Source organism: Aquincola agrisoli, from assembly GCF_036621135.1.
GTDB classification, from domain to species: Bacteria; Pseudomonadota; Gammaproteobacteria; order Burkholderiales; family Burkholderiaceae_C; genus Aquincola; species Aquincola agrisoli.
The window spans coordinates 111,428-166,743 of sequence record NZ_JAZIBG010000028.1 but is presented as its reverse complement, the minus strand read 5'-3'; the positions used below and the strand labels follow the sequence as shown (position 1 = coordinate 166,743).

Below are 55,316 nucleotides of genomic sequence, written 5' to 3'. Positions count from 1 at the left end.
CAGGCCGTACTTCTTGCACAGCGCCGTCACCACTTCCAGGTTGAACGGGTTGCCCAGGCTGTGAGCCAGCATGATGGCCTTGGTTTTCGGCGAGATGGCCGCCTCGATCTTGCTGGCGTCGATGTTGTGCGTGGCCAGGTCGACGTCGACGAACACCGGCACGGCGCCGAACTGCAGGATCGGGTTGACGGTGGTCGGGAAGCCCGCGGCCACGCCGATCACTTCGTCGCCCTGCTGGATGGCACGGTCGCCGAGGCGCGGCGAGGTGAGGGTGGAGAACGCCACCAGGTTGGCCGACGAGCCGGAGTTGACGGTGATCAGGTGCTTGACGCCCAGGAACTTGGCCAGGCGTTCCTCGAACATCGCGTTGAAGCGGCCCGTGGTCAGCCAGCCGTCGAGCGAGGCGTCGACCATCAGCTGCAGTTCCTTGGCGCCGATGACCTTGCCCGATACCGGCACGGCGCTCTCGCCGGGAACGAAGGGCTTGGGGGCGTACGCGATGTCGGCGTACTGCTGGACCAGCTCGCTGATCTGGCTGCGCAGCTTGTCGAGCTGAGGCTGGAAGGAGATGGGGGTGGTGCTCATGCGTCGGCTCGGGATGCGGCTTGGTATAGGGAGATTTGATTCAGGCAGAACGCCCGCATGTCTTGGCCGGCCATCCAGGCCTGGTGCCAGTCGGTGATGCGGGCCAGGGCCGTCTGCAGCGACCAGCGCGGCGCCCATTGCAGGCGCTGGCGGGCCTTGGAGATGTCGAGCTTCAGGAAGTGGGCCTCGTGGGGATGGTCGCCGGGCTGCAGCGCCCAGCGCGCGCCGTCGCCCCAGTCTTCGCAGAGCCGCTCGACGATCCATTGCACCGGCTGCGCGTCTTCGTCGCGCGGGCCGAAGTTCCAGCCCTCGGCGTCGGCCTGGCCCTGCTCGAACAGGCGCTGCGCCAGCAGCAGGTAGCCCGACAGCGGCTCCAGCACATGCTGCCACGGCCGGATGGCGTGCGGGTTGCGGATCAGCACCGGCTGGCGCTGCTGCAGCGCGCGCAGGATGTCGGGCACGAGCCGGTCGGCCGCCCAGTCGCCGCCGCCGATGACGTTGCCCGCACGGGCCGTCGCCATCGCGATGCCGGCGCCCCGCAGGAAGGAGCGGCGGTACGCGCTGCTGACCAGCTCCGCGCAGCCCTTGCTGTTGGAGTACGGGTCGTGCCCGCCCATCGGCTCGTCTTCACGGTAGCCCCATACCCACTCGCGGTTCTCGTAGCACTTGTCGGTGGTGATGTTGACGATGGCGCGCACGGAGCTGGCATGGCGCGCGGCTTCCAGCACGTGCACGGTGCCCATCACGTTGGTGGCGTAGGTTTCCACGGGCTGCTGGTACGACAGGCGCACCAGCGGCTGCGCCGCCATGTGGATGACGATCTCGGGCTGGAACTCCAAAAACTGCGCGCTCAGCGCGGCGAAGTCCCGGATGTCGGCGACGCAGTGCTGCATGCCCTCGGCGACACGGGCGACGTCGAACAGCGCCGGCTCGGTGGGCGGCGCGAGCGCCACGCCACGCACGGTGGCGCCCATCGATTGCAGCCACAGGCTCAGCCAGCTTCCCTTGAAGCCGGTGTGGCCGGTCAGCAGCACCCGCTTGCCTTGCCAGAAGGCGGGGTCGGTCTGCCGGGTGCGGGCGGCGGTCGTGCTCATTCCCAGTTCTTCCACGGGGCCTTGCCTGCAGCCCACAGCTCTTCCAGCAGGTGCTTGTCGCGCAGCGTGTCCATCGGCTGCCAGAAGCCTTCGTGCTGGTACGACATCAGTTCGCCGTCGGCGGCCAGTTGCATCAGCGGGTCTTGTTCCCAGACGGTGGTGTCGTCCTTCAGGTAGCCCAGCACGCTGGGGTTCAGCACGAAGAAGCCGCCGTTGATCATGGCGCCGTCGCCCTTGGGCTTCTCCTTGAAGCTGCGCACCTGGTGCTCGTGGATGTCCAGCGCGCCGAAGCGGCCCGGCGGCAGGGTGGCCGTCAACGTCGCGGCCTTGCCGTGCTGGCGGTGGAAGGCGATCGTCGCGGCGATGTCGATGTCGCCCACGCCGTCGCCGTAGGTGAAGCAGAAGTCGCGCTCGTTCTTGACGTAGTTGGCCACGCGCTTCAGCCGGCCGCCGGTCATCGAGTGGTCGCCGGTGTCCACCAGCGTCACCTGCCAGGGCTCGGCGCGCTGGTGGTGCACGTGCATGCGGTTCTCCCGCATGTCGAAGGTCACGTCGGACATGTGCAGGAAGTAGTTCGCGAAGTACTCCTTGATCACGTAGCCCTTGTAGCCGCAGCAGATGATGAAGTCGTTCACCCCGTGCGCTGAATACATCTTCATGATGTGCCACAGGATGGGCTTGCCGCCGATCTCCACCATGGGCTTTGGCCGCAGGGCGGTTTCTTCGCTCAAACGGGTACCCAGGCCACCGGCCAGGATGACAGCTTTCATCGCGTGCTTTCTAGAGGAACGGGCGTCAGCTCGAACAGACGAAGGCGTCCGAGTGGAATCGCTTGGCAGGCAAGCCTGCCGCAACAAGTTGCCGCTGCGCGGCTTCGATCATGGCGTTGGAGCCGCAGGCATAGACCCAGGTGCGTGACAGGTCGGGCTTCGTGGTGAGGAACACATCCTGTGCGTGGCCCCGTGCGCCCTGCCAGTCACCGGCTGCACGGGATGCGATGGGAACGAAGGTGACGTCCAGGCCCTCGCTGGCGGGTTGCCAGTAGTGGTCGGAAGGCACGCGGTTGCCCCAGTAGACGGTGACCCGCTGCCTCGGCGTCGACGCGGCCCGCGATTTGCCGAGTTGCTCCAGCATGGCCTTGACGGGCGCGATGCCGGTGCCCGTGGCAAGGAACACGATGTCGTCGTCCGCAGCCTCGCGGAGGAAGAAGGTGCCCAGCGGCCCGTGGATGCGCAGCAGGTCGTTCTGCTTCGCTCGGTTGAACCAGTAGTCGCTCATGCGGCCGCCTTCGACGGCGCGCACGTGCAGCTCGACGGGGCCCGCCGTGCCCGCCGGCGCATTGGCCACCGAGTAGGCGCGCCGCAGCCCGTCGGGGCCGATCACGTCGATGTACTGGCCGGCCAGGTAGCGGAAGTTGGCCGTGGGCGGCAGCCGTAGCGTGATGCGCATGACGTCGTCGGCCACCCGTTCCAGCTGTTGGATGCGGGCCGGCCAGGTGCGGGCCGGGTAGTCGGCCACTTCGCCCAGGTCCTCGATGTCCAGCGTGACGTCCGTGGTGGCGCTGCGCACGCAGGTCAGGATCCAGCCGTCGCGCTGGTCTGCGTCGCACAGGCCTTCTTCAGGGCGCAGGGCCTCGGTGCTGCCGGCGGTCACCCTGGCCTTGCACGAGCTGCACCGGCCGGTCTTGCAGCTGTGTTCCAGCACCAGGCCGGCGGCCAGCGCCGCGTCGAGCAGCGATTGGCCCGGCGTCGAGGCGAAGGAGTTGCCGTTGGCCAGCACTACGGTGGTCATGATGGAGAGAGGGTCGCTCGGCTCAGCGCCGTGTCATCGCTGGGCCAACTGGGCCCGCAGTGCGGCGAGCCGCTCGGCGCGGCGGGGGTCTTGCTGCGACACGCGCCAGAAATGACGCGCGAGCACCGCCATGGCCAGCAGCAGGCCGGTCACCAGCATCGTGGCGGCCGCGATCAAGGTGCGCGCCGGCTTGCTGCGCCGCTCGGGCGCGCTGGCAACGTCGACCACCTGGATCAGCGCGCCTTCGCGGCTTTCGTCGACACGGGCCAGTTCATACTGGCGCGAGAACAGCTCGAACAGCGTTTCCTGATACTTGAACTCGCGGTACTTGCCGACGTAGTCGTTGTCGTCGCCGCGCGGGTTGGCTTTTTCGAGCCGAGCCAGTTGGCCGCGGAGCGCGGCCAGCCGGTCTTGCGCCTGGCGGAACTCGGGCGCGGATTCGTTCAGGTAGCTGCGCATGGTCTGCAGCCGGACCTGGGCGGCCGTGACCTCCGCCTGCAGCTGCGCATAGCTCTCGGCAGCGGCCCTGGGTTCGGACCGCAGGGCGCCCTCGGTGAAGCCGCTGGCCTCGAGCGAGCGCTGGGCCGCGGTGAGCCGGTCCTTCGTTTCCCGGAGCTGCTTCTCGAAGAAGACGCGGCGCTGTTGCGCCTCCGTCACCGCCAGCGTGGAGGTCATCTGGCGCAGTTCGTCGATGTAGGCGTTCGCCATGTCGGCCGCACGCTGCGGGTTCTCGTCGTCGACGCTGACGGTGATGAGGCCGTCCTTCTTGCCGACGATGATGCTGGCCTTCTTGAGCAGGGTCTTGCGGGCGTCGCTGCGGTACTCGGCCTCGTAGACCTCCATCAGCTTGAACTGGTCGATCAGCCGGTCGGACACGGTCGTGCTCTGCATCAGCGCCACGTACTGCTCGGCCGGGCTCTTGACGGCGGAAGCGCCTGCCAGCCCCGCCAGGGCGCCCAGCGAAGCCAGTGCCGAAGCGGCCGAGCTCTGCTGCTGCTGGGGCGGCAGGAACGTGGTCTGCGCGGTGAAGGTGGGCGGCAGCATGCGTGCGATGCCATAGGCGATCACGCCAGCGGCGATGGGCACGGCGAGCAGCATCTTCCAGCGCGACTTGAGGATGATCGCCAGCTCGAGCAGGCCGATCCCGTCGTCGTCTTCTTCTGCCCAATCCTCGGAATGGTTCTTCGTATTCATGTCATTCCCGGATCGTCTTGAGCGCTGCCGCACCCAGGCCGAACTGATAGAGGATCTGCGTCCATTCCTTCGCGGCTTGCATGAACGTCGTCTTGTTCATCTCTTCCGGCACGAAGACGGTGTCGCCGGGCAGCGCAGGCACGTCGCTCAGGCTGCCGCCCGAGAAGAAGCCGCCGCTCTGCCGCGCACTCACCACGCTGCCGTTGGCGCGCAGTACGAAGGCGCTGCCGTCATCGGCGCCGCGCGTGGTGCCGCCGGCCAGGCGCACGTAGTCGGTGACCTTGCGCTCCCGGCTGAACAGGTAGCTGCCGCCGTTGAACACGCTGCCGAACACGCCCACCGTGGTGGGCAGCGCGGGCACGTAGATGCGGTCGCCGTTTTCCACTGCCAGCTCGGGCAGATGCGCGGTTTCCGGGTCGAGCTGCAGCACGATCCGGCCGGTGGGCCGGATGGCGCGCAGGCGTTCGATCAGCTTGGAGGCCGCGGTGCTGCGGCTCGCCTGGATCTGTGCGTCGTCGGCGGTCAGCGCACGCTGCGTGGTCGTGCTTCGTGCGAACTCGGTTTCCAGGTCACGCAAGGCACGTTCGTAGTTCTCCTGCTGCGACTGGCGCACGCTCTCGCGCGAGAACTCGGTGCCGAACACGTAGGCGTTCGGCGTCAGCCCGCCGGCGATGCGGATGGCATCGATGATCGAGCTGCTGGGCGGCAGGATGTAGTCGCCCGGCCGGGCCACCTCACCCTCGATGCGCACGCGCTTGTTCTGCTTGTCCATGGGCAGCGTCGCTTCCACGGCACTGAAGGCGCGCAGCACGTCGCCGTTGGCAGGGCGCTGTGTGAGGTCGTCGGGCAGCTTGAGCTGGCTCACGCGCGCGCCGATGCGCTCGTCGAGCCGCTCGACCGACAGCCGGCCCTGGTCGGCCACGGCGGTGAGGCCGCCGGCCATCTGCAGCACGTCGTCCACCGTCTCGCCCTTCTTCAGCTCGAAGATGGCAGGCTTGTTGACGCTGCCGATCACGGCCGTCTGCGTGCCGACCGGGCCGATGTGGACCACGTCTTCCGGCTGCAGCACGCGGTCGCCGCTGCGGTCGCCCTTGATCAGCAGATCGTAGAGGTCGAGCGTGCTGACGAGCTTGCCGCCGCGCCGCAGCTGGATATTGCGGAAGGTGCCGGCGGCCGAGGGGCCACCCGCCTTCATGACGCCATGGACCACCGTGGACAGGCTGCTCACGGTGTAGGAGCCCGGCTTGGCGGTGAAGCCCGTGACGTAGATGCGGATGCCGCGCAGCTGCCCGAGCGACACGCTGAGCTGGAAGTTGCGGAACACCTGTGCGACACGCTGGTTCAGCAGCGCCGGCAGGTCGGCATAACGCACGCCCGAGACGAGCACCGAGCCCACGCGCGGGATGTTCAGCCGCCCGGCGCGGTCGACCGTGAGCCGCAGGTCGGCGTCGACCGAGCCCCAGATGGTCAGCGCCACTTCGTCGCCCGGCGTCAGCAGGTAGTCGGGCGGCACCTGGGGCATGAAGTCGGCGCTGTCCGCACCGAGCTGGGGGGTGACGAGCTCCGCGCCGAAGCGGCGCACTGAGGTGTCGTCGAGCGTCAGCTTGCCGTCGGGGCCGATGACCGGCGGCATGTCGGCCAGCTTGTTGACGAACAGCTCGAACTCGCCGGGGCGGTAGGGCAGGGCCTGCCGCCGCTCGCGGAACTGGCCGTCCTGCGCCTGGCCCTGGGCGTTCGTTCCGTTCGCGGTGCCCTGCGGGCGCAGGCGCACCGGGCCGCCCGCGTCGTTGCCGTACGCGTCGCTGCCGACGTTGATCTGTTGCGAGCCGGGCGAGCCGCTGTTCTGGCCGGCCTGGTTGTTCTGGCTGTTTTGGCTGTTCTGGTAATACTGAATCGCCTGGTTCGTCTGCACCTGCGCATGGCTGGCGAGGCAGGGCAATGCCAGGGCGACGGCAGCAGCAATGCTGGCCATCGGCGCGCGCCGGGAGCGGCGGCGCGGAATCAATTCGGTCATGAAAGGCCTTCGTGTCTCGGTGCCCGCGGCGCGGGCGGCAGCGCGCGCGGACGGCTGCGGCGCGGAATTCTAACGGGGCGGTCCCGCAGCTCCGGGATTGCGGGTGAGGGTGAATTTTCGGGGGGTGACAACAAGATGCGTCGGCACCCGTGGCTACACTCCCGCGCCATGTTGATCCTGCTCCTGGGCTTCGCGGTATCGGGCCTCGTCACGCTGCTCGTCATCCGCTCTGCGCACAGGCATGCCCGCTTCTCGGCCGACCATGACCTGTCCGGCCCCCAGAAATTCCATGCCAAGTCGGTGCCGCGCATCGGCGGCCTCGGCATCTTCCTGTCGGTCGTGACGGGCATCGCCACCATCGCCGCCGCGGCGCCGGAGTACCTGCGGCCCAGCCTGCTGTTGGTGGCCTGCGGCCTGCCGGCGTTTGCGGCCGGCATGATCGAGGACCTGACCAAGCGTGTCTCCCCGCGCAATCGCCTGATCGCGACGGCCGTCTCCGCCGGCCTGGCCGTGTGGCTGCTGGATGCCTCCATCGTGCGTACCGACCTGCCCGGGCTCGACTGGGTGGTGTCGTTCCCGATCGGCGCCGCGCTCGTCACCGTCTTTGTCGTGGCCGGCGTCGCCAACTCGATCAATATCATCGACGGCTTCAACGGCCTGTCGTCGATGTGTGTCGTGATGATGCTGATGGCGGTGGGCTACGTCGCCTTCCAGGTCGGCGATCGCTTCGTGATGCTCTGGGCGCTGGCCGCGGTGGGGGCCGTGCTGGGCTTCTTCATCTGGAATTTCCCCGCCGGCCTGATCTTCCTGGGTGACGGCGGGGCCTATTTCCTGGGATTTTTGGTGTCGGAACTGGCGATTCTGTTGCTTCATCGCAACGCCGACGTGTCGCCGATGTTCCCCCTGCTGATCTGCATCTACCCGGTGTTCGAGACGCTGTTCTCCATCTACCGGCGGCGCTTCCTGAAGGAGGTGTCGCCCGGCCTGCCCGACGGCATCCACCTGCATTCGCTGATCTACCGGCGCGTGATCCGCTGGGCGGTGGGCAGCCGCAACGCCCGGGAAATCACGCGCCGCAACTCGATGACGTCGCCGTACCTGTGGATGCTGTGCATGCTGTCGCTGGTGCCTTCGGTGCTGTGGTGGGACAGCACGCCGGTGCTTGGCGTCTTCATCGTGCTGTTCGGCATCACGTACGTCAGCCTGTACTGGCGGATCGTCCGATTCCGCTCGCCACGGTGGATGGTTCTGAGGCGCTGACAGGCCTTGACATGTCAAGGGGGGATAATGCCGGGTGATGACTGACACCCCCGCCGTTCCCGAAGCCCCGGCGCGCTTCGACACCCTCCCGCTCGATCCGAAGCTGATTCGTGCCGTGGCCGACCAAGGCTACGCGACGATGACGCCCATCCAGGCCAAGGCGATTCCGATCGTGTTGAACGGCCGTGACGTGATGGGCGCCGCCCAGACGGGCACCGGCAAGACGGCGGCTTTCTCCATTCCGCTGCTGCAGAAGATGCTGCGGCACGAAAACGCCTCGATGTCGCCCGCGCGGCACCCGGTGCGGGCGCTGGTGCTGGCGCCCACGCGGGAGCTGGCCGACCAGGTCGCCGCCAACGTCAAGGCATATGCCAAGCACACGAGCCTGCGCTCGGCCGTGGTGTTCGGTGGCATCGACATGAAGCCGCAGACGCTGCAGCTCAAGGCGGGCGTCGAGATCCTGATCGCCACGCCGGGACGGCTGCTCGACCACATCGAAGCCAAGAACTGCGTGCTGAACCAGGTCGAGTACGTGGTGCTCGACGAGGCCGACCGCATGCTGGACATCGGCTTCCTGCCCGACCTGCAGCGTATCCTGAGCTACCTGCCCAAGCAGCGGCAGACGCTGCTGTTCTCGGCGACCTTCTCGCCGGAGATCAAGCGCCTGTCGCAGAGCTACCTGCAGGATCCGGTGCTGGTGGAGGTGGCGCGGCCCAACGCGACGGCCACCAACGTCGAGCAGCGCTTCTACAGCGTGTCGGACGACGACAAGCGGCGCGCCGTGAGGCAGCTGCTGCGCGAGCGGTCGTTGTCGCAGGCCATCGTGTTCGTCAATTCCAAGCTGGGTGCCGCGCGGCTGGCCCGGGCCTTCGAGCGCGACGGCTTGAAAACGGCGGCGCTGCACGGCGACAAGTCGCAGGACGAGCGCCTGAAGTCGCTCGAGGCCTTCAAGCAAGGCGAGGTCGACCTGCTCGTGGCGACGGACGTCGCGGCCCGGGGGCTCGACATCGCCGACCTGCCGGCGGTGTTCAACTTCGACGTGCCTTTCAATGCCGAGGATTACGTGCACCGCATCGGGCGCACCGGCCGTGCCGGCGCCTCGGGCGTGGCCATCACGATGGTCACCCGGGACGACGCCCGCCTCGTCGGCGACATCGAGAAGCTGATCAAGAAGAAGCTCGAGATCGAGCCCCTGGAGCTCGAGGACGACCGTCCCCGCCGCTACCGTCCGCGCGAGGGCGACGAAGCCATTCCGATGGCGCGCGAGCGCGATCGTCCGGTGAGCGTGCGCCGTCATGGCGCGGGCGGGCCGCCGGCCGATCCATTCTTCGACCGGCCCTACGAGCCGAGCGTGTCGCCGGAGGCGCCGCCGGCCTGGGAGAAGGCGCCGCAGCCGGCACCGCCGGTGCGCGGGCTGTCGCCCAACATCCGGCCCAAGCGCAAGGTGGCTGCGCTGCTGGGCGGCCTCAAGGCCTGAGGGGCCCGGGCGGAGCCGGTGGGCGCTGCCTTCAGGTGGCGAGCAGGCAGAACACGGCGGGCGTGCGGTCCGGCAGGGCGGGGGGCTGGCGTTTCCAGTCGGCCACGCTGGCGCTGCGCGTCCAGCCGCCGGGCAGCGTCAGCCCGACGCTGATCGACAACCGGGTCGTCGGGGCCAGCGTGGCCAGCAGGGCGCCCAGCAGCGCCGCGTTGCGGTAGGGCGTCTCGATCACGAGTTGCGTTTGCTGCTGGCGCCGCGAGAGGGCCTCGATCTCACGGACGCGGCTGCTGCGCGCGGCCGCTTCCACCGGCAGGTAGCCGACGAACGCGAAGCTCTGTCCATTCAACCCGCTGGCAGCCAGCGCCAGCATCAGCGAACTGGGGCCGGACAAAGGCTGCACGGGAATGCCGGCGGCGTGGGCAGCAGCGACCAGCGCGGCACCCGGGTCGGCGACGGCCGGCAAACCCGCTTCGGAGATCAGGCCCATGTCGTGCCCTGCCAGCGCGGGCGCCAGCAGGGCCGACAGGTTCGGCGCTGCGGCGGTCGCGGGCGCGCCTTTGGCCGGGCGCGGCAACTCCACGATGTCGAGCGACTGCAGCGCTTGCGCCAGCGGAACGAGGGCATGGACACGCTTCAGGAACGCGCGCGTGGTCTTGGCGTTTTCCGCGACCCAGTGGGCCAGCGACGCGGCGGTTCGCAGACTGCCGTGCGGCACGGTGTCGTCGACGGCGGGCGGCGCGGCGGGGTCGACTGCGCCCAGGTCCAGCGTGTTGGGCACCAGGTACAGCGTGCCGGTGGTGTTGTTCATGGCAGCGTCAGTCCGGCTTCGCGCAGCAGGGCGCAGGTCCGGATCAGCGGCAGGCCGACCAGCGCCGTGGGGTCGTCGGACTCGATGGCGTCCAGCAAGGCGATGCCCAGCGCTTCGGACTTGGCGCTGCCCGCGCAGTCGTACGGCGCTTCGGCGACCAGATAGCGCTCGATTTCGGCATCGGTCAGCGTGCGAAAGCGCACCGTCACCGCCGCGAGCAGCGTGCGCTCGAAGCCGGTGGACCGCCTGGCCACACAAACCGCCGTCTGGAAGACGACGCTGCGGCCGCTCATCGAGCGCAATTGGGCCGTGGCGCGCTCGTGCGTGCCGGGCTTGCCGATCGGCACGCCGTCGAGGTCGGCGACCTGGTCGGAGCCGATGACCACCGCGTCGGCACGCTGATCGGCCACGGCCGCGGCCTTGGCGCGCGCCAGCCGCAGGGCCAGGGCGGCAGGCGGCTCGTGTGCCAACGGCGTTTCATCGACATGCGGGGACTGCACCTCGAACGGCAGCCGCAGACGTTGCAGCAGTTCGCGCCGGTAGCGCGAGGTCGAGGCCAGGATCAGGGCGGGTGGGGTGGCATCCATCCGGACATTGTCCATGGGGTGCCGTCTTACACTGACAGCATGAAGCTTGCTGATCACGACCCGCGGCGTCTCGACGTCGCCGCATTCGCGGCGCGAGGGGACGCCATGCAAGGGATGTGGCCCCTGTCGGCGCTGGGTCGCCTGGCCGAGGGCGTGCCCGCCGAGGCGGACGACTTGCCGCGCCGTGACGTCGCGTGGCAGGCGCAGGGCGAACTGCGGCCGGTGAAGGGCGGTGAGCCTGAAGTCTGGCTGCGCCTCACGGCGTCGGCCGACGTGCCGCAGGAGTGCCAGCGCTGCCTCGCGCCGGTGGCCGTGCCGGTGGCGGTCGATCGCTGGCTGCGTTTCGTGCGGGACGAAGACCTGGCCGCCCAGCTCGACGCGGACAGCGAGGATGACGTGCTGTCCTTGCCACGGTGGCTCGATCTGCAGGAGCTTGTGGAAGACGAGCTGCTGCTGTCCTTGCCGCTGGTTCCCCGCCACGAGCGCTGCCCGCAACCCTTGCCGATGGCATCGGGGGCCGGCGAGGCGGCAGAGATCGAGCCCGAGGCCGAGGCGCGCGCTAATCCCTTCGCGGCCTTGGCGGCCCTGAAAGGGCGCTCCCGGTCGAGCTGAGCATGCAGGCCCCGACGTGCTATGATCGTCGGCTTTTCGCGAAGGCGCCGCTTGTATCCTTTACTGGCGCCACCAGGAGAACCCCATGGCCGTCCAGCAAAACAAGAAGTCGCCCTCTAAGCGGGGCATGCACCGTTCGCACAATGCCCTGCCCGTGCCGGGTGTGGCCATCGAGCCGACGACCGGTGAGACGCATCTGCGTCACCACATCAGCCCGACGGGCTTCTACCGCGGCCGCAAGGTCCTGCGCACCAAGTCGGATACCTGAGGGTTTGCGGTGCCGGGCTTGCGAGGCAGGTTCGGCGCTGTACTTCGGGCGCTTGCACAGTGATGCTCGCCGCGGCGGTTTCGCTGCCATTGGTGCGGGCTCCTGTTCGCTGACTTGCTCCTTGCCCAGCCGGCGATCTCCGTGTCCTCTTCTTCCTTGACGCCATTGCCGCGGGTCCGCGTGGCGGTCGACTGCATGGGCGGCGACCATGGCCCCGCGGTCACGCTGGCGGCTTGCCGTGCCTTCCTGGCCGCCACGCCGCAGGCGGACCTGCTGCTGGTCGGTACGCCAGAGGCGCTGGCGCCCGCCGCGCACTGGCCTCGCGTGTCGATCGTGCACGCCAGCGAGACCGTGCTGATGGACGATCCGGTCGAAGTCGCGTTGCGCCGCAAGCGTGACTCGTCCATGCGGGTCGCGATCAATCAGCTCAAGGTCCAGGACGGAGCCGAGCCCGCCGCGCATGTCTGCGTGTCGGCCGGCAACACCGGTGCGCTGATGGCGGTGGCGCGCTACGTGCTGAAGACGCTCGACGGCATCGACCGGCCGGCCATCGCCACCGTGATGCCGAACCGGCGCGACGGGTTTACCACCGTGCTCGACCTCGGCGCCAACGTCGATTGCAGCGCGGAGCACCTGCTGCAGTTCGCGGTGATGGGCAGCGCGCTGGTGGCGGCCGTCAGCGGCGAGGCCGATCCCAGCGTCGGGCTGCTCAACATCGGCGAAGAGGCCATCAAGGGCAGCGACACCATCAAGCGGGCGGCTGAGCTGCTGCGCGAGGCGGCGGCCAAGGGGCACCTCAATTTCCACGGCAACGTGGAAGGCGACGACATCTTCAAAGGCACCACGGACATCATCGTCTGCGATGGCTTCGTCGGCAACGTGGCCTTGAAGACCGCCGAGGGGCTGGCCTCGATGTTGGGCGACATGATCCGCCAGGAGTTCACCCGCACCCCCTTCAGCAAGCTGGCGGCCGTGCTGGCCATGCCGGTGCTGCGGCGGTTCAAGACGCGTGTCGATCCGCGGCGGCTGAACGGCGCGGCGCTGCTGGGTCTGCGCGGCCTGGTGTTCAAGAGCCACGGCTCTGCGGATGCTTTCGCTTTCGAGCAAGCCCTCACCCGGGCGTATGATGCCGCCCGCAACCGACTGCTGGACCGCGTCCACGACCGCATCCTCGACACGCTGCAGGCCCTGGCCGCGCAGCCTGCCACCGATGGCCCGGACGACACGGCCCAAGCCGCATGAATCTATCCACACCTCGTTTTTCCCGCATCTCCGGCACCGGCAGCTACCTGCCGCCGCGCCGGGTGACGAACGACGATCTGGCCCGAGAGCTGGCTCAGCGCGGCCTCGAAACCTCGGACACGTGGATCGTCGAACGAACAGGCATTCGCGCCCGCCATTTCGCGGCGCCTGAGGTCGCGGCGAGCGACTTGGCGCTGCAGGCGTCTCGCGCCGCCATCGAGGCAGCCGGCCTCGATGCCGCCGACATCGATCTGATCATCGTCGCCACCTCGACACCGGACATGGTGTTCCCTTCGACGGCCACAATCCTGCAGCACAAGCTCGGCGTGCACGGCTGCCCCGCCTTCGACGTGCAGGCGGTGTGCTCGGGTTTCGTCTACGGCTTGACCGTGGCCGATTCGATGATCCGTACCGGCGCCGCGACGAAGGCGCTGGTCGTGGGGGCCGAGGTGTTCTCGCGCATCCTCGATTTCAACGATCGCACGACCTGCGTGCTCTTCGGCGACGGCGCAGGCGCGGTCGTCCTGGAAGGCAGCGACGAGCCAGGCCTGCTCGCGACCGAGTTGCACGCCGACGGCCGGCATGTGGGCATCCTCTGCACGCCCGGCCATGTGGCGGGTGGCCAGGTGCTGGGCGATCCGCTGCTCAAGATGGACGGCCCGGCCGTGTTCAAGCTGGCGGTCGGGGTGCTCGAGGACGTCGCGCGTTCGGTGCTCGCCAAGGCGGGCCGTACCGATGCCGACATCGATTTCCTGATTCCGCACCAGGCCAACATCCGCATCATGCAGAGCACCGCACGCAAGCTGAAGCTGGGTGCGGACAAGCTGATCGTCACAGTGGACGAGCATGGCAACACGTCGGCGGCCTCGATTCCGCTGGCGCTGGACGGCGCCGTGCGTTCCGGCCGCATCCGCCGCGGCGATACGCTGATGCTCGAAGGCGTCGGTGGCGGTTTCACCTGGGGCGCGGTGCTGCTCGATTTCTGAGCCCGCCGCTCCATCCTCTACTTGTGAGTCGCACGATGACATCGTTTGCGTTCGTCTTTCCCGGCCAGGGTTCGCAGTCCGTCGGCATGCTCGATGCATGGGGCGACCATCCCGCGGTCCTTCAGACGCTGGAAGAAGCTTCCCAGGCCCTGGGCGAGGACCTGGCCCGGTTGATCCATGCCGGCCCGAAGGAGCAACTCGACCTGACGGCCAACACGCAGCCCGTGATGCTCACGGCCGGCGTGGCCTGCTATCGCGCCTGGCTGGCCGAATCCGGCCGCGCACCGGCATGGGTGGCCGGCCATTCGCTGGGCGAGTACAGCGCATTGGTGGCATCCGGCGTGCTCACGCTCGCCGATGCGTTGCCGCTGGTCCGTTTCCGCGCGCAGGCGATGCAGGAGGCCGTGCCCGTGGGCACCGGCGCCATGGCGGCCATCCTCGGGCTCGATGCCGCACTGGTGCGCGAGGGCTGCGCCGAGGCGGCTGCCGCCAGCGGCGAAGTGGTCGAGGCGGTGAATTTCAACGACCCCAAGCAGACGGTGATCGCCGGCAGCAAGGCCGGTGTCGAAAAGGGCTGCGAGGTCCTCAAGGCCAAGGGCGCAAAACGCGCGTTGCCGCTGCCGGTGTCGGCGCCGTTCCATTCCAGCCTGATGAAGCCGGCGGCCGAGCGCTTGAAGGAGCGGCTGGCGGCGACGCCCTTCGCGGCGCCCAGGATCCCAGTGGTCAACAACATCCGCGTTGCCGTGGAGACCGACGCCGATGCCATCCGCCAGGCGCTGTACGAGCAGGCGTTCGGTCCGGTGCGATGGGTCGAGGTGGTGCAGTCTCTGCGCGCCCGCGGAGCGGGCGTGATCATCGAATGCGGGCCGGGCAAGGTGCTGGCCGGCATGGTCAAGCGCATCGACCCGGAAGTGCCTGCGGCCACGGTGCTCGATCCGGCCTCGCTCGAAGAGGCCAGGAGGCTGGTGGCATGAAGGTGCTGAAGGAGCAGGTTGCGCTGGTGACCGGTGCTTCGCGTGGCATCGGCCGTGCCATTGCGCAGGCCTTGGCGGAGCAGGGCGTCAAGGTGGTCGGGACGGCCACTTCGGCCAGCGGTGCCGAGGCCATCACGGCGGCGTTGCAGGCCTTCGGCGGCCGCGGCATCGTGCTCGATGTCAACGATGCGGCTGCGGTGGAATCGTCGGTCGACGCGATCGTCAAGGAACACGGCGCGCTGCACATCCTCGTCAACAACGCCGGCATCACGCGCGACACCCTCGCCATGCGCATGAAGGACGAGGACTGGGATGCCGTGCTCGACACGAACCTCAAGGCCGTGTTCCGGACGAGCCGGGCGGTGATGCGCACGATGATGAAGCAGCGTTACGGGCGCATCGTCAACATCACGTCGGTGGTGGGTGCCTCGGGCAATCCCGGGCAGGCCAACTACGCGGCGGCCAAGGCGGGTGTGGCGGGCATGACGCGTGCCCTGGCGCGTGAACTCGGCAGCCGTGGCATCACGGTGAACTGTGTCGCGCCGGGCTTCATCTCGACCGACATGACCGGTTCCTTGCCCGAAGCACAGAAGGCCGCGCTGCTGGCCCAGATCCCGCTGGGCCGTCTCGGCGAAGCCCGGGAAGTTGCAGATGCCGTGGTGTTTCTCGCGTCGCCTGCAGCCGGCTACATCACCGGCAGCGAACTGCATGTCAACGGCGGCATGTTCATGAATTGATGGACCGGGTCGGCCCGACCGGGTCGCGCTCTCGGGGCTTTCCCGGCACGCGCGTAAACTCCGGGCCGTTTTTGTATTGTTCCAGGAGGAGCGAATGAGCGATATCGAAGCCCGTGTCAAGAAAATCATCGCCGAGCAGCTCGGCGTGCCCGAATCCGACGTGACGAACGAGAAGGCCTTCGTGGCCGATCTCGGCGCCGATTCGCTGGACACGGTGGAATTGGTGATGGCGCTGGAAGACGAGTTCGGCATCGAGATCCCGGACGAGGAAGCCGAGAAGATCACCACCGTGCAGTTGGCCATCGATTACGCGGTCAACCACCACAAGGCCTGAGCCGGTTTCCATGACTCGTCGTCGCGTCGTCGTCACGGGCCTGGGGCTGGTCAGCCCGGTGGGCAACAGCGTGGCTGAAGGGTGGGCCAACCTGGTGGCCGGCCGTTCGGGCATCGCCAACATCACCAAGTTCGATGCGTCGGCCATGGCCTGCCGCTTCGCGGGTGAGGTCAAGGGCTTCAATATCGAGGATTACATCCCCGGCAAGGAAGCCCGCCACATGGATACCTTCATCCACTACGGCATGGCGGCGGCCATGCAGGCCGTGCAGGACTCGGGCATCCCCACCGGGGAGGCGCTCGACGAGCAGAAGGCCGAGCGCATCGGTGTGCTGGTGGGTTCCGGCATCGGCGGCCTGCCGATGATCGAGCAGACCCACCAGGAATACTCCGATCGGGGTCCGCGCCGGATTTCTCCTTTCTTCGTGCCGGCCTCGATCATCAACATGATCTCGGGTCACGTGTCGATCAAGTACGGGTTCACCGGACCGAACCTGGCCATCGTCACGGCCTGCACGACCGGCTTGCACTGCATCGGCGAGGCAGGGCGGTTGATCGAGTACGGCGATGCCGATGTGATGGTGGCGGGTGGCGCGGAATCGACCGTTTCTCCCTTGGGCATCGGCGGTTTTGCGGCGGCGCGTGCGCTGTCGACCCGCAACGATGATCCCGCGGCGGCCTCCCGTCCTTGGGACAAGGGCCGCGATGGCTTCGTGCTCGGCGAGGGCGGTGGTGCAGTGGTGCTCGAGGAATACGAGCACGCGAAGGCCCGCGGCGCGAAGATCTATGCCGAATTGATCGGCTACGGCATGGGAGCCGATGCCTACCACATGACGGCGCCGAACGTCGACGGCCCCAAGCGGTCGATGCTGGCTGCGCTGCGCAATGCGCGGGTCGGGGCGCACGAGGTCCAGTACCTCAATGCACACGGTACGTCGACGCCGCTGGGCGACGTCAACGAGACCAACGCGATCAAGAAGGCCTTCGGCGATCACGCGAAGCAGATGGTGGTGAGTTCGACGAAGTCGATGACCGGCCACCTGCTGGGTGGCGCCGGGGGGATCGAGTCGGTCTTCACCGTGCTGGCGCTGCACCACCAAGTGGTGCCCCCGACCATCAACCTGGTTGATCCGGATCCGGAGTGCGACCTCGACTACTGTCCGAACGAGGCGCGGCAGATGAAGATCGAGGTGGCGGTCAAGAACAACTTCGGCTTCGGCGGCACGAACGGCACGCTGGTGTTCCGCCGCGCCTGAGGCCGGCGTCCACGATGCGTAGCGCCCCTGCGGTGCAGTTCCGTACGGGGCCCGACGCGGTCTGGCGCTGCGGGGCCGCGTCGTGCTGCGCTGCGGCGGCGGCCGGGGTGTCGGCTTGGTTGTCGTCCTGGTTCCGCATCGATCCGACCCTGGTCGGTGGGACGGCCGTGTTGTGCGGGGGCGCTGCGGCGGCTGCGGCGGAACGCTGGCTGGCCGCACCCAGCGGCGTGTTGGTCTGGGATGGCAGCCAATGGACTTGGGACGGCGAGGCCGGCTGGGTCGAAGCGGTCGTGGACCTCGGACCCTGGCTTCTCCTGTGTTTCTGCCCCTTGGCGGGCCGCCGCCGTGGCCGCATCTGGCTGCCGGTGTCCCGGCGGCGAGCCGGCCCGTGCTGGCACGGGTTGCGCACTGCGGTATATTCCCGCCGCCCTGAACCCCGGACCCCTTCCGCGCTGCGGATGTAGGCCATTTCCCCAGCCTGAATGACCAACGCAGCGGACGCAGACGCCCTCCTGATCGACCGTGTCAAGAACGGCGACGTCAAGGCGTTCGAGATGCTGGTGGTGAAGTATCAGCGCCGGATCGAGCGCCTCATCGGCCGCATGGTGCGCGACGTCGACCTCGTTCCTGACATTGCACAGGAGACGTTCATCCGTGCCTACAGGGCGATCCCGCAGTTCCGCGGGGAAAGCGCGTTCTACACGTGGCTCTACCGCATCGCGGTGAACACGGCCAAGAAGGCGCTGGTCGACCTGAAGCGGGATCCGCTCGTTTCGGAGACGGCGTTGGCCGGCCGTGACGAAGAGGACGAAACTTCGCGCGTCGAGAACGAACTAAGCGATGGTGAAACACCGGAGGCGGTGCTGGCGACGAAGGAAATCGCGGCTACCGTCAACGGAGCGATCGAAGCCTTGTCCGAAGATCTTCGCCAAGCCATCACGTTGCGCGAGATCGAAGGGCTCAGCTACGAAGAAATTGCAGAAGTGATGAATTGTCCGATCGGCACCGTGCGTTCGCGGATTTTCCGTGCCCGCGAGGCAATCGCTGAACGGCTGCGCCCCTTGTTGGGCACTCGCGAGGGCGAGCGCTGGTAGCGCCGCGCTTACAGAGATATCTGGAGTCGGAAATGGTGGATCGGCAAGATCGGCAAGGGCTCAGGCAGGCGCTGTCCGACCTGATGGATGGCGCGGCGGACGAGAGTGGCGTGGTGAGCGCGTGTGCGGCTTGGCGTGGGAACGCGGAAGCCCGTGCGGATTGGTACACCTACCACCTGATCGGCGACGTGCTGCGATCCGAGGATCTTGCCCATGCGCCGGCGCGCGACGAGGCATTCCTCGCTGCGCTCAGGGGAAAGCTCGCCGACGAGCCTGTGGTCCTCGCGCCCCGATCGCCCGTGGCCGTCTCCTCGGAACAGCCGGCCCATCGAGTCGCCAACGGCGGCGTGGCCGCGCGATCTGCTCTGTGGCGCCGGGCCTGGGTGGCGCCCACCGCCGTCGCCGCGGGCTTCATGGCCGTGGCCGGCGCGTTGCTCGTGACGCGGGTGGCGGCGCCGGGCGCCGATGCCTCGCAGAGCGTGCTCGCCGCGGGCCAGCCGTCGTCGCTGCCGGCTCCGCAGAGCGGGTTCCAGGTGGTCAGCACCGCGCCTGCCCCCGCGGCGACGCCGACGGCCAACGGCAAGCTCATCCGCGACGCGCGCCTGGACCGCTATCTGGCGGCGCACAAGCAGTACGGCAACAGTTCGGTGCTGGCGATGCCGGCGGTTTCGGTGTCGCGGGGTGCGGCGCCGGCGGTGGCTGATCGCTGAGCGGTGTCTGTGCGCTGTCGCCGTCTCATTCCTGTCGCCATCGTCGCCCTGAGTGCTGCTGCGCTCGGCACTGCCTGGGCCGGCCCGGTGTCCGCGCCCGCGGCTGCGGCCTCCGCCCCCAAAGACGGACCGGCGTGGCTGGCACGCATCCATGCCGCAGCCAGCCAACGCAACTACCAGGGCACGATGGTGTTCACGGCGGGCGGCGCCGTCACCAGTTCCCGCATCGCCCACTACTGCGAAGGTACGAATACCTACGAGCGTATTGAAGGCCTGGACGGCGAGCGCCGCCAGGTGCTGCGCCACAACGACATCGTCCAGACGATGTGGCCGGGAAGCCGGCTGGCGGCGGTGGAGCAGCGCGATCCGCTGGCCCCGTTTCCTGCACTGCTGAAGACCAGCGAAGAGCAGCTGTTCGATCGCTACGAACTGGTGGCCGAAGGGGTCGATCGCGTCGCTGGCCACGACAGTCTCGTCTTCCTCCTGAAGCCGCGCGACAGCGACCGTTTTGCACAGCGCCTGTGGGCCGACCGGGGCACTGGATTGCTGCTGCGTACCGACGTGCTGGGCGCGGAAGACCGCGTGCTCGAGAGTGCCGCCTTCACCGACCTGACCATCGGGGTGCGCCCTCAGCCAGAGTCCGTGCTGAAGGCCATGAAGAAGCTCGACGGCTATCGGGTGCTGCGGCCCGTGCTCACGCCGGCGAAGCTGGAGGCTGAAGGTTGGTCCTTGAAGAGCCCGGTCAAAGGGTTCCGCCAGATCCGCTGCGTCAAGCGGCCGCTCGAAACGCCGGTGCTCGACCAGTCTGCCGGCGCCGACGTGCTTCAGGTTGTGTATTCGGACGGCCTCACGCATGTTTCGGTGTTCATCGAGCCCTTCAGCCAGGAGCGGCATCGACAAGCCGTCGAGACGTCCATCGGTGCGACCCATACGCTGATGCAGCGGCATGGCGACTGGTGGGTGACCACGATGGGAGACGTTCCGTTGTCCACGCTGCGGAAGTTCAACAAGGCGCTGGAGCGGCGGTAGACATTCGTTCAGGAGCTTTCATGGGATTCGAGATCTTGCGTCGGCCGGACGCCTGGCGTTCGGCCATGGCGGCAGCCTTTTGTGCACTTTCGTTGTCGGCCTTGCCGGCCGCCAGCGTGGCGCAGGGGCGCGAGCTGCCCGACTTCACCGAGTTGGCCGAGCGGATGAGCCCCACCGTCGTCAACATCCGCACGACCGAACGGGTGCGTGGCGCGCAGGGCGGCGGCGAGGTCGACGAGCAGATGCGGGAGTTCTTCCGGCGCTTCGGCATTCCCCTGCCCAACACGCCGCGTCGCAATGCACCGCCCGGCACCGAGGAGGAGTCCATGCCGCAGCAGCGTGGCGTGGGGTCCGGCTTCATCCTCAGCGGCGACGGCTACGTGATGACGAACGCGCACGTGGTCGAAGGCGCCGACGAAGTCATCGTCACGCTGACCGACCAGCGCGAGTTCAAGGCCAAGATCATCGGCGCCGATCGCCGGACCGACGTTGCCGTCGTGAAGATCGACGGCAACGGCTTTCCGAGCGTCAAGGTGGGCGACACCAACAAGCTGAAGGTCGGCGAGTGGGTGGTCGCGATCGGCTCGCCCTTCGGCCTGGAGAACACCGTGACGGCGGGCATCGTCAGCGCCAAGCAGCGCGACACGGGCGATTACCTGCCGCTGATCCAGACCGATGTGGCCATCAATCCTGGGAACTCGGGTGGCCCATTGCTCAACCTGCGCGGCGAGGTGGTCGGGATCAACTCGCAGATCTACAGCCGTTCGGGCATGTTCGCCGGCATCTCGTTCGCCATTCCCATCGACGAAGCGATGCGCGTGGCCGACCAGCTGCGGACCGTCGGACGCGTCGTGCGCGGCCGCATCGGCGTGACCATCGCCCCCGTGACCAAGGACGTCGCCGAGTCGATCGGCCTGGGCAAGCCGGCAGGTGCGCTGGTGCAAGGCGTGGAAGAGGGCGGTCCTGCGCAGAAGGCAGGCGTCGAGGCGGGCGACATCATCACGAAGGTTGACGGCCGGGCAGTCGACAAGTCTGGCGATCTGCCGCGCATCATCGGCAACACCAAGCCGGGCGCCCGCACCACGCTGCAGGTGTTCCGTCGCGGCAGCACGCGCGATCTGGTGGTGACGGTGGCAGAGCTGGAGGCTGACCAAGCCCGCCGTGTCTCGCGCGCCGAGCCGCCGGCGTCCGCCCCGAAGACCGCCATCGGGCTCACGGTTTCCGACCTGACGGAAGCGCAGCGGCGCGAATTGAAGGTGCGGGGCGGCGTGCGTGTCGATCTGGCAGAGGGCGCGGCGGCGCGCGCAGGGCTCCGCGAGGGCGACGTCATCCTGTCCATCGACAACATCGAGGTCACGGATGCTCGCCAGTTCGGAGCAGTGGTCGCCAAGCTGGACAAGAGCAAATCGGTCAGCGTCATGGTCCGGCGCGGAGAGTGGACGAACTACGTGGTCATTCGGCCGACCAAGTGAGGCGCCAGTCCGACTGCGGCGTCAGGTCTTTCTGGGATGTGCAGGTGCGCGTTTGTTGCTTGTAAGTTTGTGGACGCTTACTTTTCGCACGTTTCCGTGAGTATTCCGTAGGTTGGCGCTTACAATTACGGGGTTGTTGCCTCTCTTTGGATGCTGTTCGGTGCTGCAAGGGGATGGTTGAAATCTGTCCCCAATCGGTCCACAGCAATCTGTGGATAACATGTGGACTGATTGCGGCTGTTGGCCCTCCGCAACGAAAGAAATGCAGCAACGGCGCGGTTTCCAGCGAGGCCCTTTTGGCTACAATGAAGGCCCAACAAGCAGTTGCCATACGTTTTGTTGGAAGGCGCGTCTCCTCTTTGGACGTGCCTTTTTTTTATGTGCGGCATGGCGCCCGACGCCTGCACGGCACCCCGCTGCCGTGACCAGCAGCCGTCAATCTTGTGTCCATGGACCACATCCGGAATTTTTCGATCATCGCCCACATCGACCACGGCAAAAGCACGCTGGCCGATCGGATCATCCAGCGCTGCGGAGGCCTGAGCGACCGCGAAATGGAGGCGCAGGTGCTCGACTCGATGGACATCGAGCGCGAGCGCGGCATCACCATCAAGGCCCAGACGGCCGCGCTGCAGTACAAGGCGCGCGATGGCAAGGTCTACAACCTCAACCTCATCGACACGCCGGGCCACGTCGACTTCTCGTATGAAGTGAGCCGCTCGTTGTCCGCTTGCGAAGGGGCCTTGCTCGTCGTCGACGCATCGCAGGGTGTTGAGGCGCAGACGGTCGCGAACTGCTACACCGCGCTCGAACTCGGCGTCGAGGTGGTGCCGGTGCTGAACAAGATGGATCTGCCTCAGGCCGATCCCGACCGGGCCAAGGCCGAGATCGAGGACGTGATCGGCATCGACGCCACCGATGCGATCCCCTGTTCCGCCAAGACCGGCGAAGGCGTCGAGGACATCATCGAAGCGGTGATCGCCCGCATGCCGGCGCCGCGCGGCAACCCGGAAGGTGCACCGCGCGCGATGATCATCGACGCCTGGTTCGACAACTACGTCGGCGTCGTGATGCTGGCCCGGGTGGTCGACGGCGTGCTGCAACGCGGCGACCGCATCCGCATGATGGCGACCAATGCGGTGTACGGTATCGAGCAGATCGGTGTATTCACGCCGAAGTCGCTGCCGCGCGATGCGCTGCGTGCCGGCGAGGTGGGCTTCATCATCTGCGGCATCAAGGAACTGCAGGCCGCCAAGGTCGGCGACACCGTCACGCTCGAAAAGAAGCTGCCGAACAACGCCGGGCCGGCGAGCGAGCCGCTGCCGGGCTTCAAGGAGATCCAGCCGCAGGTCTTCGCGGGCCTCTACCCGACGGAAGCCAGCGAGTACGACCAGCTGCGCGATGCGCTGGAGAAGCTCAAGCTCAACGACAGCTCGCTGCGCTACGAGCCCGAGGTCAGCCAGGCACTGGGTTTCGGCTTCCGTTGCGGCTTCCTGGGCTTGCTGCACATGGAGATCGTGCAGGAGCGCCTGGAGCGCGAGTTCGACCAGGACCTGATCACCACCGCGCCGAGCGTGATCTACCAGGTCGAGCTGGGCGACGGCACCGTGATCGAGGTCGAGAATCCTTCGAAGATGCCCGATCCGGGCCGCATCAAGGAAATCCGCGAGCCGATCGTCACGGTGCACCTGTACATGCCGCAGGACTACGTCGGTCCGGTCATGACGCTGGCCAATCAAAAGCGCGGCGTGCAGCTCAACATGGCCTACCACGGCCGCCAGGTCATGCTCACCTACGAGTTGCCGCTGGCGGAGATCGTGCTCGACTTCTTCGACAAGTTGAAGAGCGTGTCGCGCGGGTATGCGTCCATGGACTACGAGTTCAAGGAGTACCGCGCCTCGGACGTCGTGAAGGTCGACCTGCTGATCAACGGCGACCGGGTCGATGCGCTGTCGATCATCGTGCACCGTGCGCAAAGCCAGTACCGTGGCCGCGCGGTGGCGGCGAAGATGCGCGAGCAGATCCCGAGGCAGATGTATGACGTGGCGATCCAGGCCGCCATCGGCGCCAACATCATCGCGCGCGAGAACATCAAGGCGCTGCGCAAGAACGTGCTGGCAAAATGCTACGGCGGCGATATATCGCGCAAGCGCAAGCTGCTCGAAAAACAAAAGGCCGGCAAGAAGCGCATGAAGCAGATCGGCTCCGTCGAGGTGCCGCAGGAAGCGTTTCTGGCCATCCTTCAAGTGGACGACTGATGGGACCTCTGACCGGTGTGTTGTACGGCTTGCTCGGGATCTACCTGGGCGGCTGGTTTCTGGGCTTCTGGGTGGGCAACTTCGCGTTGCTGCTGTTCGTCCTGACGATGGTGACGCTGGGGTATTGGCTCGCCGAGCGCTTCCGCTTCCAACCTGCCCGCGCCGCTGCTGCCGCGGCGCTGACACAGCAGGACGCCGTGCGGCGTGCCGAGCTGTCTCGCATGGGCATCGAAAAGGTCGACGGCGACGTGGCGGACGCGCGGCGCAAGCTGCTGATGCAGCCGTGGTGGCTGGACTGGACTGCCGGGCTGTTCCCGGTGATCCTGGCGGTCTTCCTGCTGCGGTCGTTCCTGTTCGAGCCGTTCAAGATCCCATCCGGCTCGATGATCCCGACGCTGCTGGTCGGTGACCTGATCCTGGTGAACAAATTCCACTACGGAATCCGCTTGCCGGTGATCAACAAGAAGATCATCGCCAACAACGATCCCCAGCGTGGCGATGTCGTCGTGTTCCGCTACCCGGTGGATACCCGGGTGGACTACATCAAGCGCGTGGTCGGCGTGCCGGGCGACGAAGTGGCCTACATCAACAAGCGCCTGACGATCAACGGCCAGCCGGTGCCTGTCTCGCCCCTGCCCGACTTCTATGACGAGGACAGCCGCCGCTATGCGCAGCATTTCTCCGAGAAGCTCGGTGACAAGGAGCACCAGGTACTGAACGACAAGGACCGGCCGGCGTTCATTCCGGGGGCCCATGAGTTCCCCTTCAGCGACCAGTGCAGCTACACGGCCGAAGGCGTGACTTGCAAAGTTCCGCAGGGCCACTATTTCATGATGGGTGACAACCGCGACAACTCCCAGGACTCGCGGTACTGGGGCTTCGTACCGGACGAGAACATCGTCGGGAAGGCCTTTTTCGTCTGGATGAACTTTGGCAACCTGGGCCGGGTCGGCTCGTTCCACTGAGGGCATGCCGATGCATCACTTGCAACGCCGGCGTCAACGTGGCATTACGCTGATCGGGCTGGTCTTCTGGGCCATCGTGATCGGCTTCGGTGCGTTGGTCGTGATGCGCGTGTTCCCGACCGTCAATGAATACCTGACCATCAAGCGGGCGGTCAACAAGATCGCCGTCGGTGGCGCCACCACGGTGCCCGAGATCCGAGCCGCGTTCGAGAAGCAAAAGGAGATCGAGTACTCGATCACCTCCATCGGCGGCAAGGACCTGGACATCACCAAGGAAAACGAGCGGGTCGTGATCCGGTTCGCCTACGACAAGCAGATCGAACTGATGGCACCCGTCTTTCTTCTCATCAAGTACGAAGGCCGTTCTGACTGAGGTTGCCATGGGCGATGCACGACTAGACGCACTCCAGCAGCGGCTCGGCTACCGATTCGCCGAGGTGCGCCTGCTGTCGCGCGCGGTCACGCACCGCAGCGCCGGGGCCGACCACAACGAGCGCCTGGAATTCCTTGGCGATGCGGTACTGAGCACGGCGGTGTCGTCGATGCTGTACGAGCGGTTCGGCGACTCGGACGAGGGCGATCTCACGCGGGTGCGTGCGCATCTGGTGCGCGAGGAGAGCCTGCACCGGGTCGCGCTGGTCCTGGGCCTGCCGGAAGTGCTGCGGCTCTCCGACGGCGAGGCCCGCGGCGGTGGCGCGCAGCGCGCGTCCATCCTGGCCGATGCGCTCGAGGCCGTGATCGGTGCCACCTTCCTCGACGGCGGCTTCGACCAGGCGCAGGCGCTGGTGCGCAGGCTGTTCGGTGAAGTGATCGCGACCACCGACATCGACAGCTGGAGCAAGGACGCCAAGACCGAACTCCAGGAATGGCTGCAGGCACGCAAGCTGCCCGTGCCGGCGTACCGTATCGCTGCAACGCGCGGGCAGGCACACGCACAGACTTTCGAGGTCGAATGCGCCGTGGCGGCGCTCGGCCTCACCGAGCAGGGCGAGGGCCGTTCGCGCCGCGCCGCCGAGCAGGAGGCGGCCCGGCGCATGCTCGAAGGGCTGAAAGCCTCCGACCGTCCGGGCGGCCCCCTGCGATCCTGAACATCATGATGAACGACACCGCTTCCATGCCCGAGGGCCAAGACGAACCGGGTAACGAAGGCGGCGAGGCCGGCAGCGGACAGCGTTGCGGGCTGGTGGCCATCGTCGGCCGCCCCAACGTCGGCAAGAGCACGCTGATGAACGCGCTGGTGGGCCAGAAGGTGAGCATCACCTCCCGCAAGGCCCAGACCACGCGACATCGCATCACCGGCATTCACACGGTCGGTGAGTCGCAGTTTGTCTTCGTCGATACGCCCGGCTTCCAGACGCGCCATGGCACCGCGCTCAACCGCACGCTGAACCGCACCGTGCAGGGCGCGCTGGCAGACGTGGACGTGGTGCTGTTTGTCGTCGAGGCGGGCCGCTTCGGGCTGGACGACGCCAAGGTGCTTGCGCTGCTGCCCGAGCACAAGCCTGTGCTGCTCGTGGCCAACAAGCTCGACGCCGTCAACCGCCGCGCCGAGATGATGCCCTGGCTGAAGAGCATGCAGGAGCGGCGAGACTTCGCCGAGTTCGTGCCGATGTCGGCCCAGAAGAAGACGGACATCGAGCGCCTGCTGGGCATCGTGCGGCCCTACCTGCCCGAGCAGCCGTGGTTCTACGAGGAAGACGCGCTGACCGACCGGACCGATCGCTTCCTGGCGGCCGAGCTGATCCGTGAGAAGCTTTTCAGGCTCACGGGGGACGAACTGCCCTACACGTCGACGGTGGTGATCGACAAGTTCGAGGAAGAGGGCGCGCTGCGCCGGATCGCGGCCACCATCGTCGTCGAGCGGGATGCGCACAAGGGCATGATCATCGGCGAGCGCGGCGAGCGCCTGAAGCGCATCGGCAGCGAGGCGCGGCAGGAGTTGGAGCACCTGATGGACGCCAAGGTGTTCCTGGAGCTGTGGGTCAAGGTCCGTTCCGGCTGGGCCGACAGCGAGGAACACCTGCGCTCCTACGGCTACGAGTAGTCCGGGGTGAAGACCCAGGCGGCCTACGTACTGCACCAGTACGACTGGAGCGAATCCAGCCTGATCATCGACCTCTTCGTTCGCGACCTCGGCCGCGTGGTCGTCGCCGCCAAGGGCGCCAAGCGGCCATATTCGCAGCTGCGGCCGGTGCTGTTGCCCTTCCAGCGCCTGAACGTCGCGCTGGGCCGGCCGCCGCGCAGCGAGGCGGCGTCCGACGTACAGAACCTGCGCAGCGCCGAATGGGCGGGCAGCGCCGCCGTGCTGCGTGGCGACGCGCTGTTCAGCGGCTTCTACCTGAACGAACTGCTGCTCAAGCTGCTGGCCCGGCACGATCCGCATCCGCAGCTCTTCGATGCCTACGCGGACACACTGCCGGCGCTGGCGGGGCCGGACGACCAGGCCGCGCAAGCTGCATTGCGTGCTTTCGAGCTGACGCTGCTGCTGCAGATCGGCCTGTTGCCTGACCTGGCCCTGGTGTCCCACACGCAGGCCCCGGTGCAGGTCGAGGCGCGGTACGGGCTGCAGCCCGATGCCGGCGTCGTGGCACTGCGTGACGGCCCCTTCACCGGCCCGCAGCTGCTCGCCTTGCAGGCCGCGCTGGAGCACGGCAGCCTGCCTGCCCTGCAGCAGGCCTGTGCCGCGCCGGTGGCGCCGCTGCGGACCGCGCTGCGGTCGCTCCTTCACTATCATCTGGGCACTTCACAACTGCGGACGCGCCAGGTGATGCTAGAAGTACAGAAGCTCGTCGAAGGCGCCCGCCCACCGCGATGAATCCGCTGATCGCCCCCGAAGCCTCCGGCCGCGGCGCCCACACGGCGCTGTCGGTCAACCTCAACAAGGTTGCGCTGCTGCGCAACACGCGGCATCTGGGCATTCCCAGCGTCACCCGGGCGGCGGGCATCGTGCTGCAGGCCGGTGCGCAGGGCATCACGGTGCACCCGCGGCCGGACGAGCGCCACATCCGTGCACACGATGTGCATGAGCTCGCCGAACTGCTCCGGCGCGATTGGCCGCACATCGAATACAACATCGAGGGCAACCCCTTTCACAACCTGATGGACTTCGTGCGGGCCGTGCGCCCCCACCAGGCCACCTTCGTGCCCGATGCCCAGGGGCAGTTCACCTCCGACCATGGCTGGCAGCTGCCGCAGGACATCGAGCGCCTCGTGCCGCTGATCGCCGAAACCCGTGCGCTGGGCGTGCGCGTCAGCCTCTTCATGGATCCGATCCCCGAGGCCATGCGCCATGCCCGCGAGGCCGGCGCCGACCGGGTCGAGCTCTACACCGAAAGCTACGCGAGCGCGTGGGGTACGCCGCGCCAGGCCGAGGTGCTGGCCGGCTTTGCAGCCGCCGCCGAGGCGGCGCTGGCCGTGGGTCTCGGCGTCAACGCCGGCCACGACCTGAGCCGGGAGAACCTGGCCGACTTCCTGCGCGCCGTGCCGGGCGTGCAGGAGGTGTCGATTGGCCATGCATTGATCGCGGACGCCCTGGAACTCGGCTACGCCGAGACCATCCGCGACTACCAGCGGAGCATCGCAGCCGCCTACCGGCCGTGATCTACGGCATCGGCACCGACATCTGCGACCTGCGCCGTATCGCGCGCACGCTCGACCGCAAGAGCCAGCGCTTCGCCGAAAAGGTGCTCGGCCCGCACGAGATCGAGGTGTTCCGCGATCGGCTGGCGCGTGTCGAGACGCGGGGCGTGGCCTACCTCGCTTCCCGCTTCTCGGCCAAGGAGGCCTTCTCGAAGGCCATCGGCCTGGGCATGCGCATGCCGATGACCTGGCGGGCGTGCGAGATCGTCAAGGCACCCAGCGGCAAACCCGAGATACGGCTGCATGGTGCCTTGGCGGAATGGTTCACCGCACGGGGCCTGAGTGCCCATGTCAGCATCACCGACGAGACCGACTACGCCGCCGCATTTGTCGTCGTCGAGTGCAGGGAGGCGCACGGAGGCTGAATCACAATCCGGCTCCATGCACACCGATGATTCCCACGCACCCGTCATCCTCGACATCGCGGGCACGGCGCTCAGCGCCGACGACCGCCGCCGCCTCCGGCATCCGCTGACCGGCGGCCTCATCTTCTTCGGCCGCAACTGGCAGGACCGCCGGCAGCTGACGGAGGTCGCTGCCGAGGCGAAGGCCTTGCGGCCCGATCTCCTGATCGCCGTCGACCACGAAGGCGGCCGCGTGCAGCGCTTCCGCACCGATGGCTTCACGCACCTGCCGGCCATGCGCACGTTGGGCGAGTTGTGGATGCAGGACGCGATGCGCGCGACGGACGCCGCCACCGCCTGCGGCTACGTGCTGGGTGCCGAGCTGCGCGCCTGCGGCGTCGACCTGAGCTTCACGCCCGTGCTGGACCTCGACCATGGCCGCAGCGTCGTCATCGGCGACCGCGCCTTCCATCGCGATCCGCGCGTGGTGGCCCTGTTGGCCAAGAGCCTGATGCATGGCCTGCTGCGGGCCGGCATGGCCAACTGCGGCAAGCACTTTCCGGCGCACGGGCACGCCGTGGCCGATTCGCACCTCGCCACGGCGGTGGACAAGCGTTCCCTCAAGGCCATCCTCGCCGACGACGCACGGCCCTACGACTGGCTCTCGACCAGCCTGTCGAGCGTGATGCCGGCGCACGTCACGTTCCCCAAGGTCGATGACCAGCCGGCCGGCTTCTCGCGCCGCTGGCTGCAGGACATCCTGCGCGTGCAACTGGGCTTCCAGGGGGCGATCTGCTGCGACGACCTGAGCATGGAAGGCGCCCGTGTCGCCGGCAGCGCCCTCGAGGGCGGGATCGCGGCCTTGAACGCCGGCTGCGATCTGCTGCTGTTGTGCAACCAGAGCATCGTCGACGGCGGTGCGCCGGTGGATGCGCTGCTGGACGGCTTGTGGTCGGCCCAGGAGAAGGGGCGCTGGCAGCGTGATCCGATGAGCGAAGCCCGGCGCCTCGACCTGCTGCCGCAATCGGCGCCGGTTCCTTGGGACGACCTGATGCACCTGCCCGACTACCAGCACGCGCTGTCGCGGCTGCCCTGAAACGAAAAAACGCGCCTGACGGCGCGTTTTTTTTAGCGGTGTTTGCCGCTCAGCCCTGCGAAGGGGCGTCGAAGGGCAGCTTGTGCTGAGAGAGGTCCTTGCGGGTCTCGACCAGCACCAGCGGGCCTTCGTCGACGACGACCACCGGCTTCGGCTCCCGCGGCACGTGCACCGGGCGCGGCTCGCGGGCCATCGCCTCCTGGGCCGTGCGCACCTTGTCGGCGTCCGAATGCACCCACTCCAGGCCAGCGCCTTGCGCCAGTTCGCTCAGCGAGGCGGACGGCAGCACATAGGGCTCGACGATGTGGATCGGCTCGGCCTGCGCCTCGGCGGCCGGTGGCAGCGCCGGTGCCGGCGGCACCACGGGGGCGGGTGCGTCGGCGACCACGGGCGCAGCGGGTACGGCTTCGGCTGCCCAGGCGGGCTGCGGCTGCTCGGCCACCGGCGCCTCGGGGTCCGCCTGCGCCTCGGCTGCAACAGGCAGCGGCGGCTCGGCGGCCACACCGGCCTCGAGCGTTTCGTCCCGCTCTTCGCGGCGGTTGCGCTCTCCGCGGCCACGGCGGCGACGGCCTTCCGTCGCCGCTTCAGCGGCCTCGCCAGCGACGATCTCGCCCTGGGCCGGTACCTCGGTGGCTACGGCATCCGCGGCGACATCGTCGCCGGGGGCCCCGCCTTCGGGCAGGTCGGTGCCTTCCTCGCGGCCACGGCCGCCACGGCGGCGGCGGCGACGACGGCCTTCGCGGTCCGCGTTGTCGCCCTCTGCGCCTTCCCCGGCCGGTTGGCTGTCGGCGAATGCGGGCGGCATCAACGCTTCGGTGGCCTCGGCCGGCACCACCGTGCCGGCGGGCTCGCGTTCGGCGCGAGGCGCACGGCGCCCTTCACCGCGCTCGCCGCGCGCGGGGCGCGGGCTCTCATCGGCGATGTCCCGCGGCGCCAGCGCCTGCACGGTTTCGGTGCTGCGCGGCGCTTCGGCATCGCTGCGCTCGTTGCGGCGGCCGTCGCGGCCGCGATCACGGCGGCCTTCGCCGTTGCGTGCCTCGCGGTCGCCACGCTCTTCGTTGCGGCCGCGCTGGGCGCCTTCGGCAGCCTTGCCGTCACGGCGCTCACCGCCGCGGCCGGAGCGTTCGCCGCGCTCCCCTCGTTCGCCGCGTTCGCCGCGTTCATTGCGCGCGCGCCGACCATCGCGTCCTTCGCGCTTGTCGCCGGCCGGGGCCACGACGGCCGGGGCAGCCGCCGGTGCGGGGGCGGGGGCGGGCGTCGGGGCGGCGCCGACAAAAAGCTTCTTCAGGAAGGAGAAGAAGCCGCCGCCGCCGGCCGGCGTGGCCGGCGGCAACGGTGCGGGCGCCGGCGCTGCGGCCACCGGGGCCGGCGCGGGTGCCGGCTTGGGCGGCGAGATCGGGGCTGGCGTCTCGGGCAGGATGCCTTTGATGACCGGTTCCTGCTTGGTCTTCTTCTCGTTGGCGTCGCGGCGGCGGGTGATGCCGACCTCGTCGTCCGGCTCCTCGACCATCGTGTAGCTGGCCTGCAGGCCTTCGAGGCGCGGGTCGTCGTGGCGCAGGCGCTCGAGGCGGTAGTTCGGCGTCTCGAGGTGCTTGTTGGGCACCAGCAGCACGGTGATGCGCTGCTTCAGCTCGATCTTGGTGATCTCGGTGCGCTTCTCGTTCAGGAGGAACGAGGTCACCTCCACCGGCACCTGCACGTGCACGGCGGCGGTGTTCTCCTTCATCGACTCCTCCTGCACCATGCGCAGGATCTGCAGCGCGGAGCTTTCGGTGTCGCGGATGTGGCCGGTGCCGTTGCAGCGCGGGCAGGTGATGTGGCTGCCTTCGCTGAGCGCCGGGCGCAGGCGCTGGCGGCTCAGTTCGAGCAGGCCGAACTTGCTGATCGAGCTGAACTGCACCCGGGCGCGGTCGTAGCGCAGCGCATCGCGCAGGCGCTGCTCCACCTCGCGGCGGTTCTTGCTCTCCTCCATGTCGATGAAGTCGACGACGATCAGGCCGCCCAGGTCGCGCAGCCGCATCTGGCGCGCGATCTCGTCGGCCGCCTCGAGGTTGGTGCGGGTCGCGGTTTCCTCGATGTCGCTGCCGCGCGTGGCGCGGGCGGAGTTCACGTCGATCGACACCAGCGCTTCGGTGTGGTCGATCACGATGGCACCGCCCGAGGGCAGGTTCACCGTGCGGGAGAACGCCGTCTCGATCTGGTGCTCGATCTGGAAGCGGCTGAACAGCGGTGCGTCGTCGCGGTAGCGCTTCACGCGATTGGCCGTCTCCGGCATCACGTGGTTCATGAACTGCTGCGCCTGATCGTAGATGTCGTCCGTGTCGATCAGGATCTCGCCGATGTCGGCGGTGAAGTAGTCGCGGATCGCCCGGATCACCAGGGACGATTCCTGGTAGATCAGGAAGGCGCCCTTGCCGCCCTTGGACGCGTCGTCGATCGCGGTCCAGAGCTTGAGCATGTAGTTCAGGTCCCACTGCAGCTCGGCGGCGGAGCGGCCGATGCCGGCGGTGCGGGCGATCAGGCTCATGCCCTTCGGATACTCGAGCTGCTCGAGGTTCTCCTTCAGCTCCTCGCGGTCTTCTCCCTCGATGCGCCGGCTCACGCCGCCGCCGCGCGGGTTGTTCGGCATCAGCACCAGGTAGCGGCCTGCGAGCGAAACGAAGGTGGTCAGTGCGGCCCCCTTGTTGCCGCGCTCTTCCTTCTCGACCTGGACCAGCAGCTCCTGGCCTTCCTTGATGACTTCGTTGATGCGCGCGTTCTTGACGTCGGCACCTTCCTTGAAATAGGAGCGCGAGATCTCCTTGAACGGCAGGAAGCCGTGGCGGTCTTCGCCGTAGTCGACGAAGCAGGCTTCGAGCGAGGGCTCGACACGGGTGACAACGGCCTTGTAGATGTTGCCCTTGCGCTGTTCGCGCCCTTCGATTTCAGTCTCGAAGTCGAGCAGTTTCTGTCCGTCGACGATGGCCAGCCGCCGCTCTTCGGGCTGCGTGGCGTTGATCAGCATGCGCTTCATGTGCACTCCAAACGTGACACGTCCCCTTCCGCGAGGAAGGCGACTCACCGATGCACGAGCACTCGTTTGGAACCGGAAGGAATCGCCCTGGACTGCGGTGGAGATCGCGTCGCGATCAGCGGTGCAGCGTTGGCGCGTGCGTGGCAATGGCCGGCGAAGGTGCTGGCGGTGCGGCTTCCCAGACCCGACGTGCGGTACACGGCGGCAGCAGCGAACCCGCCCCGGCCAGAAAGGCGCGAGGCCGCGGCAGGCGGCTGGAAGGGGAGGACGGCGACAGCATGCGCTCGGTCACTGGACGCGTGGTGCCGGCCCTGTAGAGGCCGGCCACCTGGAAACCTTGTTCTGGCCGTTGCTGCAGCCTACTTCGTTGGCTGCGCGCGGGTGGGTTCTTGGACGGTGTCTCTGCCGCCGGACGCCCGAGACTGCCGGGTCACTTGGGGACCGGGCCCGCCGCGGGGCGAACAACGTTGCATCACCTGGTTCGGGCTTTCGCCCTGTGGCCGCGTCGGTGGGGGCGCCCGGGTAAACTTTTACGACTCAAGCACTTGCAGCACCAACGTGGTCGCGCGGATTATAGAAACAAAAGCCGACGCGCCTGCCGTCCAGCGCCTGGTGATCGACGAAAACTCTGCCGGGCAGCGTCTCGACAACTTCCTGCTGCGCGTGCTCAAGGGCGTGCCCAAGACGCATGTGTACCGCGTCATCCGTTCCGGCGAGGTCCGTGTCAACAAGGGCAGGGCGGGGGCCGACACGCGGCTGGCCCTCGGCGACGAGGTCCGCGTGCCGCCCGTGCGGGTGGCCGAGCCCAGCGCCGCGCCGCCAGCGCCGCCGCGCGAATTCCCGCTGCTGTTCGAGGACGACCACCTGCTTGCCATCGACAAGCCTGCCGGCGTCGCCGTGCATGGCGGCAGCGGCGTGAGTTTCGGCGTCATCGAGCAGTTGCGCCGTGCACGGCCGCAGGCCAAGTTCCTCGAACTCGTGCACCGGCTCGACAAGGAGACGTCCGGCATCCTGCTGCTCGCCAAGAAGCGCAGCGCACTCACCGCGCTGCAGGACCAGTTCCGCGCGCGCGACACCGGCAAGACCTACGCGGCGCTGGTGTCCGGCACCTGGCCGTCCAAGCTCAAGGTGATCGATGTGGCGCTGCACAAGTTTCTCGATGCGGCCGGCGAGCGGCGGGTGCGCGCGGCCGGCGCCGAGGACGAAGGCCGGCGGTCGATCACGCTGGTGAAGGTGGCGGCCGCCTACGAGGGCTTCACGCTGCTCGACGTGACCATCAAGACCGGCCGCACGCACCAGATCCGCGTCCACCTGCAGCATGCCGGCCACCCCATCGTCGGCGACCCGAAGTACGGTGACTTCGAGCTCAACCGCGAGGTCGCGCGCGGGTCGCTGCGCTTCGCCCGCATGTTCCTGCACGCCAGGCGCCTGGCGTTCGACCATCCCGCCAGCGGCGAGCGCATCGAGCTGGCCGCTCCCCTGCCCACCGAGTGCCAGCGACTGCTGGAAGCACTATGACGCCCAAGCCCTCCTCACCCCCCCGCCGCTTCGACCTGATCGCCTTCGATTGGGACGGAACGCTCTTCGATTCGACCGCGTTGATCGTGCAATGCATCCAAGGGGCGGCCCGCGACATCGGCGTGGCCGTGCCGAGCGACGCCGATGCGGCCTACGTGATCGGCCTCGGCCTGCAGGACGCCCTGCAGCACTGCGTGCCCGGCCTGTCGGCCGACCGGTACCCGGAGCTGGGCAACCGCTATCGCCACCACTGGTTCTCGCGGCAGCACGAGGTCGTGCTCTTCCCCGGCACGCTGGAGATGCTCCAGGCGCTGAAGGCCCGCAACCATTGGCTCACCGTGGCCACCGGCAAGGGCCGCCGGGGGCTCGACGAGGCGCTGGCGCATTCGGGCCTGTCGGCCATGTTCGACGGCACACGCACCGCCGACCGCACGGCGTCCAAGCCCAATCCGCTGATGCTGCTGGAGCTGATGCGCGAGTTCGGCGTCGAGCCCGAGCGCACGCTGATGATCGGCGACACGACGCACGACCTGCAGATGGCCGTGAATGCCGGCACGCCCTGCGTGGCGGTGAGCTATGGGGCCCACGAGCCGGCGGCGTTCGAGGCGTTCGACCCGCTCTTCACCGCGCACTCGACGCGCGAGCTGCACGACTGGCTGCTGCTCAATGCCTGAGTCCTTGCTGCCGGCGCAGCCGGAGCTGCTGTGCGAAGCGGCTGCGCTGGAGGAGCGGGGACGGGCGCAGGTCTTCGACGTGCTGCTCTACGGCGCTCCCGCACGCGCCTTCGCGCTGCGCTTCGAGGGGCGGGTGGTCGCCTACCTGAACCGCTGCGTCCACGTGCCCACCGAGATGGACTGGCAGGAAGGCCAGTTCCTCGACATGGACCGGCGCTGGATCCTCTGTTCCATCCACGGCGCGGCCTACGAGCCCGCCGACGGGCGCTGCGTGGGCGGCCCCTGCGGCAAGGGCCGGCTGACGCCGATCCGCGTCGAGGAGCGTGGCGGCAAGGTGTATTGGTATCCTTCGCGTGATATCCGGCCGGTCTCATTCGACGCGCCGCCTTCCGAAAGCCTCCCCGCATGACCTCCCAAGACGACGTGCTGCCGCCGCAGCCGCCCGTGGCCCCCGTTCCCCCGCCGGCACCGCTGCCGCCCGCGGCCGCGGCCGGCCGTTACGCCGGCTTCGAGACCGCGATGGAGCAGCTGGCCGACGGCCTGCTGCGCGAACGCCGCAGCGAGCGGCGCTGGCGCATCTTCTTCCGCATCGTCTGGGTGGCCGTGGTGCTCGCGGGCCTGTGGGCGCTGTTCGTGCAGCGTGTCCAGCACGCGGCGCCCACGGGGCCGCACACCGCGCTCGTCGAAGTGCGCGGCGAGATCGCCGCCGAGGCCGAGGCCAGCGCCGAAAACATCAATGCCGCGCTCAAGAGTGCCTTCGAGGACGCCAACGCGCAGGCCGTGGTGCTGCGCATCAACTCGCCGGGCGGCAGCCCGGTGCAGGCCGGCATAGTCTACGACGAGATCCGCCGGCTGAAGGCCCGCCATGGCAAGAAGGTCTATGCGGTGGTCGAGGAAGTCTGTGCGTCCGGGGCTTACTACATCGCGGTGGCCGCCGACGAGGTGTACGTCGACAAGGCGTCGATCGTGGGTTCGATCGGCGTGCTGATGGACGGCTTCGGCTTCACCGGCACCATGGAGAAGCTCGGCGTCGAGCGGCGGCTCATCACCGCCGGCGAGAACAAGGGCATGCTCGATCCGTTCTCGCCGCTGTCGGAACGGCAGCGCGCCTATGCGCAGGCGATGATCGACCAGATCCACCAGCAGTTCATCGCGGTCGTCAAGGAAGGCCGCGGCGCGCGGCTGAAGGAAACGCCCGAGACCTTCTCGGGCCTCTTCTGGAACGGCGAGGAGTCCATCCGGCTCGGCCTGGCCGACCACACCGGCACGCTCGACTTCGTGGCGCGCGAGGTGGTCAAGGCCGAAGAGGTGATCGACTACACCCCGAAGGAGAACGTCGCCGAACGGCTGGTCAAGCGCTTCGGTGCGTCGATCGGCGAAGGCGCCGCGAAGGCCCTGCGCACGATCGGCCCGCTGCGGTAGGCGGGCGGCTTCAGAACTGCAGGAAGCTGACGCCCAGGCCGACGCTGGTCTGGCGGAAGTTGTAGTCGGTGAGCGTTTCGCCGTAGCCGCTGAAGACCTGCACGTACCAGCGCAGCCCGTTGGGCTGTTCGCGCAGCACCGGGTAGGTGTACTCGAACTGCAGCGCGCCGTAGCGGCCGTCCTTCAGCGTCGTGCGGTACATCAGCGACGCCGTCGACAGCCCTGACGCCCAGTTGAGCTGGAATTCGCCGCGGCCCCGGTAGTCCACGAGATCGGGGTTGTTGTCGCTGTCGCGCGGCTCGCTGATGCGGCGCAGGAAGCGGCTGGTCAGCGACCAGTCCCCGCGCTCCATGCCGGCCCCCAGGAACACCCGGTTCCAGCTGCGTGACAGCGGATCGGACTGGCCGTTCGACTGGTGCGCGATGCCGAGCTGCGTGTACCGCCACTGCCACCCGAACGGCAGGTGCCGCAACGAAGGTGTGGTCGCGATGACGTAGCTCGCCTCGGGCTCGTAGTCGGTGTTGCGGAAGGGCTTCGAGTCGGCCCCGGTGTAGACCTGCCAGGTGGCCTGCTGCGTGAACGCGAGCCACAGGTCGGCATTGGGGAAGACCAGCCCCTGCGCCACCTTGGTCCGCAGCGAGACCTGGAACTTGGCCTCGATGCGCTTGGCATTGGGCTGCGCCACGGCCTCCTGGGTGGGCGAGCTCGGCCGCCGGTTGATGCGGTTCGTGATCCGCACCGGCAGCACGTAGTTCGGGTGGTAGCCGACGAAGTTGAAGGTGCCGCGCTTGTCCTGCGGATCGAGTTCCCAGAACTTCGACAGGAGGCTGCGTTCGCCGGCGGGGCTGTTGGCCGTGGCCACCGGTGCATCCTTCGGTGCCAGCACCGAGGTACCGTCGACGCTGCCTTCCGGCTCGGGCGGCGGCGTCGGCACCGCGGCGGCGGGCACCGGGTCGGCCTGTGCCCGGCCGGCCAGCCGGTCGTAGCAGGCCAGCCGGTCGGCGGCCGGCCCGATGGCAGCGCAGTCGGCCAGTGTCAGCCGTTCCACGGGTGCCGTCCCTTCGGCAATGACCGGCACCTGCTGGGCCCAGGTGGGTGGGGCGATCGATGCGGCGAGGGCGGCCGCGGCCGGCACCGTCAGGCAGTGGCGGGCCATGCGCGCGGCAAGGCAGGAACGTCGTGGGCGTGTCGTCATGGGCACTGGAAAAAGGCGGACGCAGTGTAGTGGCGCCCCACCAGGCGCCGGAGCGCGAGGGTTTCCGGTCTACAGCCAGCCCGCGCGCCGGAACCGCCAGGCCACGATCGCGCAGGCGCTCACGATCACGCCCAGTGCGGCGGGATAGCCCCAGGTCCACTTCAACTCTGGCATGTTCTCGAAGTTCATGCCCCAGACGCCGACGAAGGCGGTCGCCACGGCGAAGATGCCCGCCCAGGCCGCCAGCCGCTTGGTGACCTCGGACTCCTCGATCGTGACCATCGACAGGTTGACCTGGATCGCCGTGGCGATGGTTTCGCGCAGCGTGTCCAGCGTGGTGTTGATGCGGGTCAGGTGGTCGTAGACGTCGCGGAAGTACTCGCGGCTGTTGTCGCAGACACGGGGCACCCGGCCGCTGCTGAGCTTGCCGGACGCTTCCATCAGCGGCGCGACGGCGTGCTTGACGACGAGGATGCGCTGCTTCAGCCCGTACAGCCGTTCGATATTGGCCCGGCCCTTGCCGCGGTCGAAGATGTGCGACTCGATCTCCTCCAGTTCGGTTTCCAGCCGGTCGATCACGGGGAAGTAGCGGTCCACCACCGCGTCCATCAACGCATAGAACACGAAGCCCGCGCCGTGGCGCAGCAGGTGCGATTCGCGCTCGGCCCGCCCCCGCACGCCCAGGAAGCCCTGCTGGCTGCGGTTGCGCACCGACAGCACGAAGTTCGGGCCCACGAACACGTCGACCTCGCCCACATGCAGCTCGCAGGCGTCGTCGATCTCGACGGTGTGCATCACGGCGAAGACGGTGTCGCCGTACTCCTCCACCTTCGGACGCTGGTGCCCGTGGCGGGCATCCTCCACGGCCAGTTCGTGCAGGCCGAACTCGTGCTGCATCTGCTTGAGTTCCGCATCGGTGGCGTCCAGCAGGGCGACCCAGACGAAGCAGTCTTCCCGGATCACGTAATCGCTGATCGCGTCGACGTCGATGTCGGCGAGCTTCTTGCCGTCCTGGTAGACGACACAGTTGATGAGCATGGCGGCGGCCTCGCACGGTGAGGCCGGCACTGTAGCGCCGCACCGCGCTGGCCGGCCCCTGCAAATGATTCGCAGCCCGAGCAGTCGCCTGGGGGCTTGACGGGCGGAGGGTTTGTGAACCAGAAGTGGGCGAGCACAATCGCGCCTTGCTCGATCACAAGGACAACATCATGCAAGGCGACCCGAAGGTTCTCGAGTACCTGAACGCCCAGCTCAAGAACGAGCTGACCGCCATCAACCAGTACTTCCTGCACTACCGGATGCTGAAGAACTGGGGCTTCGAGAAGCTGGCGAAGAAGGAATACGAAGAGTCGATCGAGGAGATGAAGCACGCGGACCGCCTGATGGACCGCATCCTCGTCATCGAGGGCCTGCCCAACCTGCAGGACCTGGGCAAGCTGCTGATCGGCGAGAACGCCATCGAGATCCTGCGCTGCGACCTGCAGATCGAGAAGGGGTCGCACACGCTGCTGAAGGAAGCCATCGCCTATTGCGAAACGGTGCGTGACTACGTGTCGCGCGAACTGCTCGAGGACATCCTCGAGGACACCGAGGAGCACATCGACCACATCGAGACGCAGCTCGACCTGGTCGACAAGATCGGCGAGCAGAACTACCTGCAGCTCGGCGTCGGCGAGATCGGCTGACGCGCCGCTTGGCAAGTCAGGGGAAATAAGCCCCCGATTCGCAGGTGTTTACAAACGAGAAGTATTCGCATTCGATGTAGACTTGCGGCAGCCCACTGATGCTGCCGCCATGATCGTCTGCCTCTGCCACCGGATCTCCGACCGCGACATCCAACGCGCCGTGCGTGAAGGCGTGGATGATTTCGAGACGCTGCAGGACGACACCTGCCTCGCCCGCAACTGCGGCTGCTGCGAAGAATGCGCCCGCCAGGTGTTCGACGATGCACGTGCGGCAGCCTTGCCGGCCGCGGTGCACGTGATCCAGATCCACCGCGAGCGGGCAGCGGTCGCGTAGGTCCGCGACGGCGGAAAAAAAGGGCGGCCTGCGGGCCGCCCTTCGTTTTGCGATGTGCAACCGCGGTCAGGCCGCAGGCGGGATGCGCAGCATCTGGCCGGGGTAGATCTTGTCCGGGTGGGTCAGCATGGGCTTGTTGGCCTCGAAGATCACGGGGTACTTGTTCGGGTTGCCGTAGAACTGCTTGGCGATCTTCGACAGGTTGTCGCCGCTGACTACCGTGTACCACTGCGATGCCGGCTCTGCGGCCGCCACGGTCAGCTCGTCGTTTACCTTCGCCACGTGCTGCACATTCCCGCAGCACAGCAGGATCTTCTCCTTCGTGGCCTGGTCGGCGACGGTGCCGGAGACCGTGACCGTGGCGTTGGCGCCATCGAACGCGACCGACACGCCCTCGGTGGGCAGGCCTTGCGCCCGGATGTAGGCGACGATCGCCGCGGCGGCTTTTTCATTCAGCGCGGCGACGTTCTCGGCGGACGGGGCTTGCGCAGCGGGCTGCGCGGCCTTCGCGTCACCGATGCCCAGCAGCTTTTCGCCGGCTTCCTTGATGAACGACATCAGACCCATGGGGACCTCCTGAGGGGATGGGGGGGTGGGGTGCGCATCCTAGGCCGTGCGACCGCCGTCCGCCACCTCTCGCAAACGCCCGGCGTCGTATGTCACGTTTGCAATCAGGTCTGTGACGGTGGGCGCAACAACCCCTTGGTCTCGATGAAGTCGATCACCTCCGCCAGTCCGTCGCGGGTGCGCAGGTTCGTCATCACGAAGGGCCGGTTCGGCCGCATGCGGCGTGTGTCGGCTTCCATCACAGACAGGTCTGCGCCGACGTAAGGCGCAAGGTCCGTCTTGTTGATGACGAACAGGTCGCTCTTGGTGATGCCCGGCCCGCCCTTGCGGGGAATCTTCTCGCCCGCGGCGACGTCGATCACGTAGATCGTGAGGTCGCTCAGTTCCGGGCTGAAGGTGGCGGCCAGGTTGTCGCCGCCCGACTCGATGAACACGATGTCGGCGTCCGGGAACTTCTCCAGCATGCGGTCGACCGCTTCGAGGTTGATCGACGCATCCTCGCGGATCGCGGTGTGCGGGCAGCCGCCAGTCTCGACGCCGACGATGCGCTCGGGCTCCAGCGCGCCGGCCACGGTGAGCAGCCGCTGGTCTTCCTTGGTGTAGATGTCGTTGGTGACGACGACCAGGTCCCAGCGCTCGCGCATCGTCTTGCACAGCATCTCGACCAGCGTGGTCTTGCCGGAACCGACGGGTCCGCCCACGCCCACGCGCAGCGGTGGGAGCTTCTTGGTACGGCGGGCCAGGGCGTGCAGGGAGGTGGTCATCGGGTGCTCACGATCTGAAAAGGCGGGAATATTGCGTTTCGTGCCGGGCCGAGAGGATCGCCAGCATCGGCGTGAATGACTGGCGCTGTCCGTCGGTGCAGGCCATTGCGTGTTCGACCACCGCGGGGATGCGCTCGTTCAGCGCCTGCAGGATGCGCTGGCCGGCGCTCTGGCCGAGCGGCACGGCCTTCAACGCGGCCTGCACCATGTTCTCGGCCCAGCCGAAGGCATGGGCGAGCAAGGCCGATGCCAGCGGCGCGCCGCTGCGTGCGGCGGCCAGCGCGAAGGCCACCGGCCAGGTGGGCGCCGGCGCCAGGGCGGCCAGCACGGCCAGCCGCGGGTCGTCCCGCGCATCGCTGTTGCGCAGCCACTCGACGAGCGAGCGGCCCATCTGTTCGGTCTGCTGGCGCAGTTCGCTCGTTTCGCGCGTCTGCCGCACCCAGTCGTTCAGTGCGCCGATGCGGTCGGCGTCGGCCTGCTGCCAGGCGCCGAAAGCCTGGGCCACGACGGGAAGATCGGCCCGGCCCAGCGCCAGTTCCAGCTGGCTGCACAGCCATGCGCGCGCCTGTGCTTCGTTGCCCACGGCGCCGCTGTCGACCGCCGCTTCCAGGCCTTCCGAATAGCTGAAGCCGCCCACCGGCAGGGCCGGCGAGGCGAGCCACATCAGCTGCAGCAGTGCCCCGGGCGGGAGGTCGGCGTTCAATGCGAATGGCCGCCGGGGCCGTGGTCGTGGCCACACCCGGCATGTCCTTGATCGTGTCCGTGGTGCCCGTGCCCGTGCTCGTGCTCGCGCTCGTGCTGGTGAACGTGGCCATGTCCATGCCCGCCGGCCGCATAGGCGCCGCCTTCCGGTTCGAAGGGCGCATTCGCCTCGCTGACGATCAGGTGCATCGAGCGCAGCATGGCGGCCAGCACGTGGTCGGGTTCGAGCTTGAGGTGATCGGCCTGCAACTCGAGTTGCACGTGCCGGTTGCCCAGGTGGTAGGCGGCGCGCATCAGGTCGAACGGCGTCCCGTGGTCGGCGCAGTGGCGCACCACCAGCACCGGCTGCGGCGCGGCATTGACGCGCACCAGGGAGCCGTCCTCCGCCACCAGCACGTCGCCGCCGCGCACCACCGTGCCCCGTGGCAGGAAGATGCCCAGCGTGCGCCCGGTCGAGTCGGTGGCGTCGAAGCGGCTTTTCTGGCGAACGTCCCAGTCGAGGTCGACGCTGGCGGCGCGTTGGAGCAGCACCGCGGCGAGGCCACGGCCTTGCGGCATGAGTTTGTTGATGGTGAGCATCGCGGGCATCCGTAAGACGACTGTCGAAAATACCATGGCGGTCAGCCCCGGCGATGCAACCCGATGGCATTCCCGCCGGCGCGCGCGGCCGGCCTTTTGCGAGTTCGGCGTCGGCCGCCGCAGCCCGTGCGCAGGCCCCGCCCAAGCTCGGCGGATAATCGCCGCGGCCAAGAGACGGGGCCGACACGGCCGAGTGCCAGAACGATGACGACAGAGACCTTCGAAGGGTCCGCCGCCGAGGTGGCTGACCTGGCCCGTGCCGATGCGGCGCGGGCCTTGCAGGAAGACCTGCGCAACGGCGACCTGACCGCCGGCCTGATCGATCCCCAGCGCCGCGCCCGCGTGCGGGTGCTGGCCCGCGAGCCCGCGGTGATCTGCGGCGCGCCCTGGGTGGAGGCCACGCTGCGGCAGCTCGATCCCGGCATCGGCGTCGAATGGCGCGTGCCCGAGGGCGCGCGCTGCGCAGCCGACCAGGTGGTGTTCGAGGCCGAGGGCGCGGCGCGCGTGCTGCTGAGCGCGGAACGCACGGCGCTCAACTTCCTGCAGCTGCTGAGCGCGGTCGCGACCAAGACCGCGGCCTACGTCGAGGCCGTGCGCGGCACCCGTGCGCAGATCGTCGACACCCGCAAGACGCTGCCCGGCCTGCGCCTCGCCCAGAAGTACGCGGTGAGGACCGGCGGCGGCACCAACCACCGCATCGGCCTGTTCGACGCGGTGCTGATCAAGGAGAACCACATCGCGGCCGCCGGCGGCGTCACCGCGGTGCTGCGCCGTGCGGCCGAGGTCGCGGCGCAGGCACGGTTCGTCGAGATCGAGGTCGAGACGCTGGCCCAGCTCGAAGAGGCGCTGGCCGCCGGCGCGCGCATGGTCCTGCTCGACAACATGGACCTGCCCACGCTGCACGAGGCGGTGCGCCTCAACCACGGCCGCGCGATCCTCGAGATCTCGGGCGGTGTCACTTTTGATCGCGTGCGTGCGCTGGCCGAAACCGGCGTCGACCGCATCTCCATCGGTGGCCTCACGAAGGACGTGAAGGCGATCGACTTTTCCATGCGGCTTCAGGAAGTTTGATGAGTGCGTCGGAAGTGATCGAGGTCGAATACGAGCAGCCCGCCTGCAGCACCCGCCACGCGTGGGCGCGCGTGCCGGTGGAGCCGGCGCCGCACCAGCGGACCGAACTCAAGCAGCGCATCCGCCGGCTGCTCGAGGAGCGCGACGCGGTGCTGGTGGCGCACTACTACGTGCACCCCGACCTGCAGGACCTGGCCGAGGAAACCGGCGGCCTGGTCAGCGATTCCCTCGAGATGGCGCGCTTCGGCCGCGATCATCCGGCCCGCACGCTGGTGGTGGCGGGCGTGCGCTTCATGGGCGAGACGGCCAAGATCCTGTCGCCCGGCAAGCGTGTGCTGATGCCCGACCTCGACGCCACCTGCTCGCTCGACCTCGGCTGCCCGATCGACGAATTCGGCGCGTTCTGCGATGCGCACCCGGACCACACCGTCGTCGTCTACGCCAACACCAGCGCCGCCGTGAAGGCGCGGGCCGACTGGGTCGTGACCTCGAGCTGCGCGCTGGAGATCGTGCAGGCGCTGCATGCCGCCGGCCAGAAGATCCTATGGGCGCCCGACAAGCACCTGGGCGGCTACGTCCAGCGCGAGACCGGCGCGGACATGGTGTTCTGGACGGGCTCCTGCATCGTGCACGACGAGTTCAAGGCCGACGAGCTGCTGGCCCTGAGGCAGGAACACCCCGGCGCCAAGGTGCTGGTGCACCCCGAGTCGCCGGCCGGCGTGGTGGCCGTGGCCGATGCGGTGGGCTCCACCTCCGGCCTGCTGAAGGCGGCGCGCGAACTGCAGGCCGAGACCTTCATCGTCGCCACCGACAACGGCCTGATGCACAAGCTGCGTGCGCTCAATCCCGGCAAGCGCTTCATCGAGGCCCCCACGGCCGGCAACAGCGCCACCTGCAAGAGCTGCGCGCATTGCCCCTGGATGGCGATGAATGGGCTGGCCAACGTGGCGCACGTGCTGGAGACGGGCGCACAGGAGATCCAGATCGACCCGGCGCTCGGCTTGCGCGCGCGCCAGCCGATCGACCGCATGCTGGCTTTCACCGCCGCGCTGAAGAACGGCCACCGCCCGGGCGACCTGGTGCCGAACATCGGCGCCGCCTGAGCGGCCCCGACGGGGGAGGGGCGCGCCTCAGCGCCTGCCGCGCGCGGCAAACAGGTGCATCGCGCCCCCGAGGGCGAGCACCAGCAGCACCGAGGTCAGGTCGGCCGTGCGCCCGGCGATCCAGCACTGCGCCAGCTCCAGCAGGCCGACCCAGGCCGCCAGCGTGAGGCAGCTCGCGCGCAGCGGCATGCGTTCGCGCTGCGCCAGCCAGAGCAGCGCGCCGTAGACGAAGAACGATTCCGTCATCGACCAGGTGTTGACCAGCATCGAGCCCTCGAGCAGGGCCGCGAACGGCAGCACGTGCAGCTCCGAGGGCACGGGCGCCAGCTCGAACGGCGACAAGGCCTCCAGCGTGTACCCGGCCAGCAGCACGAAGAGCACGGCGAGGTCCATGCGTGCCGGCCGGCGCGACCACAGCCCCCACCACAGCAAGAAGCCCAGCGGAAAACCCAGCAGCTGGTGCGATGCGATGCGCTGTCCGTCGATGAACAGCTTGCCCGCCAGCAGCAGCGCCAGCAGCAGCGCGAAGCGGCGCGGCGTGGCGGGCGCGCGCTGCCATACCGCCGCCAGCAGGCAGCCCACCGCCATCACCCGCGCCAGCGTGAAGAGCGTCGCGACCGGTGCCGGCCAGGGGTCGGCGAGCACCGCCTTCAGATGGTCCTTCAGCAGCTGCCAGTCGAGCGACGGCACGAGCGGGAAGAGCTGCGTCAGCACCCACAGCGCGACCAGCCCGCCGGCGGCCCAACGCTGCGGTGCGACCGGGGCCTCGGGCGTGTGGAAGCGCGCGGCCCACGCACCGAAGGTCGGCGCCGCCAGCACGCCCAGCAGCGTGCCGGCGCCGTTCCAGACCGTGTCGGCCATCGACGGCGCCCGCGGCGGGAAGAACACCTGCAGCAGCTGCACCAGGAACGCGAAGGCCGTGCCGGCGACCACGATGGCCACCGCGCAGGCCAGCCGGTGGCGCCGCGGCGCGGCGGCCGCCATCGCCAGCACCCCGACGGGCAGGAACAGCGCGATGTTGCCCAGCACGTCGCCGCGCGAGGTGTAGAGCGTGCGGTCGGCCAGCAGGGCCTGCACGTCGCCGGCCAGCGAGTCCGGCACGGTGAAGTTGAACGGGTAGAACGAGCCGTAGCTCAGCAGCGCCAGGCACAGCACCAGCAGCAGCGCCAGCAGCTGCCGGCCCGTCAGGGCGGCGCTGCGGGCCGGACGCGAGGCGGGACGGGGGCGGTGCGGAGGCTGCGGCACGGGGGGCGCTGGCGGCCGCCCACCGACCGCGGTGGGCTTGCGGGCCGCTTCAGAAGAGGAAGTATCGCTGCGCCATCGGCAGCACCTGGGCGGGCTCGCACACCAGCAGTTCGCCGTCGGCGTGCACCGTGTAGGTCTGCGGATCGATCTCCATCGCCGGCGTCAGGCCGTTGTGCACCATGCTGGCCTTGGTCACGCCGCGGCAGCCCCTCACCGCCGACAGCGTCTTGTGCAGGCCGTAGCTCTCGGCCGCGCCGTTCGCGAGGGCCGCTGTGCTGACGAAGGTGAGCGAGGTGCGCGCCAGCGCGCCGCCGTAGCTGCCGAACATCGGCCGGTAGTGCACCGGCTGCGGCGTCGGGATCGAGGCGTTCGGGTCACCCATCGCGGCCGCCGCGATGAAGCCGCCCTTCAGGATCAGGCTGGGCTTCACGCCGAAGAAGGCAGGCCGCCAGAAGACGAGGTCGGCCCATTTGCCCACCTCGATCGAGCCCACTTCGTGGCTCACGCCGTGCGCGATCGCCGGGTTGATCGTGAGCTTGGCGATGTAGCGCTTGACGCGCGTGTTGTCGTTGCGCTGCGAGTCGCCCGGCAGCGTGCCGCGCTGCACCTTCATCTTGTGCGCGGTCTGCCAGCAGCGCAGCGGCACCTCGCCGACGCGGCCCATGGCCTGGCTGTCGGAGCTGAACATGCTGATCGCCCCGAGGTCGTGCAGGATGTCCTCGGCCGCGATCGTCTCGCGGCGGATGCGGCTTTCGGCGAAGGCCAGGTCCTCGGCGATCGACGCGTCGAGGTGGTGGCACACCATCAGCATGTCGAGGTGCTCGTCGACCGTGTTGACGGTGTACGGCATCGTCGGGTTGGTCGACGAGGGCAGGAAGTTGCTCTCGCCCACCACGCGCAGGATGTCCGGCGCGTGGCCGCCGCCAGCGCCCTCGGTGTGGAAGGCGCAGAGGGTGCGGCCTCGGGTCGCGGCGATGGTGTTCTCGACGAAGCCCGACTCGTTCAGCGTGTCGGAATGGATCGCGACCTGGATGTCGGTCTCTTCCGCCACGCCCAGGCAGCAGTCGATCGCCGACGGCGTCGTGCCCCAGTCCTCGTGCAGCTTCAGGCCGATGGCGCCGGCCTCGGCCTGCTGGCTCAGCGCCTCGGGGCGGCTCGCGTTGCCCTTGCCGAAGAAGCCGAGGTTCATCGGGAACGCGTCGGCGGCCTGCAGCATGCGCTTCATGTTCTCCGGGCCGGGCGTGCAGGTGGTGGCCAGCGTGCCGGTGGCCGGGCCCGTGCCGCCGCCGATCATCGTGGTCACGCCGCTCATCAGCGCTTCCTCGATCTGCTGCGGGCAGATGAAGTGGATGTGGCTGTCGATCGCCCCGGCCGTGACGATCATGCCTTCGCCGGCGATCACCTCGGTGCCGGGGCCGATGATGATGTCCACGCCGGGCTGCACGTCGGGGTTGCCGGCCTTGCCGATGGCGGCGATGCGGCAGCCCTTGATGCCGATGTCGGCCTTCACGATGCCCCAGTGGTCGAGGATGAGCGCGTTGGTGACCACGCAGTCCATCGCCTCGTGGGCGCCCGGGCCGTTGGGCACCTGGCTCTGGCCCATGCCGTCGCGGATCACCTTGCCGCCGCCGAACTTCACCTCTTCGCCGTGGCCGCCGGCCGCGAGGGTGTAGTCCTGCTCGACCTCGATGACCAGCTCGGTGTCGGCCAGCCGCAGCCGGTCTCCGACGGTGGGGCCGAACATCTCGGCGTAGGCGCGTCTTCCGATCTTGGCCATGTCAAAGTTTCCCTTGGACCAGGCCGCGGAAGCCGTAGACCTCCCGCTTGCCGGCGTAGTCGACCAGTTCCACCGTGCGCTGCTGGCCCGGCTCGAAGCGCACTGCGGTACCCGGCGCGATGTTCAGCCGCATGCCGCGCGCGGCGTCGCGGTCGAACTGCAGGGCGCCGTTGGTCTCGGCGAAGTGGTAGTGGGAGCCGACCTGGATCGGCCGGTCGGCACCGTTCTCGACCACCAGCGTGATGGTGCGGCGGCCGGGGTTGAGCGCGTGCTCGCCGTCGTCGGTGAAGAGTTCTCCGGGGATCATCGGCAGGCGCTCCGGGTCAGGTGAAGAACAGGCCGGCGCCGAAGAGCGTCGCCGCGCCGCCGGCCAGCCGCGTGAACCACACGCTGCGCGTGCGCGCGGCGTGCCCGATGGCCAGGCCGGCCGCATGCAGCAGCGCCGTGGCCAGCACCATGCCGGCGAGGGCGGCCACGCCGGAGAGTTCGACGCCGTGCGCGCCGCCGTGGAACAGCGCGAAGACGCCGACCAGCGCCACGCCCGCCGCCGGCGGCAGCGAGGGCCGCAGCGCGACCAGCAGCCCCAGCACCAGCAGCGAAGCCGCGATCATCGGCTCGACGGCGGGCAGCGCCAGGCCCGCCGCGCCGAGCAGCGACCCGGCGAGCAGCAGCGCCGCGAAGGCCAGCGGACCGCGGGCGTAGGCCATGCCGCCGACGCGCGGCGCACTCACCGCGCTCCACACGCCGACGGCGAGCATCGCGACGAGGTGGTCGATCCCGGTGAACGGGTGCAGCCAGCCGCTGGCGAAGCCATGGTGGGCTGCGCCGTCGGCGCCCACGTGGGCCGCAGCGGCCAGGGGCAGGGCGGCCGCCAGGGCGGCCAGGCCGGCGCGGCCGGCAGGAGAGGGGCGGAAAGTCATCGGGCGTCCTTCAAAGGGGAACGTTCAAGGGGTCGCACTCGAATGGTGCAAGATGCCGCAAAGCCGCACCGTCATGCAATGGGTTGGTGCACTGTCACCAACTTGGTGCCGTCGGGGAAGGTGGCCTCGATCTGGATCTCGGGGATCATTTCGGGCACGCCGTCCATCACGTCGGCACGCGACAGCACCGTCTTGCCCTCGCTCATCAGCGCCGCCACGGTCTTGCCGTCGCGTGCGCCTTCCATGATGGCGGCGCTGATCAGCGCCACCGCCTCGGGGTAGTTGAGCTTGAGGCCGCGGGCTTTGCGGCGTTCCGCCAGCAGCGCGGCGGTGAAGATCAGGAGCTTGTCCTTCTCGCGGGGCGTGAGTTCCATGGGGGGCGCTCCAGCAGGATGAATGCCACCTTGGGCGGCGCATGCGGCGGTGGTGCGGTTCTTGATGTGTCCGGATCATGTTGGAAGGATTGACACCTCAGCGCGCGGCCCCCAACGACGCGCCGCAGCGTGTCGTCAAGGTCCGGCGCGACTACAACAGCTGGGTCGGCAGCGAGACCATGGAGGACTACGCGCTGCGCTTCACCGCGCGCTCGTTCCGCAAGTGGTCCGAATGGCGCGTGGCAAACACCGCCTTCGGCGCCGCGTCGTTCCTGGTGCTGGAAGCCGTGGGTGCCACGCTGCTGGTGCAGTACGGCTTCGCCAACGCCTTCTGGGCGATCCTCTTCACCGGGCTCATCATCTTCGCGGCCGGCCTGCCGATCAGCATCTACGCCGCGCGCTACGGCGTCGACATGGACCTGCTCACCCGCGGTGCGGGCTTCGGCTACATCGGCTCCACGCTCACCTCGCTCATCTACGCGAGCTTCACCTTCATCTTCTTCGCGCTCGAGGCCGCGGTGATGGCCTACGCGCTCGACCTGGCGTTCGACATCCCGCCGGCCTGGGGCTACCTGATCTGCGCGCTGGTCGTCATCCCCCTCGTGACCCACGGCGTCACGACGATCAGCCGCCTGCAGATGTGGACGCAGCCGCTGTGGCTGCTGATGCTGGTGCTGCCCTTCGTCTACGTGTTCCGCGAATACCCCGGCGTGCTGAACGAGCTGGCCGGCTATGGCGGCGAGAACGACACGCCCCGCTTCAGCCTGCTCGGCTTCGGCGCGGCGCTGACGGTGGGCATCGCGCTCATCACGCAGATGGGCGAGCAGGCCGACTACCTGCGCTTCATGCCCGAGCCCGCCAGCCGCCGGCAGCGCGTGCGCTGGTGGGCGGGCGTGCTGGTGGGCGGGCCGGGCTGGGTGGTGCTGGGGGTGGTGAAGATGCTGGCGGGCTGCCTGCTCGCGTACATCGCCATCTCGCACATGGTGCCGGCCGAGCGGGCGGTCGACCCGAACCAGATGTACGTGAACGCGTGGAACCTGGTGTTTCCGCACTACGGCTGGGCGGTGGCGGCCACGGCGCTGTTCGTGGTGATCTCGCAGCTCAAGATCAACGTCACCAACGCCTACGCGGGCTCGCTCGCGTGGTCCAACTTCTTCGCGCGGCTCACGCACAGCCACCCGGGGCGCGTGGTGTGGGTGGTGTTCAACACGCTCATCGCGCTGATGCTGATGGAGCTGGACGTGTTCCAGGCCCTGGGCCACGTGCTGGGCCTGTACTCCAACATCGCCATCAGCTGGATGATGGCCGTGGTGGCCGACCTGGTGGTCAACAAGCCGATGGGCTGGAGCCCGCGCGGCATCGAGTTCAAGCGCGCGTACCTGTACGACGTCAACCCGGTGGGCGTGGGCGCGATGGGCGCGGCCTCGGTGCTCTCGGTGGCGGCGCACATGGGGGCCTTCGGCGAGCTGGCGCAGGCCTTCTCGGCGGTCATCGCGATGGTCACGGCCTTCGTCTGCGCGCCGCTGATCGCCTGGGCGACCGGCGGGCGCTACTACCTGGCACGCCACGACGGCGCAGGCCCGCCGCCGCCGGCGCAGCCCGGCCGGCGTGTCTTCCGCATCGCACGCGCATCCGGCGCGGCCGGCCGGCCGCGCGCGCTGGCCGCCTACGGGCTGCAGCGCTGCTGCATCTGCGAGCGCGAGTACGAGCACGACGACATGGCGCACTGCCCGGCCTACCAGGGGCCGATCTGCTCGCTGTGCTGCTCGCTCGACGCGCGCTGCGACGACTTGTGCAAGCCCGACGCGCGCCTGGCGGCGCAGTGGGCGACGCTGCTGCGCAAGCTGATGCCGCGCGTGCTGTGGCCCTCGATCGACTCCGGCCTGGGCCACTACCTGATGGTGATGCTGGTGGTGGTGCCGCTGCTGGCGCTGCTCTTCGGCGCGCTCTACCTGCACGAGATGCGGCTGCTGGGCGAAGCGGGTGTCACCGCTGAGCTGCAGCCGGCGCTCAAGCTGGGCTTCGTCAAGGCGTTCGCCGCGCTGCTGCTGGCGTCGGGCATCGTGGCCTGGTGGCTGGTGCTGACGCACAAGAGCCGCCAGGTCGCGCAGGAGGAGTCGAACCGCCAGACCCAGGCGCTGCACCAGCAGACGCAGGCGCTGCAGCGCGAGGCCGAGTCGCACCGCCGCACCGACGCCGCGCTGCAGGAGGCCAAGCGCGCCGCCGACGCGGCCAACCAGGCCAAGAGCCGCTACATCACCACCATCAGCCACGAGCTGCGCACGCCGCTCAACAGCATCCTCGGCTATGCGCAGCTGCTGGAGGAGGACGAGGCCATGCCCGAGCACCGCAGGCGCGCGGTGGGCGTGATCCGGCGCGGCGGCGACCACCTGCTGGGCCTGATCGAGGGCACGCTGGACATCGCCCGCATTGAGAGCGGCAAGTTCGCGCTGCAGCCGCAGCCGATGCGCTTCCGGGAAACCGTGCACGAGCTGGCCCGGCTGTTCGAGCTGCAGGCCGAGGGCAAGGGCATCGCGTTCGAGCCCGAGATCGCCGACACGCTGCCGCAGGTGGTGCGCGCCGACGAGAAGCGGCTGCGGCAGATCCTGATCAACGTGCTCGGCAACGCGGTGAAGTTCACCTCGCAGGGGCGGGTGGCCTTCCGCGTGGGCTGGGCCCGCGAGCTGGCGCGCTTCGAGATCGAGGATTCCGGCCCCGGCATGAGCGACGACGAGCTGGACCGGGCGTTCGAGCCTTTCATGCGCGGCTCGGCGGCCGGCATGTCGGCCAGCGGCGGTACCGGCCTGGGCCTGACCATCGCGAAGATGCTCACCGACCTGATGGGCGGCGAGATGACGGTCAAGAGCCAGCTCGGCGTGGGCACCAAGTTCACGATCCGGCTCTTCCTGCCGGAGCTGCGGGCGGAGCAGGCGGCCACGGCGCAGGTGCAGCAGCGGCGCACCGGCTATGCGGGCCCGCGGCGGCGGGTGCTGGCGGTCGACAACGAGGAAGTGGACCGCGGCTTCCTCGCGAGCGTGCTGGAGCCGCTGGGCTTCGAGGTGGTGCATGCGGCATCGGGCGAGGAGGCGCTGGCGCGGGTGGCCGCCGTGGCGCCCGACGCGATCCTGATGGACCTGGCGATGCCGGGCATCGACGGCTGGGAGACGCTGCGCCGGCTGCGCGCGCAGGGCCTGAGCGCCGCGCCGGCGGCCATCGTCTCGGCCAACGCGTTCGACAAGGGGCTGGAGAACGACGTGGGCATCGCGCCCGAGGACTTCATCGTGAAGCCGGTGCGGGTGCCCGAGCTGCTCGACTGGCTCGGGCGGCGGCTGGCGCTGCAGTGGACCCACGCGCCGGCCGCGCCGCCGTCCCGGGAGGCGGGGGCCGGCGGCCCGGCGGCGACCGGGCGGCTGCCGCCCCGCGATCAGCTCGAGGCGCTCGACGAGCTGGTGAGCCTGGGCTATGTGCGCGGCATCGTGCGCAAGCTCGACGAGATCGAGGCGGGTGATGCCGCGACGCGGCGCTTCGTCTCGCGCCTGCGGGCGCTGGCGCAGGGCTTCCAGCTCGACGCGATGCACGCTGCGCTGCGGGAGGCCCTGGCGGGCACGGCCGCCACGCCGGACGCCCGGCCCGCCGACGCCTCGGTAACGGGGGATCCATGACCTTCGACCGCACCGCCACCGACATCGTGCTGATCGTTGACGACCAGCCCGACAACCTGTCGATGCTGCACGACGCGCTCGACGAGAGCGGCTACACCGTGCTCGTCGCCACCCACGGCGAAGGCGCGCTGCAGCGCGCCGCGCAGGCCGTGCCCGACATCGTGCTGCTCGACGCGGTGATGCCCGGCATGGACGGCTTCGAGGTCGCGCGCCGGCTGAAGGCCGACCCGCAGACCGCCGCGATCCCCATCGTCTTCATGACCGGGCTCACCGACACCGAGCATGTGGTGGCGGCCTTCGCGGCCGGCGGCGTCGACTACGTCACCAAGCCGATCCGCCCGCGCGAGGTGCTGGCCCGCCTGGCGGTGCACGTCAACAACGCTCGGCAGGCGCACCAGGCGCGCAACGCGCTCGACGCCTTCGGCCACGCCACGCTGGTGGTGCGCGCGGGCGACGGCCGGCTGGTCTGGCAGACGGCGCTGGCGCGGCAGATGCTGCAGTCCTGGTTCGGCGGCGACAGCCCCTGGACGCCGCCGCCGCTGCTCGACTGGGTGCGGCAGCAGGTGGCGCAGGGGGCGGTGGGCGACGGCTCGCAGGCCGGCGCCATCGTTCAGGGGGCGCGCCGCCTGCACTTCACGCTGCACGAGAGCACCGACGACGACGAGTGGCTGATCGTGCTGCGCGAGGCCGACGATGCGGCGATGCTCGAGGCGATGATGCTGGCCTTCAAGCTCACCGCGCGCGAGGCCGAGGTGCTGTACTGGGTCGTCAAGGGCAAGACCAACCGCGACGTCGGTGACATCCTCGGCGCCAGCGCCGCCACCGTGAAGAAGCACCTCGAGCGGGTGTACGAGAAACTCGGCGTCGAAACTCGCACCGCGGCGGCGGCGCTCGCCATCCAGCGCGTGCGGCAGCTCGGCCGCTGACCACCCATCGCATGCGCCTCAAGCACATCGAAGTCTTCAACGCCATCATGCTCACCGGCAGCGCCAGTGCCGCGGCGCGGCTGCTGCACGTGACGCAGCCCGCCGTCACGCAGGCGCTGCAGCATGCGGAGCTGCAGCTGGGCTATGCGCTCTTCACGCGGCAGCGCAACCGCCTCGTGCCCACGCGCGAGGCGCAGGCGCTGTACCCGGAGGTGCAGCGGCTGATGTCGCAGCTCGAGTCGGTGCGCCGCATCGCGGCCGCGCTGGGCGGGGGCGAGAACAGCGAGCTGCGCATCCTGATCGTGCCGTCGCTCGCGGTGCACGTGCTGCCGGCGGCGCTCAAGCGCTTCCGGCGGCGGCACCCGAACCGGCCGGTGTCGATCCAGACCCAGCACACCCGCGAGATCGCACGCTCGATCGCGCTGCAGGAGGGGGACGTCGGCATCGTCTACGGCAGCCTGTCGCACCCGGCCCTGCACGAGGAGCGCGTGGCCGTGGGCCGGCTGGTGTGCGTCACGCCGCAGGGCGAGCGCGGGGCGGACCGGCGCAGCACCGTCGCGCTGGAGGACGTGGTGCGCACGCCCATCATCCGCATCGACGAACGCGACCCCGTCGGCGCGATGCTGGCGGACCAGTGGACCCGCCTGGGCCACACCCCGCCGCCGGGCATCACGGTGCAGACGCACCACATCGCGATGCTGCTGGCGGAGCAGGGCTTCGGGCCGGCCATCATCGACTCGTTCACCGCGCACGACAGCCGCAGCCGCACGCTGCACGTGCGCACGCTGCTGCCGGAGGTGCCGGTGGAAGTGAAGGCGCTGCTGCCGCAGGGCCTGCGGTCGCCGCAGCCGGTGGCCGACTTCATCGAGGCCTTCGGCGCCGCCGCGGCGGCCGCGGCCTGAGCGGCTCAGCGGCCGGGTTCGGCGAGCGCGTGGCTGTCGCAGCCGCGTCCCGCGGCGATCAGCCGGCGCAGGTAGCGCCCGAGCAGCGGGGCGGCCCAGCGGGTGCCCGCCGGCAGGTAGCGCTGCGGCGTGCTGACGAGCGTGCACACATAGCGCCCCGCCTGCCAGGCCAGCGCCTTGCAGCGCCCCCGGCGCCGCCGGCTCAGCAGCATGCCGACCGGGCAGGGCTCCTCGGCGCAGCAGACGCCGCAACCGTTGCACGGCGCGCCGGGCCGGGGCTTGGCGGGCGCATCGGCGCGCAGCATCAGGACACGTGGCATGGTGCGGTGCATCTTGCCGCGGGGCGGGGCGCCCGATCGGCCGATAAGCGGCCGCGGACGGCCCCGTCAGGCCGTGACGGCAAACGGCCGGGACGGGAGGGCGGGCTGGCGCCCGTCCATCAGGTCGGCGAGCAGGGTGGCGCTCCCGCAGGACAGCGTGAGGCCCAGCGCCCCGTGGCCGGCGTTGAGCCACAGTCCGGGCCAGCGGGTCGGGCCCACCTGGGGCCGGCCGCTGGGCGTGGCGGGGCGCAGGCCGGTCCAGGGTTGCGGGTCGTCGAAGCGGCAGGCGCCGGGGAAGGTCTCGCGCACGGCCTGGCACAGGGCCTCGATGCGGCGGTGGTCCATCGCGCGGTTCATGCCGCGCAGCTCGGCGAAGCCGGCCACGCGCAGCGTGTCGCCCAGCCGCGCATGCACCAGCTTGCGGCCGTTGTCGGTGATGCTCGCCCGGGGCGCCGCGGCGGCGTCGACGATCGGCAGCGTGACGCTGTAGCCCTTGATCGGCTCGATCGGCGGCTGGCCGCCCAGCGGCCGCATCAGCGCCACCGTGCCCGGGCCCGCGGCGAGCACGACGGTGTCGGCCTCGAGAGTCTCGCCGGTGGCCAGCCGGGCACCGCAGACCCGGCCGCCCGCGTCGCGCAGCAGCGCCTGCACCGGCTGGCCCAGGCGCAGCGTGGCGCCGCTGCTGCGGGCCAGCAGCGCCGCGAGGCGGGCGGCGTCGATCACCTCCTCGCTGGGTGT

The 55,316-nt window shown here is 68.9% G+C and carries 56 protein-coding genes (2 of these 56 running past the window's edge); 34 read left to right on the top strand and 22 right to left on the bottom strand.

The genetic code is table 11. The features are described from left to right. The 6 genes in view from rfbH to V4F39_RS12430 are tightly spaced (at most 33 nt apart) and all read right to left on the bottom strand, a layout consistent with a single transcriptional unit that may run on beyond the window. Positions 1–585 carry the 5' portion of a lipopolysaccharide biosynthesis protein RfbH gene (gene rfbH, locus V4F39_RS12455; RefSeq protein ID WP_332289768.1) on the bottom strand. The gene continues 768 nt to the left of window position 1, outside the view, so the window shows 585 of its 1,353 coding nt (coding positions 1–585); it begins with the start codon at positions 583–585; its stop codon lies off the left edge, out of view. Next, entirely contained in the window at positions 582–1,679 is a 1,098-nt protein-coding gene (rfbG, locus tag V4F39_RS12450; RefSeq protein WP_332289767.1) for a CDP-glucose 4,6-dehydratase, read from the bottom strand. Before rfbG ends, rfbH begins: the two co-directional genes overlap by 4 nt. Beyond that, complete coding sequence (gene rfbF / locus V4F39_RS12445) at positions 1,676–2,449, bottom strand: glucose-1-phosphate cytidylyltransferase (protein ID WP_332289766.1); 774 nt, start codon at positions 2,447–2,449, stop codon at positions 1,676–1,678. The genes rfbG and rfbF overlap by 4 nt, the downstream gene beginning before the upstream one ends. A 25-nt stretch (positions 2,450–2,474) precedes the next feature. Next, positions 2,475–3,470 carry an FAD-binding oxidoreductase gene (locus V4F39_RS12440; protein ID WP_332289765.1) on the bottom strand — a complete coding sequence of 332 codons (996 nt, stop codon included), beginning with the start codon at positions 3,468–3,470 and terminating at the stop codon, positions 2,475–2,477. A 33-nt stretch (positions 3,471–3,503) separates the two neighbouring features. Then, positions 3,504–4,664, bottom strand: a complete 1,161-nt coding sequence (locus V4F39_RS12435; RefSeq protein WP_332289764.1) for a Wzz/FepE/Etk N-terminal domain-containing protein — start codon at positions 4,662–4,664, stop codon at positions 3,504–3,506. Position 4,665: 1 nt separating this feature from the next. Next, positions 4,666–6,678 (bottom strand): SLBB domain-containing protein, encoded by a 2,013-nt coding sequence (locus V4F39_RS12430; RefSeq protein ID WP_332289763.1) that lies wholly within the window; start codon positions 6,676–6,678, stop codon positions 4,666–4,668. A gap of 168 nt (positions 6,679–6,846) precedes the next feature. Here V4F39_RS12430 and V4F39_RS12425 point away from each other — a divergent pair, with 168 nt between their 5' ends. Continuing rightward, positions 6,847–7,938, top strand: coding sequence for an MraY family glycosyltransferase (locus V4F39_RS12425; protein ID WP_332289762.1), 1,092 nt, complete (start codon positions 6,847–6,849; stop codon positions 7,936–7,938). Between the two features lie 37 nt (positions 7,939–7,975). Then, complete coding sequence (locus V4F39_RS12420; RefSeq protein ID WP_332289761.1) at positions 7,976–9,415, top strand: DEAD/DEAH box helicase; 1,440 nt, start codon at positions 7,976–7,978, stop codon at positions 9,413–9,415. A gap of 31 nt (positions 9,416–9,446) precedes the next feature. On the opposite strand, the gene V4F39_RS12415 is transcribed toward V4F39_RS12420, so the two are convergent. Next, entirely contained in the window at positions 9,447–10,223 is a 777-nt protein-coding gene (locus V4F39_RS12415) for an SAM-dependent methyltransferase (RefSeq protein ID WP_332289760.1), read from the bottom strand. Continuing rightward, positions 10,220–10,810 carry a Maf family nucleotide pyrophosphatase gene (locus V4F39_RS12410; RefSeq protein WP_332289759.1) on the bottom strand — a complete coding sequence of 197 codons (591 nt, stop codon included), beginning with the start codon at positions 10,808–10,810 and terminating at the stop codon, positions 10,220–10,222. The genes V4F39_RS12415 and V4F39_RS12410 overlap by 4 nt, the downstream gene beginning before the upstream one ends. Before the next feature lie 39 nt (positions 10,811–10,849). Here V4F39_RS12410 and V4F39_RS12405 point away from each other — a divergent pair, with 39 nt between their 5' ends. The 21 genes from V4F39_RS12405 (at position 10,850) to nagZ (ending at position 29,825) form a co-directional block, all read left to right on the top strand. Next, a complete protein-coding gene (locus V4F39_RS12405) occupies positions 10,850–11,422 on the top strand; it encodes a YceD family protein (RefSeq protein ID WP_332289758.1) in 573 nt (190 codons plus the stop codon). 85 nt (positions 11,423–11,507) lie between these two features. Then, positions 11,508–11,690, top strand: a complete 183-nt coding sequence (gene rpmF, locus V4F39_RS12400; RefSeq protein WP_332289756.1) for a 50S ribosomal protein L32 — start codon at positions 11,508–11,510, stop codon at positions 11,688–11,690. A gap of 141 nt (positions 11,691–11,831) precedes the next feature. Next, entirely contained in the window at positions 11,832–12,932 is a 1,101-nt protein-coding gene (gene plsX / locus V4F39_RS12395; RefSeq protein ID WP_332289755.1) for a phosphate acyltransferase PlsX, read from the top strand. Further along, positions 12,929–13,918, top strand: a complete 990-nt coding sequence (locus V4F39_RS12390) for a beta-ketoacyl-ACP synthase III (RefSeq protein WP_332289753.1) — start codon at positions 12,929–12,931, stop codon at positions 13,916–13,918. Before plsX ends, V4F39_RS12390 begins: the two co-directional genes overlap by 4 nt. A gap of 35 nt (positions 13,919–13,953) precedes the next feature. Then, positions 13,954–14,892, top strand: a complete 939-nt coding sequence (fabD, locus tag V4F39_RS12385; protein ID WP_332289752.1) for an ACP S-malonyltransferase — start codon at positions 13,954–13,956, stop codon at positions 14,890–14,892. Beyond that, the gene (gene fabG / locus V4F39_RS12380; RefSeq protein WP_332289751.1) at positions 14,889–15,629 is read left to right on the top strand and encodes a 3-oxoacyl-ACP reductase FabG; all 741 of its coding nucleotides are present in this window, start codon (positions 14,889–14,891) and stop codon (positions 15,627–15,629) included. The genes fabD and fabG overlap by 4 nt, the downstream gene beginning before the upstream one ends. A 94-nt stretch (positions 15,630–15,723) precedes the next feature. Beyond that, a complete protein-coding gene (gene acpP / locus V4F39_RS12375; protein WP_332289750.1) occupies positions 15,724–15,963 on the top strand; it encodes an acyl carrier protein in 240 nt (79 codons plus the stop codon). A 10-nt stretch (positions 15,964–15,973) separates the two neighbouring features. Beyond that, positions 15,974–17,218, top strand: a complete 1,245-nt coding sequence (gene fabF / locus V4F39_RS12370; protein ID WP_332289749.1) for a beta-ketoacyl-ACP synthase II — start codon at positions 15,974–15,976, stop codon at positions 17,216–17,218. Between the two features lie 482 nt (positions 17,219–17,700). Continuing rightward, positions 17,701–18,312, top strand: coding sequence for an RNA polymerase sigma factor RpoE (gene rpoE / locus V4F39_RS12365; protein ID WP_332289747.1), 612 nt, complete (start codon positions 17,701–17,703; stop codon positions 18,310–18,312). Positions 18,313–18,344: 32 nt separating this feature from the next. Further along, positions 18,345–19,022 carry a sigma-E factor negative regulatory protein gene (locus V4F39_RS12360; RefSeq protein ID WP_332289746.1) on the top strand — a complete coding sequence of 226 codons (678 nt, stop codon included), beginning with the start codon at positions 18,345–18,347 and terminating at the stop codon, positions 19,020–19,022. A 3-nt stretch (positions 19,023–19,025) separates the two neighbouring features. Then, on the top strand, positions 19,026–20,051 hold the full coding sequence (locus V4F39_RS12355) for a MucB/RseB C-terminal domain-containing protein (RefSeq protein WP_332289744.1): 1,026 nt from the start codon (positions 19,026–19,028) through the stop codon (positions 20,049–20,051). 20 nt (positions 20,052–20,071) lie between these two features. Continuing rightward, positions 20,072–21,523 (top strand): DegQ family serine endoprotease, encoded by a 1,452-nt coding sequence (locus tag V4F39_RS12350; protein ID WP_378234939.1) that lies wholly within the window; start codon positions 20,072–20,074, stop codon positions 21,521–21,523. Between the two features lie 449 nt (positions 21,524–21,972). Next, on the top strand, positions 21,973–23,781 hold the full coding sequence (gene lepA, locus V4F39_RS12345) for a translation elongation factor 4 (protein WP_332289743.1): 1,809 nt from the start codon (positions 21,973–21,975) through the stop codon (positions 23,779–23,781). Continuing rightward, the gene (lepB, locus tag V4F39_RS12340) at positions 23,781–24,746 is read left to right on the top strand and encodes a signal peptidase I (protein WP_332289742.1); all 966 of its coding nucleotides are present in this window, start codon (positions 23,781–23,783) and stop codon (positions 24,744–24,746) included. Before lepA ends, lepB begins: the two co-directional genes overlap by 1 nt. Positions 24,747–24,756: 10 nt before the next feature. Next, the gene (locus V4F39_RS12335) at positions 24,757–25,119 is read left to right on the top strand and encodes a DUF4845 domain-containing protein (protein ID WP_332289741.1); all 363 of its coding nucleotides are present in this window, start codon (positions 24,757–24,759) and stop codon (positions 25,117–25,119) included. A 7-nt stretch (positions 25,120–25,126) separates the two neighbouring features. After that, positions 25,127–25,834, top strand: coding sequence for a ribonuclease III (gene rnc / locus V4F39_RS12330; protein ID WP_332289740.1), 708 nt, complete (start codon positions 25,127–25,129; stop codon positions 25,832–25,834). A 26-nt stretch (positions 25,835–25,860) separates the two neighbouring features. Beyond that, positions 25,861–26,790 carry a GTPase Era gene (gene era / locus V4F39_RS12325; protein WP_332290549.1) on the top strand — a complete coding sequence of 310 codons (930 nt, stop codon included), beginning with the start codon at positions 25,861–25,863 and terminating at the stop codon, positions 26,788–26,790. Between the two features lie 6 nt (positions 26,791–26,796). Beyond that, positions 26,797–27,561 carry a DNA repair protein RecO gene (gene recO, locus V4F39_RS12320; RefSeq protein WP_332289738.1) on the top strand — a complete coding sequence of 255 codons (765 nt, stop codon included), beginning with the start codon at positions 26,797–26,799 and terminating at the stop codon, positions 27,559–27,561. Continuing rightward, on the top strand, positions 27,558–28,346 hold the full coding sequence (locus V4F39_RS12315; RefSeq protein ID WP_332289737.1) for a pyridoxine 5'-phosphate synthase: 789 nt from the start codon (positions 27,558–27,560) through the stop codon (positions 28,344–28,346). The genes recO and V4F39_RS12315 overlap by 4 nt, the downstream gene beginning before the upstream one ends. Continuing rightward, positions 28,343–28,750 (top strand): holo-ACP synthase, encoded by a 408-nt coding sequence (gene acpS, locus V4F39_RS12310; RefSeq protein ID WP_332289736.1) that lies wholly within the window; start codon positions 28,343–28,345, stop codon positions 28,748–28,750. The genes V4F39_RS12315 and acpS overlap by 4 nt, the downstream gene beginning before the upstream one ends. Positions 28,751–28,766: 16 nt before the next feature. Then, positions 28,767–29,825 (top strand): beta-N-acetylhexosaminidase, encoded by a 1,059-nt coding sequence (gene nagZ / locus V4F39_RS12305; RefSeq protein ID WP_332289734.1) that lies wholly within the window; start codon positions 28,767–28,769, stop codon positions 29,823–29,825. A 49-nt stretch (positions 29,826–29,874) separates the two neighbouring features. On the opposite strand, the gene V4F39_RS12300 is transcribed toward nagZ, so the two are convergent. Further along, entirely contained in the window at positions 29,875–32,838 is a 2,964-nt protein-coding gene (locus tag V4F39_RS12300) for an Rne/Rng family ribonuclease (protein WP_332289733.1), read from the bottom strand. Positions 32,839–33,447: 609 nt separating this feature from the next. Here V4F39_RS12300 and V4F39_RS12295 point away from each other — a divergent pair. The 4 genes from V4F39_RS12295 to V4F39_RS12280 are packed head-to-tail and all read left to right on the top strand — an operon-like array spanning position 33,448 to position 36,452. Then, complete coding sequence (locus V4F39_RS12295) at positions 33,448–34,356, top strand: RluA family pseudouridine synthase (RefSeq protein ID WP_378234969.1); 909 nt, start codon at positions 33,448–33,450, stop codon at positions 34,354–34,356. Beyond that, positions 34,353–35,030, top strand: coding sequence for an HAD family hydrolase (locus V4F39_RS12290; RefSeq protein ID WP_332289730.1), 678 nt, complete (start codon positions 34,353–34,355; stop codon positions 35,028–35,030). Before V4F39_RS12295 ends, V4F39_RS12290 begins: the two co-directional genes overlap by 4 nt. Further along, positions 35,023–35,439, top strand: coding sequence for a Rieske (2Fe-2S) protein (locus V4F39_RS12285; protein ID WP_332289729.1), 417 nt, complete (start codon positions 35,023–35,025; stop codon positions 35,437–35,439). The genes V4F39_RS12290 and V4F39_RS12285 overlap by 8 nt, the downstream gene beginning before the upstream one ends. Then, positions 35,436–36,452, top strand: coding sequence for a S49 family peptidase (locus V4F39_RS12280; RefSeq protein ID WP_378234938.1), 1,017 nt, complete (start codon positions 35,436–35,438; stop codon positions 36,450–36,452). Before V4F39_RS12285 ends, V4F39_RS12280 begins: the two co-directional genes overlap by 4 nt. A 10-nt stretch (positions 36,453–36,462) precedes the next feature. Here V4F39_RS12280 and V4F39_RS12275 read toward each other — a convergent pair whose 3' ends face one another. Continuing rightward, a complete protein-coding gene (locus tag V4F39_RS12275; protein ID WP_332289727.1) occupies positions 36,463–37,647 on the bottom strand; it encodes a phospholipase A in 1,185 nt (394 codons plus the stop codon). A gap of 69 nt (positions 37,648–37,716) precedes the next feature. Then, the gene (corA, locus tag V4F39_RS12270) at positions 37,717–38,685 is read right to left on the bottom strand and encodes a magnesium/cobalt transporter CorA (protein ID WP_332289726.1); all 969 of its coding nucleotides are present in this window, start codon (positions 38,683–38,685) and stop codon (positions 37,717–37,719) included. Positions 38,686–38,855: 170 nt separating this feature from the next. On the opposite strand from corA, the gene bfr reads away from it, so the two are divergent. Next, positions 38,856–39,332, top strand: coding sequence for a bacterioferritin (bfr, locus tag V4F39_RS12265; protein WP_332289724.1), 477 nt, complete (start codon positions 38,856–38,858; stop codon positions 39,330–39,332). Between the two features lie 109 nt (positions 39,333–39,441). Continuing rightward, entirely contained in the window at positions 39,442–39,666 is a 225-nt protein-coding gene (locus V4F39_RS12260; RefSeq protein ID WP_332289722.1) for a (2Fe-2S)-binding protein, read from the top strand. A gap of 66 nt (positions 39,667–39,732) precedes the next feature. Here the strand turns inward: V4F39_RS12260 and lysM are convergent, their stop codons facing one another. From lysM to ureE, 4 genes are all read right to left on the bottom strand, one after another. After that, a complete protein-coding gene (gene lysM, locus V4F39_RS12255) occupies positions 39,733–40,233 on the bottom strand; it encodes a peptidoglycan-binding protein LysM (protein ID WP_332289721.1) in 501 nt (166 codons plus the stop codon). 104 nt (positions 40,234–40,337) lie between these two features. After that, entirely contained in the window at positions 40,338–40,997 is a 660-nt protein-coding gene (gene ureG / locus V4F39_RS12250; RefSeq protein ID WP_332289719.1) for an urease accessory protein UreG, read from the bottom strand. A 7-nt stretch (positions 40,998–41,004) separates the two neighbouring features. Next, on the bottom strand, positions 41,005–41,661 hold the full coding sequence (locus V4F39_RS12245) for an urease accessory protein UreF (protein ID WP_332290545.1): 657 nt from the start codon (positions 41,659–41,661) through the stop codon (positions 41,005–41,007). 35 nt (positions 41,662–41,696) lie between these two features. Further along, entirely contained in the window at positions 41,697–42,278 is a 582-nt protein-coding gene (gene ureE / locus V4F39_RS12240) for an urease accessory protein UreE (RefSeq protein WP_332289718.1), read from the bottom strand. A gap of 204 nt (positions 42,279–42,482) precedes the next feature. Between ureE and nadC the strand changes: the two genes are divergently transcribed. Together nadC and nadA are read left to right on the top strand one after the other, a co-directional pair. After that, positions 42,483–43,349: a carboxylating nicotinate-nucleotide diphosphorylase gene (nadC, locus tag V4F39_RS12235; RefSeq protein WP_332289716.1), complete on the top strand. Its 867-nt coding sequence runs from the start codon at positions 42,483–42,485 to the stop codon at positions 43,347–43,349. After that, on the top strand, positions 43,349–44,452 hold the full coding sequence (nadA, locus tag V4F39_RS12230; RefSeq protein WP_332289715.1) for a quinolinate synthase NadA: 1,104 nt from the start codon (positions 43,349–43,351) through the stop codon (positions 44,450–44,452). Before nadC ends, nadA begins: the two co-directional genes overlap by 1 nt. 27 nt (positions 44,453–44,479) lie before the next feature. On the opposite strand, the gene V4F39_RS12225 is transcribed toward nadA, so the two are convergent. The 5 genes from V4F39_RS12225 to ureA all read right to left on the bottom strand — a co-directional run bounded on the left by V4F39_RS12225 (position 44,480) and on the right by ureA (position 48,768). Beyond that, the gene (locus V4F39_RS12225) at positions 44,480–45,697 is read right to left on the bottom strand and encodes a VanZ family protein (RefSeq protein ID WP_332289714.1); all 1,218 of its coding nucleotides are present in this window, start codon (positions 45,695–45,697) and stop codon (positions 44,480–44,482) included. A gap of 49 nt (positions 45,698–45,746) precedes the next feature. After that, entirely contained in the window at positions 45,747–47,474 is a 1,728-nt protein-coding gene (gene ureC, locus V4F39_RS12220; RefSeq protein WP_332289713.1) for an urease subunit alpha, read from the bottom strand. A gap of 1 nt (position 47,475) precedes the next feature. Then, positions 47,476–47,781 carry an urease subunit beta gene (locus tag V4F39_RS12215; protein WP_332289712.1) on the bottom strand — a complete coding sequence of 102 codons (306 nt, stop codon included), beginning with the start codon at positions 47,779–47,781 and terminating at the stop codon, positions 47,476–47,478. A gap of 16 nt (positions 47,782–47,797) precedes the next feature. After that, positions 47,798–48,394, bottom strand: a complete 597-nt coding sequence (locus V4F39_RS12210) for a HupE/UreJ family protein (protein WP_332289711.1) — start codon at positions 48,392–48,394, stop codon at positions 47,798–47,800. A gap of 71 nt (positions 48,395–48,465) precedes the next feature. Next, positions 48,466–48,768 carry an urease subunit gamma gene (ureA, locus tag V4F39_RS12205; protein ID WP_332289710.1) on the bottom strand — a complete coding sequence of 101 codons (303 nt, stop codon included), beginning with the start codon at positions 48,766–48,768 and terminating at the stop codon, positions 48,466–48,468. 77 nt (positions 48,769–48,845) lie between these two features. On the opposite strand from ureA, the gene V4F39_RS12200 reads away from it, so the two are divergent. The 3 genes from V4F39_RS12200 to V4F39_RS12190 are packed head-to-tail and all read left to right on the top strand — an operon-like array spanning position 48,846 to position 54,258. Next, entirely contained in the window at positions 48,846–52,430 is a 3,585-nt protein-coding gene (locus V4F39_RS12200) for an ATP-binding protein (RefSeq protein ID WP_332289709.1), read from the top strand. Continuing rightward, positions 52,427–53,356, top strand: a complete 930-nt coding sequence (locus tag V4F39_RS12195; protein ID WP_332289708.1) for a response regulator transcription factor — start codon at positions 52,427–52,429, stop codon at positions 53,354–53,356. The genes V4F39_RS12200 and V4F39_RS12195 overlap by 4 nt, the downstream gene beginning before the upstream one ends. 11 nt (positions 53,357–53,367) lie before the next feature. After that, the gene (locus V4F39_RS12190) at positions 53,368–54,258 is read left to right on the top strand and encodes a LysR family transcriptional regulator (protein ID WP_332289706.1); all 891 of its coding nucleotides are present in this window, start codon (positions 53,368–53,370) and stop codon (positions 54,256–54,258) included. A 5-nt stretch (positions 54,259–54,263) separates the two neighbouring features. Here V4F39_RS12190 and V4F39_RS12185 read toward each other — a convergent pair whose 3' ends face one another. Both V4F39_RS12185 and V4F39_RS12180 read right to left on the bottom strand, forming a co-directional pair. Further along, the gene (locus tag V4F39_RS12185) at positions 54,264–54,578 is read right to left on the bottom strand and encodes a hypothetical protein (RefSeq protein WP_332289705.1); all 315 of its coding nucleotides are present in this window, start codon (positions 54,576–54,578) and stop codon (positions 54,264–54,266) included. 66 nt (positions 54,579–54,644) lie between these two features. Continuing rightward, on the bottom strand, positions 54,645–55,316 hold the 3' portion of the coding sequence (locus V4F39_RS12180; RefSeq protein ID WP_332289704.1) for an FAD-dependent oxidoreductase. 618 nt of this gene lie beyond the right edge of the window; the window shows 672 of its 1,290 coding nt (coding positions 619–1,290); its start codon lies off the right edge, out of view; it ends in the stop codon at positions 54,645–54,647.

Bases quoted from the DNA above. Each gene is read 5' to 3' on its own strand.
- V4F39_RS12435 (WP_332289764.1), bottom strand. From the start codon at position 4,664: ATGAATACGAAGAACCATTCCGAGGATTGGGCAGAAGAAGACGACGAC.
- V4F39_RS12440 (WP_332289765.1), bottom strand. From the start codon at position 3,470: ATGACCACCGTAGTGCTGGCCAACGGCAACTCCTTCGCCTCGACGCCG.
- fabG (WP_332289751.1), top strand. From the start codon at position 14,889: ATGAAGGTGCTGAAGGAGCAGGTTGCGCTGGTGACCGGTGCTTCGCGT.
- rpoE (WP_332289747.1), top strand. From the start codon at position 17,701: ATGACCAACGCAGCGGACGCAGACGCCCTCCTGATCGACCGTGTCAAG.
- V4F39_RS12190 (WP_332289706.1), top strand. From the start codon at position 53,368: ATGCGCCTCAAGCACATCGAAGTCTTCAACGCCATCATGCTCACCGGC.
- V4F39_RS12315 (WP_332289737.1), top strand. From the start codon at position 27,558: ATGAATCCGCTGATCGCCCCCGAAGCCTCCGGCCGCGGCGCCCACACG.
- ureA (WP_332289710.1), bottom strand. From the start codon at position 48,768: ATGGAACTCACGCCCCGCGAGAAGGACAAGCTCCTGATCTTCACCGCC.
- V4F39_RS12425 (WP_332289762.1), top strand. From the start codon at position 6,847: ATGTTGATCCTGCTCCTGGGCTTCGCGGTATCGGGCCTCGTCACGCTG.
- V4F39_RS12275 (WP_332289727.1), bottom strand. From the start codon at position 37,647: ATGACGACACGCCCACGACGTTCCTGCCTTGCCGCGCGCATGGCCCGC.
- V4F39_RS12405 (WP_332289758.1), top strand. From the start codon at position 10,850: ATGAAGCTTGCTGATCACGACCCGCGGCGTCTCGACGTCGCCGCATTC.
- lepA (WP_332289743.1), top strand. From the start codon at position 21,973: ATGGACCACATCCGGAATTTTTCGATCATCGCCCACATCGACCACGGC.
- acpP (WP_332289750.1), top strand. From the start codon at position 15,724: ATGAGCGATATCGAAGCCCGTGTCAAGAAAATCATCGCCGAGCAGCTC.
- bfr (WP_332289724.1), top strand. From the start codon at position 38,856: ATGCAAGGCGACCCGAAGGTTCTCGAGTACCTGAACGCCCAGCTCAAG.
- V4F39_RS12200 (WP_332289709.1), top strand. From the start codon at position 48,846: ATGTTGGAAGGATTGACACCTCAGCGCGCGGCCCCCAACGACGCGCCG.
- V4F39_RS12360 (WP_332289746.1), top strand. From the start codon at position 18,345: ATGGTGGATCGGCAAGATCGGCAAGGGCTCAGGCAGGCGCTGTCCGAC.
- V4F39_RS12260 (WP_332289722.1), top strand. From the start codon at position 39,442: ATGATCGTCTGCCTCTGCCACCGGATCTCCGACCGCGACATCCAACGC.
- lepB (WP_332289742.1), top strand. From the start codon at position 23,781: ATGGGACCTCTGACCGGTGTGTTGTACGGCTTGCTCGGGATCTACCTG.
- ureG (WP_332289719.1), bottom strand. From the start codon at position 40,997: ATGACCACCTCCCTGCACGCCCTGGCCCGCCGTACCAAGAAGCTCCCA.
- fabF (WP_332289749.1), top strand. From the start codon at position 15,974: ATGACTCGTCGTCGCGTCGTCGTCACGGGCCTGGGGCTGGTCAGCCCG.
- V4F39_RS12410 (WP_332289759.1), bottom strand. From the start codon at position 10,810: ATGGATGCCACCCCACCCGCCCTGATCCTGGCCTCGACCTCGCGCTAC.
- V4F39_RS12300 (WP_332289733.1), bottom strand. From the start codon at position 32,838: ATGAAGCGCATGCTGATCAACGCCACGCAGCCCGAAGAGCGGCGGCTG.
- nadC (WP_332289716.1), top strand. From the start codon at position 42,483: ATGACGACAGAGACCTTCGAAGGGTCCGCCGCCGAGGTGGCTGACCTG.
- V4F39_RS12210 (WP_332289711.1), bottom strand. From the start codon at position 48,394: ATGACTTTCCGCCCCTCTCCTGCCGGCCGCGCCGGCCTGGCCGCCCTG.
- ureC (WP_332289713.1), bottom strand. From the start codon at position 47,474: ATGGCCAAGATCGGAAGACGCGCCTACGCCGAGATGTTCGGCCCCACC.
- lysM (WP_332289721.1), bottom strand. From the start codon at position 40,233: ATGGGTCTGATGTCGTTCATCAAGGAAGCCGGCGAAAAGCTGCTGGGC.
- V4F39_RS12335 (WP_332289741.1), top strand. From the start codon at position 24,757: ATGCATCACTTGCAACGCCGGCGTCAACGTGGCATTACGCTGATCGGG.
- V4F39_RS12285 (WP_332289729.1), top strand. From the start codon at position 35,023: ATGCCTGAGTCCTTGCTGCCGGCGCAGCCGGAGCTGCTGTGCGAAGCG.
- V4F39_RS12350 (WP_378234939.1), top strand. From the start codon at position 20,072: ATGGGATTCGAGATCTTGCGTCGGCCGGACGCCTGGCGTTCGGCCATG.
- nadA (WP_332289715.1), top strand. From the start codon at position 43,349: ATGAGTGCGTCGGAAGTGATCGAGGTCGAATACGAGCAGCCCGCCTGC.
- rfbF (WP_332289766.1), bottom strand. From the start codon at position 2,449: ATGAAAGCTGTCATCCTGGCCGGTGGCCTGGGTACCCGTTTGAGCGAA.
- corA (WP_332289726.1), bottom strand. From the start codon at position 38,685: ATGCTCATCAACTGTGTCGTCTACCAGGACGGCAAGAAGCTCGCCGAC.
- V4F39_RS12430 (WP_332289763.1), bottom strand. From the start codon at position 6,678: ATGACCGAATTGATTCCGCGCCGCCGCTCCCGGCGCGCGCCGATGGCC.
- V4F39_RS12280 (WP_378234938.1), top strand. From the start codon at position 35,436: ATGACCTCCCAAGACGACGTGCTGCCGCCGCAGCCGCCCGTGGCCCCC.
- V4F39_RS12195 (WP_332289708.1), top strand. From the start codon at position 52,427: ATGACCTTCGACCGCACCGCCACCGACATCGTGCTGATCGTTGACGAC.
- V4F39_RS12420 (WP_332289761.1), top strand. From the start codon at position 7,976: ATGACTGACACCCCCGCCGTTCCCGAAGCCCCGGCGCGCTTCGACACC.
- nagZ (WP_332289734.1), top strand. From the start codon at position 28,767: ATGCACACCGATGATTCCCACGCACCCGTCATCCTCGACATCGCGGGC.
- fabD (WP_332289752.1), top strand. From the start codon at position 13,954: ATGACATCGTTTGCGTTCGTCTTTCCCGGCCAGGGTTCGCAGTCCGTC.
- rnc (WP_332289740.1), top strand. From the start codon at position 25,127: ATGGGCGATGCACGACTAGACGCACTCCAGCAGCGGCTCGGCTACCGA.
- V4F39_RS12185 (WP_332289705.1), bottom strand. From the start codon at position 54,578: ATGCCACGTGTCCTGATGCTGCGCGCCGATGCGCCCGCCAAGCCCCGG.
- V4F39_RS12290 (WP_332289730.1), top strand. From the start codon at position 34,353: ATGACGCCCAAGCCCTCCTCACCCCCCCGCCGCTTCGACCTGATCGCC.
- era (WP_332290549.1), top strand. From the start codon at position 25,861: ATGCCCGAGGGCCAAGACGAACCGGGTAACGAAGGCGGCGAGGCCGGC.
- ureE (WP_332289718.1), bottom strand. From the start codon at position 42,278: ATGCTCACCATCAACAAACTCATGCCGCAAGGCCGTGGCCTCGCCGCG.
- V4F39_RS12415 (WP_332289760.1), bottom strand. From the start codon at position 10,223: ATGAACAACACCACCGGCACGCTGTACCTGGTGCCCAACACGCTGGAC.
- rpmF (WP_332289756.1), top strand. From the start codon at position 11,508: ATGGCCGTCCAGCAAAACAAGAAGTCGCCCTCTAAGCGGGGCATGCAC.
- V4F39_RS12245 (WP_332290545.1), bottom strand. From the start codon at position 41,661: ATGTGGCTCGCCTCGCCGGCCCTGCCGGTGGGCGGCTTCAGCTATTCG.
- V4F39_RS12215 (WP_332289712.1), bottom strand. From the start codon at position 47,781: ATGATCCCCGGAGAACTCTTCACCGACGACGGCGAGCACGCGCTCAAC.
- rfbG (WP_332289767.1), bottom strand. From the start codon at position 1,679: ATGAGCACGACCGCCGCCCGCACCCGGCAGACCGACCCCGCCTTCTGG.
- V4F39_RS12390 (WP_332289753.1), top strand. From the start codon at position 12,929: ATGAATCTATCCACACCTCGTTTTTCCCGCATCTCCGGCACCGGCAGC.